General features: G+C 59.5%; 51 protein-coding genes, 1 tRNA gene and 4 pseudogenes (2 of these 56 cut by a window edge). 27 read left to right on the forward strand and 29 right to left on the reverse strand.

Going from position 1 to position 56,313, the window contains the following annotated elements; translation table 11 throughout:
- Nucleotides 1-522, forward strand: partial view of an LTA synthase family protein gene (locus PseuLF5_RS01790; RefSeq protein ID WP_340133260.1) — the 3' end only. 1,506 nt of this gene lie to the left of the window's left edge; the window shows 522 of its 2,028 coding nt (coding positions 1,507-2,028); the start codon falls outside the window, past its left edge; it ends in the stop codon at nt 520-522.
- Nucleotides 523-608: 86 nt separating this feature from the next.
- Nucleotides 609-713, forward strand: a pseudogene (locus PseuLF5_RS01795) (DUF1801 domain-containing protein); the annotation flags it as partial.
- Nucleotides 714-869: 156 nt separating this feature from the next.
- On the opposite strand, the gene PseuLF5_RS01800 reads toward PseuLF5_RS01795, so the two are convergent.
- The 5 genes from PseuLF5_RS01800 to PseuLF5_RS01820 form a co-directional block, all read right to left on the reverse strand.
- Nucleotides 870-2,333 carry a GDL motif peptide-associated radical SAM/SPASM maturase gene (locus tag PseuLF5_RS01800; protein WP_123464286.1) on the reverse strand — a complete coding sequence of 488 codons (1,464 nt, stop codon included), beginning with the start codon at nt 2,331-2,333 and terminating at the stop codon, nt 870-872.
- A gap of 102 nt (nt 2,334-2,435) precedes the next feature.
- Nucleotides 2,436-3,017: a DUF1842 domain-containing protein gene (locus PseuLF5_RS01805; protein ID WP_123464288.1), complete on the reverse strand. Its 582-nt coding sequence runs from the start codon at nt 3,015-3,017 to the stop codon at nt 2,436-2,438.
- 42 nt (nt 3,018-3,059) lie between these two features.
- Entirely contained in the window at nt 3,060-3,680 is a 621-nt protein-coding gene (locus PseuLF5_RS01810) for a DUF1842 domain-containing protein (RefSeq protein WP_123464290.1), read from the reverse strand.
- 34 nt (nt 3,681-3,714) lie between these two features.
- Nucleotides 3,715-3,900, reverse strand: a complete 186-nt coding sequence (locus tag PseuLF5_RS01815) for a DUF1843 domain-containing protein (protein WP_128615464.1) — start codon at nt 3,898-3,900, stop codon at nt 3,715-3,717.
- A gap of 724 nt (nt 3,901-4,624) precedes the next feature.
- The gene (locus PseuLF5_RS01820) at nt 4,625-4,843 is read right to left on the reverse strand and encodes a hypothetical protein (protein ID WP_123464294.1); all 219 of its coding nucleotides are present in this window, start codon (nt 4,841-4,843) and stop codon (nt 4,625-4,627) included.
- A 190-nt stretch (nt 4,844-5,033) separates the two neighbouring features.
- Here PseuLF5_RS01820 and PseuLF5_RS01825 point away from each other — a divergent pair, with 190 nt between their 5' ends.
- A complete protein-coding gene (locus PseuLF5_RS01825; RefSeq protein WP_128615463.1) occupies nt 5,034-5,354 on the forward strand; it encodes a lysozyme inhibitor LprI family protein in 321 nt (106 codons plus the stop codon).
- 31 nt (nt 5,355-5,385) lie between these two features.
- Here the strand turns inward: PseuLF5_RS01825 and PseuLF5_RS01830 are convergent, their stop codons facing one another.
- Nucleotides 5,386-6,321: a LysR substrate-binding domain-containing protein gene (locus PseuLF5_RS01830; protein ID WP_186748274.1), complete on the reverse strand. Its 936-nt coding sequence runs from the start codon at nt 6,319-6,321 to the stop codon at nt 5,386-5,388.
- A gap of 287 nt (nt 6,322-6,608) precedes the next feature.
- On the opposite strand from PseuLF5_RS01830, the gene PseuLF5_RS01835 reads away from it, so the two are divergent.
- The 5 genes from PseuLF5_RS01835 (at nt 6,609) to PseuLF5_RS01855 (ending at nt 11,898) form a co-directional block, all read left to right on the forward strand.
- Nucleotides 6,609-7,538, forward strand: coding sequence for a LysR family transcriptional regulator (locus tag PseuLF5_RS01835; protein WP_186748275.1), 930 nt, complete (start codon nt 6,609-6,611; stop codon nt 7,536-7,538).
- Nucleotides 7,539-7,654: 116 nt separating this feature from the next.
- Complete coding sequence (locus PseuLF5_RS01840) at nt 7,655-9,166, forward strand: GMC family oxidoreductase (protein WP_340132783.1); 1,512 nt, start codon at nt 7,655-7,657, stop codon at nt 9,164-9,166.
- A 19-nt stretch (nt 9,167-9,185) separates the two neighbouring features.
- On the forward strand, nt 9,186-10,643 hold the full coding sequence (locus tag PseuLF5_RS01845; RefSeq protein ID WP_340132784.1) for an aldehyde dehydrogenase family protein: 1,458 nt from the start codon (nt 9,186-9,188) through the stop codon (nt 10,641-10,643).
- Between the two features lie 5 nt (nt 10,644-10,648).
- Nucleotides 10,649-11,671, forward strand: coding sequence for a catalase family peroxidase (locus PseuLF5_RS01850; protein WP_340132785.1), 1,023 nt, complete (start codon nt 10,649-10,651; stop codon nt 11,669-11,671).
- The gene (locus PseuLF5_RS01855; RefSeq protein WP_186748278.1) at nt 11,668-11,898 is read left to right on the forward strand and encodes a hypothetical protein; all 231 of its coding nucleotides are present in this window, start codon (nt 11,668-11,670) and stop codon (nt 11,896-11,898) included. The genes PseuLF5_RS01850 and PseuLF5_RS01855 overlap by 4 nt, the downstream gene beginning before the upstream one ends.
- A gap of 237 nt (nt 11,899-12,135) precedes the next feature.
- Here PseuLF5_RS01855 and PseuLF5_RS01860 read toward each other — a convergent pair whose 3' ends face one another.
- The 5 genes and pseudogenes from PseuLF5_RS01860 to PseuLF5_RS01875 form a co-directional block, all read right to left on the reverse strand.
- A complete protein-coding gene (locus PseuLF5_RS01860; RefSeq protein WP_340132786.1) occupies nt 12,136-14,880 on the reverse strand; it encodes a hypothetical protein in 2,745 nt (914 codons plus the stop codon).
- A 284-nt stretch (nt 14,881-15,164) separates the two neighbouring features.
- Nucleotides 15,165-17,906, reverse strand: a complete 2,742-nt coding sequence (locus PseuLF5_RS01865) for a YncE family protein (protein ID WP_340132787.1) — start codon at nt 17,904-17,906, stop codon at nt 15,165-15,167.
- Nucleotides 17,907-18,306: 400 nt separating this feature from the next.
- Nucleotides 18,307-18,414: pseudogene (locus tag PseuLF5_RS28100) on the reverse strand (DUF6124 family protein); the annotation flags it as partial.
- 96 nt (nt 18,415-18,510) lie between these two features.
- Nucleotides 18,511-20,388 carry an Ig-like domain-containing protein gene (locus tag PseuLF5_RS01870; protein WP_340132788.1) on the reverse strand — a complete coding sequence of 626 codons (1,878 nt, stop codon included), beginning with the start codon at nt 20,386-20,388 and terminating at the stop codon, nt 18,511-18,513.
- A 200-nt stretch (nt 20,389-20,588) separates the two neighbouring features.
- A complete protein-coding gene (locus PseuLF5_RS01875) occupies nt 20,589-22,268 on the reverse strand; it encodes an MFS transporter (RefSeq protein ID WP_186747940.1) in 1,680 nt (559 codons plus the stop codon).
- 270 nt (nt 22,269-22,538) lie between these two features.
- Between PseuLF5_RS01875 and PseuLF5_RS01880 the strand changes: the two genes are divergently transcribed.
- The 4 genes from PseuLF5_RS01880 to PseuLF5_RS01895 are packed head-to-tail and all read left to right on the forward strand — an operon-like array spanning nt 22,539 to nt 28,828.
- The gene (locus tag PseuLF5_RS01880) at nt 22,539-23,660 is read left to right on the forward strand and encodes an AAA family ATPase (protein ID WP_340132789.1); all 1,122 of its coding nucleotides are present in this window, start codon (nt 22,539-22,541) and stop codon (nt 23,658-23,660) included.
- Nucleotides 23,657-24,091, forward strand: a complete 435-nt coding sequence (locus PseuLF5_RS01885; RefSeq protein WP_340132790.1) for a bpX5 domain-containing protein — start codon at nt 23,657-23,659, stop codon at nt 24,089-24,091. Before PseuLF5_RS01880 ends, PseuLF5_RS01885 begins: the two co-directional genes overlap by 4 nt.
- The gene (locus PseuLF5_RS01890; RefSeq protein WP_340132791.1) at nt 24,091-25,920 is read left to right on the forward strand and encodes a hypothetical protein; all 1,830 of its coding nucleotides are present in this window, start codon (nt 24,091-24,093) and stop codon (nt 25,918-25,920) included. Before PseuLF5_RS01885 ends, PseuLF5_RS01890 begins: the two co-directional genes overlap by 1 nt.
- A complete protein-coding gene (locus PseuLF5_RS01895; RefSeq protein WP_340132792.1) occupies nt 25,913-28,828 on the forward strand; it encodes a bpX6 domain-containing protein in 2,916 nt (971 codons plus the stop codon). The genes PseuLF5_RS01890 and PseuLF5_RS01895 overlap by 8 nt, the downstream gene beginning before the upstream one ends.
- 14 nt (nt 28,829-28,842) lie before the next feature.
- Here PseuLF5_RS01895 and phnE read toward each other — a convergent pair whose 3' ends face one another.
- From phnE to PseuLF5_RS01930, 7 genes are all read right to left on the reverse strand, one after another.
- Nucleotides 28,843-29,610 (reverse strand): phosphonate ABC transporter, permease protein PhnE, encoded by a 768-nt coding sequence (gene phnE / locus PseuLF5_RS01900; protein WP_340132793.1) that lies wholly within the window; start codon nt 29,608-29,610, stop codon nt 28,843-28,845.
- Nucleotides 29,607-30,431, reverse strand: a complete 825-nt coding sequence (locus PseuLF5_RS01905; protein WP_340132794.1) for a PhnE/PtxC family ABC transporter permease — start codon at nt 30,429-30,431, stop codon at nt 29,607-29,609. The genes phnE and PseuLF5_RS01905 overlap by 4 nt, the downstream gene beginning before the upstream one ends.
- Entirely contained in the window at nt 30,425-31,222 is a 798-nt protein-coding gene (locus tag PseuLF5_RS01910) for a phosphonate ABC transporter ATP-binding protein (RefSeq protein WP_222832771.1), read from the reverse strand. The genes PseuLF5_RS01905 and PseuLF5_RS01910 overlap by 7 nt, the downstream gene beginning before the upstream one ends.
- Complete coding sequence (locus PseuLF5_RS01915; protein ID WP_222832772.1) at nt 31,219-32,082, reverse strand: putative selenate ABC transporter substrate-binding protein; 864 nt, start codon at nt 32,080-32,082, stop codon at nt 31,219-31,221. The genes PseuLF5_RS01910 and PseuLF5_RS01915 overlap by 4 nt, the downstream gene beginning before the upstream one ends.
- Before the next feature lie 216 nt (nt 32,083-32,298).
- Nucleotides 32,299-32,871: an HD domain-containing protein gene (locus PseuLF5_RS01920; RefSeq protein ID WP_322374788.1), complete on the reverse strand. Its 573-nt coding sequence runs from the start codon at nt 32,869-32,871 to the stop codon at nt 32,299-32,301.
- 75 nt (nt 32,872-32,946) lie between these two features.
- Nucleotides 32,947-33,504 carry a helix-turn-helix domain-containing protein gene (locus tag PseuLF5_RS01925; RefSeq protein ID WP_409202016.1) on the reverse strand — a complete coding sequence of 186 codons (558 nt, stop codon included), beginning with the start codon at nt 33,502-33,504 and terminating at the stop codon, nt 32,947-32,949.
- A gap of 73 nt (nt 33,505-33,577) precedes the next feature.
- Entirely contained in the window at nt 33,578-33,979 is a 402-nt protein-coding gene (locus tag PseuLF5_RS01930) for a RidA family protein (RefSeq protein ID WP_340132795.1), read from the reverse strand.
- Nucleotides 33,980-34,094: 115 nt separating this feature from the next.
- Here PseuLF5_RS01930 and PseuLF5_RS01935 point away from each other — a divergent pair, with 115 nt between their 5' ends.
- Together PseuLF5_RS01935 and PseuLF5_RS01940 are read left to right on the forward strand one after the other, a co-directional pair.
- Entirely contained in the window at nt 34,095-34,988 is an 894-nt protein-coding gene (locus PseuLF5_RS01935; protein ID WP_123464320.1) for a LysR family transcriptional regulator, read from the forward strand.
- A 10-nt stretch (nt 34,989-34,998) separates the two neighbouring features.
- The gene (locus tag PseuLF5_RS01940) at nt 34,999-35,331 is read left to right on the forward strand and encodes a hypothetical protein (protein ID WP_340132796.1); all 333 of its coding nucleotides are present in this window, start codon (nt 34,999-35,001) and stop codon (nt 35,329-35,331) included.
- Here the strand turns inward: PseuLF5_RS01940 and PseuLF5_RS01945 are convergent.
- A complete protein-coding gene (locus PseuLF5_RS01945; protein WP_340132797.1) occupies nt 35,302-36,189 on the reverse strand; it encodes a LysR substrate-binding domain-containing protein in 888 nt (295 codons plus the stop codon). The two genes, PseuLF5_RS01940 and PseuLF5_RS01945, sit on opposite strands and share 30 nt — an antisense overlap.
- A 111-nt stretch (nt 36,190-36,300) precedes the next feature.
- On the opposite strand from PseuLF5_RS01945, the gene PseuLF5_RS01950 reads away from it, so the two are divergent.
- The 5 genes from PseuLF5_RS01950 to PseuLF5_RS01970 are packed head-to-tail and all read left to right on the forward strand — an operon-like array spanning nt 36,301 to nt 41,612.
- Nucleotides 36,301-37,353: an agmatine deiminase family protein gene (locus PseuLF5_RS01950; RefSeq protein ID WP_336346529.1), complete on the forward strand. Its 1,053-nt coding sequence runs from the start codon at nt 36,301-36,303 to the stop codon at nt 37,351-37,353.
- A 3-nt stretch (nt 37,354-37,356) separates the two neighbouring features.
- Entirely contained in the window at nt 37,357-38,265 is a 909-nt protein-coding gene (gene aguB / locus PseuLF5_RS01955) for an N-carbamoylputrescine amidase (protein WP_340132798.1), read from the forward strand.
- A gap of 1 nt (nt 38,266) precedes the next feature.
- Nucleotides 38,267-39,370: an extracellular solute-binding protein gene (locus PseuLF5_RS01960; protein ID WP_340132799.1), complete on the forward strand. Its 1,104-nt coding sequence runs from the start codon at nt 38,267-38,269 to the stop codon at nt 39,368-39,370.
- 47 nt (nt 39,371-39,417) lie between these two features.
- Nucleotides 39,418-40,539: an agmatine deiminase family protein gene (locus PseuLF5_RS01965; protein ID WP_340132800.1), complete on the forward strand. Its 1,122-nt coding sequence runs from the start codon at nt 39,418-39,420 to the stop codon at nt 40,537-40,539.
- A 50-nt stretch (nt 40,540-40,589) separates the two neighbouring features.
- Nucleotides 40,590-41,612 (forward strand): GlxA family transcriptional regulator, encoded by a 1,023-nt coding sequence (locus tag PseuLF5_RS01970; RefSeq protein WP_222832779.1) that lies wholly within the window; start codon nt 40,590-40,592, stop codon nt 41,610-41,612.
- 109 nt (nt 41,613-41,721) lie between these two features.
- On the opposite strand, the gene PseuLF5_RS01975 is transcribed toward PseuLF5_RS01970, so the two are convergent.
- Nucleotides 41,722-42,756, reverse strand: coding sequence for an alpha/beta fold hydrolase (locus PseuLF5_RS01975; RefSeq protein ID WP_340132801.1), 1,035 nt, complete (start codon nt 42,754-42,756; stop codon nt 41,722-41,724).
- A gap of 319 nt (nt 42,757-43,075) precedes the next feature.
- On the opposite strand from PseuLF5_RS01975, the gene PseuLF5_RS01980 reads away from it, so the two are divergent.
- Nucleotides 43,076-43,150: transfer RNA gene (locus PseuLF5_RS01980), tRNA-Gln, on the forward strand.
- 114 nt (nt 43,151-43,264) lie between these two features.
- On the opposite strand, the gene PseuLF5_RS01985 is transcribed toward PseuLF5_RS01980, so the two are convergent.
- The 3 genes from PseuLF5_RS01985 to gstA all read right to left on the reverse strand — a co-directional run bounded on the left by PseuLF5_RS01985 (nt 43,265) and on the right by gstA (nt 46,526).
- Nucleotides 43,265-45,253, reverse strand: coding sequence for a peptidase U32 family protein (locus PseuLF5_RS01985; RefSeq protein ID WP_123464336.1), 1,989 nt, complete (start codon nt 45,251-45,253; stop codon nt 43,265-43,267).
- Nucleotides 45,254-45,463: 210 nt separating this feature from the next.
- Nucleotides 45,464-45,844 carry a RidA family protein gene (locus tag PseuLF5_RS01990; protein ID WP_123464338.1) on the reverse strand — a complete coding sequence of 127 codons (381 nt, stop codon included), beginning with the start codon at nt 45,842-45,844 and terminating at the stop codon, nt 45,464-45,466.
- Between the two features lie 70 nt (nt 45,845-45,914).
- On the reverse strand, nt 45,915-46,526 hold the full coding sequence (gene gstA / locus PseuLF5_RS01995) for a glutathione transferase GstA (protein WP_340132802.1): 612 nt from the start codon (nt 46,524-46,526) through the stop codon (nt 45,915-45,917).
- A gap of 109 nt (nt 46,527-46,635) precedes the next feature.
- Here gstA and PseuLF5_RS02000 point away from each other — a divergent pair, with 109 nt between their 5' ends.
- Together PseuLF5_RS02000 and PseuLF5_RS02005 are read left to right on the forward strand one after the other, a co-directional pair.
- On the forward strand, nt 46,636-47,544 hold the full coding sequence (locus PseuLF5_RS02000) for a transcriptional regulator GcvA (RefSeq protein ID WP_340132803.1): 909 nt from the start codon (nt 46,636-46,638) through the stop codon (nt 47,542-47,544).
- A gap of 124 nt (nt 47,545-47,668) precedes the next feature.
- Nucleotides 47,669-48,082 carry a cupin domain-containing protein gene (locus PseuLF5_RS02005; protein WP_340132804.1) on the forward strand — a complete coding sequence of 138 codons (414 nt, stop codon included), beginning with the start codon at nt 47,669-47,671 and terminating at the stop codon, nt 48,080-48,082.
- A gap of 64 nt (nt 48,083-48,146) precedes the next feature.
- On the opposite strand, the gene PseuLF5_RS02010 is transcribed toward PseuLF5_RS02005, so the two are convergent.
- Nucleotides 48,147-48,356 carry a hypothetical protein gene (locus PseuLF5_RS02010; RefSeq protein WP_123464346.1) on the reverse strand — a complete coding sequence of 70 codons (210 nt, stop codon included), beginning with the start codon at nt 48,354-48,356 and terminating at the stop codon, nt 48,147-48,149.
- A gap of 221 nt (nt 48,357-48,577) precedes the next feature.
- On the reverse strand, nt 48,578-48,730 hold the full coding sequence (locus tag PseuLF5_RS02015; RefSeq protein WP_177490665.1) for a hypothetical protein: 153 nt from the start codon (nt 48,728-48,730) through the stop codon (nt 48,578-48,580).
- A 333-nt stretch (nt 48,731-49,063) separates the two neighbouring features.
- Here PseuLF5_RS02015 and PseuLF5_RS02020 point away from each other — a divergent pair, with 333 nt between their 5' ends.
- The 3 genes from PseuLF5_RS02020 (at nt 49,064) to PseuLF5_RS02030 (ending at nt 51,917) form a co-directional block, all read left to right on the forward strand.
- A complete protein-coding gene (locus tag PseuLF5_RS02020) occupies nt 49,064-49,303 on the forward strand; it encodes a YceK/YidQ family lipoprotein (protein ID WP_123464348.1) in 240 nt (79 codons plus the stop codon).
- Nucleotides 49,300-49,440, forward strand: coding sequence for a hypothetical protein (locus PseuLF5_RS02025; protein ID WP_409202015.1), 141 nt, complete (start codon nt 49,300-49,302; stop codon nt 49,438-49,440). Before PseuLF5_RS02020 ends, PseuLF5_RS02025 begins: the two co-directional genes overlap by 4 nt.
- 350 nt (nt 49,441-49,790) lie before the next feature.
- Nucleotides 49,791-51,917, forward strand: coding sequence for a TonB-dependent siderophore receptor (locus PseuLF5_RS02030; RefSeq protein ID WP_340132805.1), 2,127 nt, complete (start codon nt 49,791-49,793; stop codon nt 51,915-51,917).
- Between the two features lie 67 nt (nt 51,918-51,984).
- Here the strand turns inward: PseuLF5_RS02030 and PseuLF5_RS02035 are convergent, their stop codons facing one another.
- Both PseuLF5_RS02035 and PseuLF5_RS02040 read right to left on the reverse strand, forming a co-directional pair.
- Nucleotides 51,985-52,524, reverse strand: coding sequence for a GAF domain-containing protein (locus PseuLF5_RS02035; RefSeq protein ID WP_123464351.1), 540 nt, complete (start codon nt 52,522-52,524; stop codon nt 51,985-51,987).
- A gap of 180 nt (nt 52,525-52,704) precedes the next feature.
- Nucleotides 52,705-52,827 (reverse strand): annotated as a pseudogene (locus tag PseuLF5_RS02040) (aromatic alcohol reductase); the annotation flags it as partial.
- A gap of 78 nt (nt 52,828-52,905) precedes the next feature.
- Between PseuLF5_RS02040 and PseuLF5_RS02045 the strand changes: the two are divergent.
- Both PseuLF5_RS02045 and PseuLF5_RS02050 read left to right on the forward strand, forming a co-directional pair.
- The gene (locus tag PseuLF5_RS02045; protein ID WP_123464354.1) at nt 52,906-53,565 is read left to right on the forward strand and encodes a carbonic anhydrase; all 660 of its coding nucleotides are present in this window, start codon (nt 52,906-52,908) and stop codon (nt 53,563-53,565) included.
- Nucleotides 53,566-53,819: 254 nt separating this feature from the next.
- Complete coding sequence (locus PseuLF5_RS02050; protein WP_340132806.1) at nt 53,820-55,352, forward strand: sensor domain-containing diguanylate cyclase; 1,533 nt, start codon at nt 53,820-53,822, stop codon at nt 55,350-55,352.
- Nucleotides 55,353-55,419: 67 nt separating this feature from the next.
- Here the strand turns inward: PseuLF5_RS02050 and PseuLF5_RS02055 are convergent.
- Both PseuLF5_RS02055 and PseuLF5_RS02060 read right to left on the reverse strand, forming a co-directional pair.
- A pseudogene (locus PseuLF5_RS02055) lies at nt 55,420-55,533 on the reverse strand (DMT family transporter); the annotation flags it as partial.
- Between the two features lie 623 nt (nt 55,534-56,156).
- Nucleotides 56,157-56,313, reverse strand: the 3' end of a protein-coding gene (locus PseuLF5_RS02060) for a hypothetical protein (RefSeq protein WP_340133283.1). Its footprint extends 269 nt past the window's final position; 157 of the gene's 426 nt are visible here — the last part of the coding sequence; its start codon lies off the right edge, out of view; its stop codon occupies nt 56,157-56,159.

A 56,313-nucleotide genomic window follows, 5' to 3' on the forward strand; every position in this document is an offset into this window, starting at 1 on the left:
GCCAAGGCCGGCGGCTATTACGACAACACGATTTTTGTGTTCTTCGGCGACCACAACACCCGCATCAGCCAGATCCCGCACATGCCGCCGGCGTTCGAACTGCTGGGGCTGGAGAGCAACCATGTGCCGATGCTGATTCACGCGCCGGGGCTGCTCAAACCCAGGGTTGTCGATGAAGCCGTGGGGCTGACGGATCTGTTGCCGACGGTCGCGGGAATGGCCGGCATCCCGTTCAGCAACGGTGCGATGGGCCGCGATATTCAACAAGCGGTGCCAGAAGGCGAGCGCGTGGTGCCGCTGGTATTGCGCGAAGGCACGTTCCCGTTGATTGGCGGCGTGACCCGGCATCACCTGCTGCAAATGCAACACGATGGCAGCGCACCGACCCTGCATGACCTGCACTCGCCAACGCCGCTGGACAACGTCGCCGAGCAGCACCCGCAAGAGTTTCAGCGGCTGGTGGAATTGACGCGCGGGCTGCATGAAAGTGCGCGGTTGATGTTGTACCGCAATGTGCGCTGAGCCTTGCATTGGCGTGGGGGAAAGTCGCGGACTAGAGTCGCTTCTCTCCGGTCCGGTTGAGCATCCGTCAATGAACAAGACAGAGGGCAGCCAATATCAGTACCGGTGAGACCTACAAGAACGCGGTGAAGATGACCTTCGCCAAAGGTGCGTCACTGGACGATCCGGCGCGGTTGTTCAATGCCAGCCTGGCGAAGAAACCCGGCCCCTCTCCCAGAGGGAGAGGGGACTGACCGAGTGAACACAAAGTCTGAAAGACCCACACATCGGCTCCCTTTCCCCTCGGCCTCTGGGGGAGAGGGCCGGGGTGAGGGGGTAAATCCAACTGCACCCACAAATCCCAACCCTCAAACCAACGTACTCGGCGGCGCGCCCAACAACCCCGTCAACGTATTCATGATCGCCTGCTGCCTTGCGCGGTCCGCCAGATACACCGCCTGCGCCGCCGCCACATCCGCCTGGCAATGCGGGCACGTTACCTCCTGCGGATAAATGTATTGCAGGCAACTGCGGCACAGGCTGAGCTGCACCGGTATCCGTCCTTCCTCCGGCGATTGCCGGCCTTGATTGATCCACGCCAGTTTGATCACCTGACCGCTGTCGCTGACGCTGCTGACCTTTTCCCCGGTGTCGATGCGCTCGGTGATCAGGTCGAAACGGCCGACGGCAAACGACTGCTGAGCGGCGTCCTCGACCTTGACGATGCGTTCGCGCAATCCGCGTTTTTCCAGCTCCAGCGTGCGGTAGTGGCAGTAGGGATTGTTGCCGGGTTTGCCCAACAGCGAGTGCGACGTCCAGGTGCAGCCGCCGCGACAGACGTCGTTGTAATAACAACTGCGGCAATAACCCCACATGTCATCGACCGAACGCAGACGCCCGAAGTGCATGCCTTCGCTGTAATGCCAGATGTCATGCAGGCTCATATTGCGCACGTTGCCACCGGAGAAGCCGACCGTGGCCAGCGACGGACAGCCTTTCACTGTGCCGTCCGCCTCCAGCGCCAGCACCGTTTGCCCGGCTGCGCAACCACTCCAGTGCACGCGCTCGTCACCGAAACCGCGCCAGATATGTTCATACGGGCCGTAGTAGCCGATGTTGTTGCCGACGTTCATCAACAGGCCGCGATCCACGCCTTCGCGATACAGCCGCGCGAGCAATGGCATCACCTCCAGTAGCTGATACGGCTGTAACAGCAGTTCCGGATGGTCGACGGCATTGCCCATTGCGACGGTGATCTGGATCTGCCAATGGGTCGCGCCGAGTTCGATGATGGTGTCCATCAGTTCGGGCAAATCGGGCAGGGTGGCCGCGCCGATCTGGGTGTTGACGCTCACGGCCAGACCCAGGGCTTTGGCCCGGCGCAGGGTGTCCACGGCTTTGTCGAACGAGCCCGGCACATTGCGCACGGCATCGTGCAACGGCGCGAGGCCGTCGAGGGAAATGCCCACGCCATTGAGGCCGGCGTCGACCGCCGCCTGCATTTTCGCCGGGGTGAGATTGCGCCCGCCGGTCTGGATTGCGCAGTACATGCCGTGGTCGTGAATTGCCCGGATCAACTGCGTCCAGTCCTTGCGCAGATAGGCTTCGCCGCCGATCAGGGTGATCTCGCGGGTGCCCAGCTCGGCCAGTGCGTCGATCACCTCCAGGCATTCGCGGGTATTGAGTTCGTCAGGTCGGCGATGCCCCGCGCGGGAGCCGCAGTGCAGGCATTTGAGGTCGCAGGCCAGGGTAATTTCCCAGACCACGTGCACCGGCACGTAGCGCTTGAGATCGGTGTCGCTGAGGTAGCGGGCAGGGCGGGCGTCTGACATGGGAAATCCTTACGCACGTACTTGTGCGCGGCACGAATGGATTGACCTTGGTTGTCACAAATCCCGGGCGGAATCATCGCTGACCCCGCCCAGGCCTGACAGTTAGCGCGCTTCCAGGCGCGCGATTTCCGCGTTCAGTTGCTCAAGTGCACCACGCAAGACATCCTCGTGGGCCAGTTGCTGCTCGGCTTGCCGGACCACGGACTTGAGTTGCGCCAGATCACCACTGGCCTGTGCCTGCTGCACCGCCACGGCATACAACGGCAGGTACGGATGCGGTACCGGTTGCGGCTCGACCGTCGGCGCCTGGTGCACCGCGACATGTTTCATCTCGTGCCACTGGCCCTGTTCTTCATAGCGATAATCGACAAAACCGCTGGCCCAGTCGCCGGCCAGAATGCCTTTGAGGTGGAAGGTCTGGGCGATCTGGCTGAGCGGGCCGCTCGGGCTGCCGTCGAGGGTGAGGATGATGTGGTTTTCGACTTTCGACGTCAGCTTGGCCTCGGAATAACTGCCCCAGACCCGCGCACGAAAATTGACGGTGGGCCAGGTGGCCTGAAAGACACTGGCAATCCCGCTGACTTTTTTGTGCACGGTATCGACCAACAGATCGAGGGTCAGAACCGGGGCGCCAAGCATTGAATTGCTGACATTGAGGCGGGTGTGAAAAAGTCCGATCGACATGGTGCTACTCCCTTAAATGAATGGCGGATTCAATGAACGGTTTCAGCGACTTTGCAGACGGCTGACTTCGCTCTTCGCCTTTTCCAGCGCGCTTTGCAGTTGCGGTTGTTGATCGAGTTGCTGTTGGGCCAACTTCGCCAGGTTTTTCATCTGGGCCAGATCGCCGCTGGCGATGGCGCTCTGAATCGGTGCGGCGTACAGCGGCATGATCGGCGGGTGCGGGAGAATCACCGGGCCGGGTTCGAGTGGCGGGTAGAACGAGTCGACCAGATGCACAGGCGCGTTGCTCACCTCATGCCAGCGCTGGCCATCGAAGTATGCATAATTGGCCACGCCGTCCTTCCAGTCGGTGCCGACCACCAAATGCAGTTTGAACGTGACGATCGAGTTGGACCCAGGGCCGCCGTGATTGCCTTGCGCGGTAATCAGAATTTTGCTGACACCGGGCGCCATCACGGTCATGTAGGTGTATTCGCCCCAGACGTCCGCGTGGACGTCGAGCGGTGGGTTAATGGCTTGAGTGATCGCCGCCGTGCCGCTGACTTCTTGTTGTGGCGTGGAAACCAGCAGATTTAGCGAAAGCGTTTGCGCACCGGGCGCGTTTGTACCAATGCGATAGCACACCGGGAACAGGCCGACATGTTGCTGAGTGGAACCGGACATGGTGATTGCCTCCATTGCAATGTGGGAAATGGCCTTAACGTTTTTCCAGACGGGAAATTTCCCGGGCCAGTTTTTCGTACGCGTCCTTCAGGTCTTGCGCTTCGGGCTTTGTCGAGTCGCGCTGTTTCAACAAAGTCTTCATGTGGTGCACATCGCCGCCATCAATCGAACTCTGGATGGCGACGCCATACGGCGGGATGACGTGGGAGGATTGGGACATTTCGCGGGTTTCCTCGCAGGTGTGGCTCTACAGCCCCTTTGGGCAAAGGGGCGCCTTTCCTGACAGCCAGGCAGCAGCGTGCAACTCGGCAAACCCGGTAGGGTCTACCTGGCGTGGCACCGCCTGATCCGTCCGGATCTGTTTAACGCTTGAGGCAGTTCGCGCATGGGCGACGCGGCAGCGTCGATGCAGGCGCCAGCGGCGTCAGCCGAACCCGTCGGGTTTCGCGGGTGGCGCGATTGAATGGGTTTGCCATAACGACAAACAGAAGAAATTCGCCTGTACGTTGGTCATCATTCTTTCCTTGATAGAAAACAACGAAACACAGGGATCAGTTGGGCGCTCGAAAGCGTTTACAAGCGACTGCAATCCTTAAAAAACCATCCCTGTTTCTTTACCGGCAATGTCACGGACACCTGTCCGTTTTGTTGGCTGGCATATCGCCAGCCACGCAACCCTAGATCCGATTTCGACGGCCTGCCAGAAAAAGCGCCGAACGGTCATTGGCGCTCTCGGAAGGGACAATGCAGGGGGCGAAATCGTGCGCAGACTTATTGATCTATCACTTTGATTTAAAAGAAAGTGATGGCAGTGTTTAGCGATGTTTAAGAGGGCGTGGAACTGTTTGAAATAAAAACTTCGTGCTTAAAGCCAATTGCAGAACCTCGACGAAAACAATCGCAAACAGCCAACGCCGACTCTTTGCGATCGCCTTCGTAAAAGACTAATTACCGTCGGCCACTTTGCGTTCGATTTCATCAATTTTGTTTTGCAGCGTCTCGGCGTCCTGCTCTTTCACGCGGGTGGACGAGGGGGTGATGATTTCATCCACGGCCTCAGTGTCATCATCGTGATCTTCAAGATCACGCTCGACTACGTGCACCGGTTTGCCGGACGTATCGGTGGGCGTGGCGTTCGGGGTTTTGCTGTCATCGCTATTCATGGTGCAGACCTCCAGTGGTGTAAACATTGGAGGTGACGTTGCGCTGGGCGTTCGATATTTTTGCGTTGCACTGGAATGAGCGGTGTGCAGAAACTTTGCGCCACAACGATGGCTCGAATCGACTCGATCAACGACTGTCCGGATACCTGACGCCATGCCCCCGAAAAACCTCTTTGCAGCTTTGCTCGGTGTGTCTGTTCTGATAATCGGCGAGGCCAGCCACGCCGCCAGTTTCGACTGCGAGCGCGCCAGTGCAGCCGACGAAAAAGCGGTCTGCGCCAATCGCGCGCTTAACGATATGGACGTCAGCATGGCGCTGCTCTACAAGCTCGACCGACGCTTTCTGCCCATGGGCGGGCGTGACGCGTTGATCGGGCAGCAGCACGCCTGGCTGAAAAAACGCAGCCAATGCGCGGCTGATGTGAAGTGCCTGACGGATATCTACCAGCAGCGCATTCAGGTTCTACAGCAGATCATTGATACCCGTGTGGTCACTCAGGGGCCGTTTTGAATACCAGGCAGCGCGCCAGGGGGGGCCGTTGTCAAACCAATGGCGGCTTGCGCATACCGCGCAGCGGATCATCGAGCAATCTGAATTGCTCCAGCATGAAATCGACCAGCAAGCGTGAAGACGGCAGCATCCCGTGCCGGGTCGCAAACACCGCATGAATCATTTCAGTTCTCGGCGCCCAGTCAGGCAGCACCACGACCAGTTGCCCTCGTTCGATGAAGTCGTGCACCAACGACATTGGCATCTGCGCAACGCCAACGCTGTCGATCGCCGCGCAGCGCAGCATCGGCAGGCCTTTGGTAATCAGGTTCGGGCGGTGCTGGAGGGTGAATTCCGAACCGTCCTGATGAAACAGAGTCCAGCTGTAATCGCGTTGCGGGCTGCCATGATGAACACTGGGGAACCGTGCCAGATCTTCTGGTGCGCTCGGTGTGCCCAGACGACTCAGCAGTCCGGGGCTCGCAACCAGACACTGTGGGCGTTGGGACATGACGCGGCTGACCAACTCGGAGTCCTGTAGGGGCGGCGGGCGAACCCGTAACGCCAGATCGACACCCTCGGCGACCACATCGACCTGACGATCAGTCGCTTCCAGATGCACCTCCATGCGCGGGTGGATGGCCATGAAGCGCGTGATGATCGCGCCTACGCACTCGTCCAGCAGCACGGTTGGACAGGTGACGCGCAACACGCCGCCCGGTTCGGTGTGAGTCAGGGCAATCGCGGCCTCTGCGGCTTCGGCTTCCTTGAGCATCGCACGGCAACGCTCGTAATAGGTTTGCCCCAGCTCCGTGACCGTGAAGTGGCGGGTGTTGCGGATGATCAGGCGCACGCTGAGGCGCTCTTCGAGCTGGGCGATGCGTCGACTCAGATTGGACTTGGGAATGCCCAAGGCGCGGGCGGTCTGCGCGAAACCGCCGTGATCCACCACCATGACGAAGTACTGAAGGTCATTGAGATCCAGCACGGTCGAAATCCATTCAGTCAGAAGGCGCTAACTATACAAGGCTGATCGTCCCTTGTATGGGAAACACCAGTCCGTTTTTTGCGACTAGCGCGGCGGGTCAGCGGGGTTTTAGATTGCCGACGTTGAATGTCCAGGCTGACGTAGCCCCGCTGATCAATCTCAAGCCGACCGTCAGCATGATGGCCGAGAAGTTGGCTGACACTCTCAAACAACGTTTTGTTTCAGCCTGCCCCCCGAGACCTGCGCACCGGTTGCGCAGGCCTGTGCGATTTCTTTGGATTAACAACGTGAACAAACTCTGTGAGATGCATGCTTTCGTCATGGTGGTCGACACCGGAAGTATTTCCGAAGCCGCACGCCGTTTAGGGATGGCTAAATCTATGGTCAGCCAACGCCTGCAAAACCTGGAAAAGCGCTTGGGCAGTATTCTGTTGGAACGCGGACGGCAGGCGCGCCTGACTGAGTCGGGCGAGGTGTTTTATCACTACTGCGTGCGCATTCTGGCTGAAGTCGACAATGCCGAAGACGCTGTACAAGCCTTCCAGTCGAGCTTGCGTGGCAACCTGCGACTGGCCGCACCAATGGCTTTCAGCATTCGCTATCTGACGCCGATCCTGTCGTCATTCGCGGTGCGTTACCCGCAACTGCAACTGGATGTCGAGTTTGACGATCGGTATGTCAATCTGCACGAAGAGCGCTACGACGCCGCAATCCGTATTGGCGAGCTGCCTGATTCTTCATTGGTGGCGAAAAACATCACCGCCAACCGCCACGTCATTTGCGCCAGCCCCGACTATCTCGCTGCTCACGGTACACCGCAAACGCCGCAGGAACTGTCCCGCCATTTCGCCATGCTCTATGTCAATCGCGAGCCCCATGGCATGTGGACGCTGCCGGTGAACAACACGCTGGAGTCATTTCGCGTGCGCTGTCGCCTGCGCACCAACAATGCTCATCAACTGATGGAAGCGGCCAAGGCCGGCATGGGCCTGGCGATTCTGCCGACGTTTCTTGCAGCGCAGCCGATGGTCGCAGGCGAACTGCAAGAGGTGTTGCCAGCGTATGCACCGCGCGGCGGAAATATCTCGGCGGTGTACCGCCAATCCCTGCGCGCCTCACCGAAACTGCAGGCGCTGATCAGCTTTCTCAGTGAGCAGATCGGCAGCCCGCCAGCATGGGAAAAACAGCTTGCCGAGCATGCCCGCCAAAGGCAGTGAGTCGTTCGCAATTAACGAAACCCCGATTCGGTTTTTGCCTGCTTATGAGCGTGTGAGTCCTTCCATATGCTTGTTCCCAACAGACGCCATTCCTGCGTCTGACAGGGAAGAAATGCATGAAGAACACCCTTGATACCGTCGACGTACTGATCGTCGGTGGCGGCTCGGCTGGTGCAGTGTTGGCGCGCCGTCTGAGCGAGAACAGCCAGCGCCAGGTCGTGCTGCTGGAAGCAGGCAACAGTTTTGCCGTGAACGACTATCCAGACATTGTCGCCAACAGCGACATTGTCGGCGCCAATGGCAACCCTCAGTTCGAGTGGGGCTACAAAACCCGGGTCGGCTACATCAAGCATCCGATTGGCGCCGTGCGCGGCAAAGTGTTGGGCGGCAGCTCTGCGATCAATGGTGCTGTGGCGATTCGCGCACGTCCCAGTGATTTCGCCCGCTGGAACCTGCCGGGATGGGGCTATGAAGACCTGCTGCCGTTTTTCAAGAAACTGGAAAGCCACAGCCGTGGTGACAGTGCTTTGCACGGGCATACCGGGCCGCTGCCGGTGCAGCAACTGAGCCATCTGGATGTCACGCCGATGCAGCGGGCATTTATTCAGGCGACATTCTCCTACGGCTATAAAGTCATCGACGACTTTGATGGCGCCGATGCCTACGGGGTCGGTCCGTACCCGATGAACGTCGTCGACGGCGTGCGCATCAACACCGGTATGGCCTACCTCAACGATGAGGTGCGCACTCGCGGCAACTTACACATCCGCCCTGATAGCCTGGTGGATAAGGTCTTGTTCGACGGCCAACGCGCGATCGGGGTGCAATTGAGCGACGGCACGCAACTGCTCGCCGGTGAAGTCATTCTTAGCGCGGGCAGCTATGGCAGTGCGGCGATTCTGCTGCGTTCCGGCGTTGGTCCGGATGCCGATCTGCGGGCATTGCAGATTCCCGTGGTGGCAACGCTGCCAGTCGGCAAACAGCTGCAGGATCATCCGTTTTACTACAACGCCTACGCGGCCAATCCCCGTTTGATTGGCCGTCAATCCCCGGCCATCGGAGCCAAACTCTGGTCCCACAGCCACAGCGCAGAGCCCGGTGATCTGGACCTGCACATCACCGCGACGCACCTGTTTCCTCACGATCAGAGCCCGACCAACATCGGCTTCGTGCTGGCGGTTGCGCTCACGCGGCCACGGTCCCGGGGCACGCTCACTCTGGCCAGTCGCGATCCGCTTGCAGCGCCGATCATTGATCTGAATTTTCTCGCCGAACCCGAGGACCGTCAGCGCCTGCTCGACGGCATTCGCCTGGCGCGCAGGATCGGTGGCACAGCACCGTTGAACGCCCTGATTCACACCGAACTCAATCCGGGAGCGGGAGTTGCGTCGGACGAAGCGCTGTTGGCCAGCGTCCGGGCGAGCCTGGATACCTATCACCATCCAACTTCAACCGCTCCGATGGGCGGGCCCGGTGACCAGCATGCCGTAGTGGATTTGCAGGCACGGGTCATTGGCCTGCACGGGCTGCGCGTGGTCGATGCGTCGATCTTCCCCGATGTGCCGTCGGTGGCCACCAACATCACTGTGATTGCCTTTGCGGAAAAAATCGCCGCGCTCTACGCCTAATTGTCAGGACGATGCTGCTATGAACAACACTCCCGTTTTGAATTGGATCGACGGCCAATGGCTCGATTCCGGTATTTACAAAGACTCGATAGACCCCGCGACATATGAGCAGATTGGTTGTTATGCCGAGGGAGGCGCGGATACAGCGCAACGGGGCATTGAAGCTGCCTTGCGTTCGTTCGCGCAGTCCTCGTGGAAAGACGATCGCGGCCTGCGTGGCACGGTGCTGCTTGAACTGGCGGAGGCCTTCGAACGTAACGCCGAAGCGTTGATTGACATCCTGGCGCTGGAAAACGGCAAGATCCGTCCGCAAGCGGAATTTGAAGTGCGCATGGTGCCGTCCAAATTGCGTTATTACGCGGCGTTGGCACGTACCGAGTATGGACGCGCAGCAGAGCCGACACCGGGGCGGATTTCCCTTGTATTGCGCCAGGCTGTCGGTGTGGCAGGCATCATCGTGCCGTGGAATTCACCGGTGGTGTTGATGATTCGTTCGCTGGCACCGGCGTTGGCCGCCGGTTGTACAACGGTGATCAAAATGCCGGGGCAGACCGCCCAGACTAATGCATCAGTCGCACGGATCATGAGCGAGGTGCCGTCACTGCCGCGCGGCGTGATCAATCTTTTCAGCGAAGCGGGTGCGGCGGGGTCTATCCATCTGGTCGAGTCGCCAAAAGTACCGGTGATCAGTTTTACCGGCAGTACCGGCACTGGCCGGGCGATCTCGGCGGCAGGGGCGCGATACCTCAAGCGTTTTGGTCTGGAACTGGGCGGTAAAACGCCAATGCTGGTGTTCAACGATGCCGATCTCGATGCGGCAATTCCGGTGCTGCTCAAAGCCTTGACGGTATTCGCCGGCCAGTTCTGCATGACCGGTTCGCGACTGCTGGTGCAGCGCGATATTGCCAATGCACTGACTGATCGTCTGGCGGCAGTTCTTGAGACCGTGCGCGTGGGGCCCGCAGCAAATCCGGCCAGTGAAATGGGGCCGTTGATCGACAAAGCCAATGTGCAACGGGTCAATCAAGTGGTCGAGCAGGCAATTGTCGACGGAGCGCAAGTGATTGTGCGCGGTGGGCCGGTCGTGGAAGGGCCACTGGCTAAAGGCGCGTTTTATCGACCGACATTCTTGCGTGTCAGTGATCCAAACATGGCTATTGTCCAGCAAGAGACCTTCGGGCCGGTGCTGACCTTGCAGGTATTCGACAGCGAAGCCGAGGCAATCGAGTTGGCCAATAACAGCGAGTTCGGTCTGGCGGCCAGCGTCTGGACCCGTGATGTCGATCGCTCGTTACGCGTTGCCCGCGAGTTGGAGGTCGGTACCGTCTGGATCAACGATTGGGCCATGGTGTTCGATGAATTCGAAGAGGGTGGCTGCAAACAATCGGGGCAGGGCAGGCTCAACGGTGTGGCGGCCATGGATGATTTCATCGAGTACAAACACATCGCACTCAATCCCGGTCTGCGTCAGGAATGAATGCCATGTGCTTGCAACGCTTGCTGATCGGCGCCGTGCTGGCCGGGACGCTGGCATCATCCTCAACCTTGTTTGCCAACGACACAAGGAACGACGCGATGGCCCCAGAGCCGTTGTACGACGCTTTGCTCGATGCACTCAATGCCACCTTCGGCCGTCATCCGGGGTTTCGTGCCACCCATGCCAAAGGCCTGTTGGTGAACGGTACATTCAGGGCTTCGCCGAGCGCCAGCACCCTCAGCCGGGCTGCGCATTTTCAGGGCCAAACGGTGCCGGTGGTACTGCGGTTCTCCAACTTCAGTGGCGTACCCGCCACCGCTGACGGTGATCCGCTGGCCAGCCCGCGTGGTCTGGCAGTTCGTTTTACCCTGGCAGACGGCGAGGTCACCGATATCGTGACGCACTCGTTCGACGGCTTTCCGGTGGCCACGCCCGAAGATTTTCTGATCTTCCTGCAAGGCATTGCCGCTAATGTCGCCACACCTCCCGATCCGCTGCCTCTGCACCGCTATCTGGCGAGCCATCCACGGGCGCGGGCTTTCCTCGATGCACCGAAACCGGCGCCGCGCAGTTATGCGGGGCTCGAATACTTCGGGGTCAACGCACTGGTATTCAGTAATCATCAGGGCGTTCAAACAATCGGCCGTTACCGTATCGAGCCACTGCTCATGCAGCCGCTATTGAGTGACGCCGAGGCGGCGGCGAAGCCGGCGGACTACTTGCAGTCGGAAATGGCAGAGCAACTGGCCAAAGGATCGCTGACGCTGCGTCTGGTATTGCAATTGGCGTCAGCGCAGGACGCGATCGAAGACGGTTCTGTTTCGTGGTCGCGTCAGCATCAGGAGGTCGAGTTGGGAGTCTTCAGCCTTGACTCACTGGAGCCGGCCAATGCGCAACTCGTCGGCCAGCAGCGGTTGGCATTCAGTCCGGGACGGTTGCTTGACGGCATCAGTCTCAGTGCCGATCCAATGACGCTGGCGCGGGATCGCATCTATCAGCGCGCGGTACTCCGGCGACAGCAACGATGAGCAGCCATTCGGGGGCCCGCTGGAAGCACTGGGTATTGTCATGGCTGATCGTTTTGCCGCTGTCGGTGAGCATGCCCTGGGGATTGGCGGCGCTGCTGGAGATGTCGAACCTGCACTGGCCAGCATGGCTGTTCAAAGTGGTAGTGGCCGGGTTGATCTCTTTCAACATGGTCTACTGGATGCTGCCGTTGAGCGCTCGGCTGATGGCGCGCTGGTTGCTGCGTTGAAACCTGCGCGTCGCCCTCCGCTGACGGGGAGGGCGACGCATCGGGTGCAATTCTTGAGAGTGTCGCGATCCTTGGCTTTCGGCAGGAAGACTATGCCGAGTATCGTCGTCATCAGAATAAATGGGGACAGACCACGTTTAGCATTTTTGCTATGAGCGTTTAGAGAGTATTCCGAAAACGTGGTCTGTCCCCTTTTTACCTAAAACAATGCCAATAAGCGAAGAGTCTTAGGTTTAATCAACCATACAAACATAACGCTGGTCGTTCATATCCATCCGTATGAGTACCCCATGGTGCGTTACCCGAATTTCCGAAGGTTCCCGTAAGATTGAAATAGTAATGTGAGCCGCCGCCGCCATCTGCAAGCCACGCACCGAAAAGTGCGCTGGGATGATTGTGAATCAAGGGCCATCCCAGCAGGGCCGCTACGTCGGCTCGTTCTTTGGCGTAGAGATTATAAAATGCTCTCATTTCAGCGAGAGTGGCAAGGCGCCCACCTCTTGAAATGCAGTAACTGTGGGCGTTCGGCCATGACCGCCAAGTCGAGTCGTTTCTCAATATGGTTCTGATCCCCCCAACCGTCAGCAGGTAAGAAGCTTGTGTACCGTTGGCGTCAGTGATGCTGATTCTTGTGGTGCCATTGGTTCTGCAAGTTACCGTTCCTGTTAGCTCGGTCACACTGGCTACAACAGGGTTTGACGAGATGTATTTGTAGGGACCTATACCACCTGATGCCGCTTGCGTGAAGATCGCCTCTGCCGGCGCGTACAGCGGTGGGCGTCCCTCGGCTACGATGAAGGTAATCAGGTTCAGCGTTTTGTCAGCACCGGGATCAAGGACGGGGAATGGCGGCTCTACTGTAAGTGTTCTGGCCGACGACGATGCGCCAGAGCCGTACAGCGCTTTGGCAGTAAAACTGTGACTGCCCAGGTCCAGATCTGTAACAGTCAGCCTCCATTCTCCATCTGTCGGACTTGCGAAGGGTTCACCTTTAGATTCGTCACCATCCACTACATCAACTTGTTGGCCCCTTGCGGCTATACCGATGAGAATCACTGAAGTTTCTACTGTGTCGCCGTTGTCAGGGATTTCGATGTTGCTCGGTAAGCCTTTGATTGAGTCGATTGTCGGTTTCACATCCTCCACGGTGCTGACGGTGTAAATGCGCCGAGGAAACCCAACCGCCGTCGCCGCATTCGCCACCCCGTCAAAATTAACCTTGAACGTCACCTTCAACTCGCTGCCATCTTTCAAGTCTTTCAACCAGTCCAGCGGCACCGCCCGGCTCAAGCCTGATGCACCCACGCCCACTTCACCGCGAAGGTCGTCGAACGTCACTGTCTGGTCCTGATTGTCCTTGCCTTCGTACTGCAACCACAGCCGCTCACCCTGGACGTGCGGCCATGCCGCAACGGTGAGCTGGGCGGTAGGCTGTAACAGCGCCACGTCGAGTTCATTGCCGGTCTTGCCATCAATGGCCGGCGTCGGCAAACGTGTATCGCCCTCGGTAATTTTCGACACGCTCAGGTTCAAATCAGGCGACTTGCCTTTCTGTGCGTTATCGCGATTCAGGTTCCACCGCAACCGAATTTCCTTGCCATGCCTGGCTGCCAGGAACGCCAGACTTAATACCGTGTTTGTGCGTTTATTATTGTTGAACGGCACCAATGGAAACTGCGGTGCGCCTGCCGGTGGGTTGACCTCCACCAGCCGCGCTTTGTCGCCTGGCAGAGCGCCCAGATATTCGACGCGGATGGTCACGCCTTGCGGATAGGCCAGCGCGTCGATCGGGCTCACCGCCGGTTTCAGCAGTACTGGCGGCAACAACTCGATAGCCTCTGAGCCGGTAACTTCGGCCACGGCATTTTTCGAAGTGGCGAAGACGTTGCCATTTCTCAGCAATTCGTACTTCGCCCGCACCACACTGCCGGCGATTACTTTGGCGTTGGGCACCATCAGTTTGTAGGTGAACGGGATCCGTCCGACCTCTGCCTCCAACGTATGCGACACCACCGTTTCGTTGGGTCTGCTAGCGGTATAGGTCACGCGGATTTTATCGTTGGGTTGCCACAACGGAGCAAAGGTGTGGACCAATACGGTCAGATCCTTGCCGGCGAGTTTGTCCAGATCAATGGTGCTCGGATCGTCGCTCGGATCGTCCGGATCCTCGGCCAGATCGGGGGCGACCAGGCGGGTTTCCTTCAGGTTCACATCGACCTCCACCGCGCCGGAATAGGGCGAATCGGTGTCCGGCCCGTTGCCGAGCTGGTCGGTGACGGTGTAGGAAAAGATGAACTTCGGGTTGTCCCCGGCGCTCAGGAACACTGCTTCGTCGACCATGACGCAGACCCTGGTCGGTTCGGCCGAGGGAATGGGCGGGGCCTCGGCGGCGGTCACGGTGTGCGCGACATCCTGACCGTTGCAGTTCAATCGGATCTGGTCGTAGGCGCGGCAGTAAGGGTAGGTGAAACACACTTGCACGCCCTGTTTGGCGCGGTCGGCGTCGATGCCGTCGTCGAGCACGTCCTGGGGCAGGATCAGTTGCAGTTCCGAATGGGCGCTATCGCCGGGCGAGCGGTCCTCGATGCCGGGGCGGATGGTGTTGTACAGCAGAGTCAGCTCCGGCGTGGAGGTGCCTTTGTTCTCGCTGATGCGGGTGATGGTGTAAACGAGGGTATTGACGCGATCGGTCAGCAGCAGGCCCTTGGGCAGATACAGGGTGTGACGTGAATTTTCTTCGCCAGCCAGGACGGTCTTTGTGGCTTCGGTATCGGCGCCGTTGAGCCGCAGCCGAATGACATCGCCTTCTTGCAGCGTGCCAGATTGCGGAGGGTCGACGACGATGGTCAGGCCCATGGGCTTGAGGTCGTAGACATGCTTGGGCACACCATAGACAGCACCGACCACCGGGGTGGTGGCGTCTGGAGCGTGGGGAGGGAATAGCGCCAATATGGTGTTGTCGCTGGATTTGGCTGTGGCCATGTTTACGGCTCCTGGACGGTGGGCGGGCAGGAGTTATCAGAGCGCGTTGCGGGGGAAAGCGCACCTGTCAGATCTGACAGGTGCGTTGGAGTTTGCGACGAGTGGTCGGGGTGCAGCTAACTATTGCCGGACCGGTGCGAATCGGGTAAGTCCTCAACAGCAAAAGTTCGCAGCTTTCGGCAGTTCCTGATTTTTGCAGGAGTCGCCGAAGGCTGCGATATTTTGCACTAACTACCGAGCGATGATTGTTCCAGTGAAAAGTTTTTCTGTTCCCGGATTGCCTGTTATGGCTGTAAACCGGGTTCGCTCCATTCTAAATTATCTGCTGTATTTTCAATCTGAAAGACATCTATCGCACGGCTATCAGCAATACACACAAAAAGGCGCGAGTCGTCTGGGGTGAGTGCAAGTCCATGAAAACTACCCGGTGCCCGGATATTGCGAGTGCTGAAGTTTTTGGTGTCAATCACCAGTACCGATTGGCTTGCTTGGGACGGTACATATAGAAAGTCTCCATCTGAACTTAATGCGAGATGTGAAGATTGGGCTGTTGGTATGTTCTTGATGAGCTTGTCGTTGCTGGTGTCGATAACCGCTACCCCTGGGTTAGGCGTTAGGGTGTTCTGCACGACGTAGAGGCGATTGTTATCAGGACTGAGCTTGCAGTTAAATACATTTTTGACGACGGAAATATTACGCAGCACCTTGAGGGTAGAGGTATCAATGACCGCTACAACAGATCCCGGAGTACTGATGCAGGCGTAAAGAAGTTTTCCATCAGTAGTGAAAACTCCAGATTCTGGATTATGCACAGTGGGTAAAATTTTGGTATGTCCTGTTTTCTTATTAGTTAGTGAAATGCCATATGTCGAGTGGCACATGTAGAATTCTGTCCCGTCCGGGTTGAAAAATATGTGTGGCACTACCTGCGTGGTATCACGTGTTTCGACGAATTTCCCTGTCTCTGCCTCAATGATATAGAGCTTGCTAATAAAGACGTTATTGGCTTGTTTGACATCAACAGGAACATACAGATACTTGTCGTCATGGCTTAAAGCTACGCTATGTAGGCGTATTTCGGACAGGTATCTGTTGATCACTTTATTTGAAGCGGTATCAATCACCACAATGGAAAACGGTGCTTGGCAAGCAGCATAGGCCTTGGTGCCATCACGGCTAAACACTACCTTGATTGGCTTCCCTTCCATCTCAATCCTGCCAACCGGCCCATGAGCCTTGACAACAACCTTAGCGCTCTCTGTTCGACCTGCATGGGTCGCAATCAGGGCGACTTCGCCCGGACGGCTCGAACCTTTAATGTCATTAACGGTGATCAAACCCAAAGCATCGCTAATGAATTCCCGATCACCCGAGCCGCCATCGGCGTATCTGAAGCCATCAGGAAGGGTCAGCGTCACTTTTGCATCAGCAATCGGTTGAGCCTCGGAGCCAACGCGAATAACGACTTCTTTCAATCGACCCGCAGGGGCGATGAGGTAAGGGGCGTTGATAAAAAACAGGACCGCAGGAAGTTTCAATATCGTTAAGTTCAGCTCTGTTGAGCGGCCAGCCTGTTGATTGTTGCGATTCAGGTTCCAGCGCAGATCCAGCGCCTTACCTTGACGGGCCGCCAGAAACTCTTGGGTCAATTTGGTATTGGTGCGTTTGTTCGAGTTGAAGTCCACCAAGGGAAACTGTGGTGCGCCCGGCGGCGGGTTGAGTTCGACAAGACGGGCTCTGTCGCCAGGAAGAGCTTGCAGATACTCGACACGAATGGTCACGCCCTGCGGATAGGCCCGCACATCAATCGGGCTGACCGCCGGTGCCACCAGAAATGGCGGCAGCAGTTCTATCGGGTTGGTGCCGGTCACCGTTGCTTTCGCCGTGTTGGAGCTGCCCACCAGATCACCGTTGGGCCTGCGCAACTGGTAGGTCGCCGTCACGGTGCTGCCAGGCACGACCTTATCGTTGGGCACTTCAAGAACGCAGGTTACTTTCGTTCCGAAAGGATCCGCTTCGACTTTGCCGCTGACGGCGACCACGACATCGGCTTGTCCGGGCAGTGTCGCGGTGTAGGTCGCGTTGACGTCATAACCTACAACAAAGCGGCTGTCCGCCGTGACGATGACCAACAGCAGGGGGTTGCCCGCCAGTTTCTCCAGGTCGATGATGCTCGCGTCATCACCGGGATAGTCTTCTTTGCGTTCCAGCAGAATCGGCATTGGCAGGCGCGTACCATCCAGATCCTCATCCACGGTCTGCACCGGCGACCACGGCGCATCGGTGTCCGGACCGTTGCCGATCTGGTCGGTGACGGTGTAGGAAAAATGCAGTTTCTGGTCCAGCCGTTTGGCTCTGTCGAGAAATGCGCGATCCACAGTGAAGTGAATGCTGATCGGGACTTCCGAGCCTGGGTTAGGGGGTGGTGGAGCCTCGGTCGGCTTCACCTTGACGGTCATTTGCTCGCCGTTGCATTTGAGGGTAATGCTGTCGTAGGCCCTGCAGTACGGGTATGAAACGCTGACCTGCGCGTTGACGAAATCGGGATCGACGCCATTTCTGATGACATCCGGCAGCAGCAACTCGAGTTCGGAATGGCCGCCGGGGGCGTCGTACCGATCCTTCAGACCCGGACGGATGCGGTTATAGAGTATTTCCAGCGAGGGTGTGGATCTGTCTTGATTGTTACTGGCGCGCGTGACGGTGTAGTACAGCTCGTTGACCTTGTCCGGGTGCAGTCGGCCCTTGGGAATACGCAACGTGGTGCGCACATCCGGATACTCAATGGTTTTGCTGTCCAGTGCGGCCGCCTCTCCCTCAAGCCAAAGCTCCATGACATCCCCGGGGTCCATGGTGCCTTTCAACGGAGGGTCGATGAGGACAACCGCGCCTTTACCGTCGTTGATCAGGTCATAGGCCAACAGGGACATACCGATGTGCGCATCTACCACGGGCGTGGTCTGGCCGTTGACGATTGGCGGCTTCAGGACGAGGACGGTGTTGTCCGGTGGGGTTGAGGTGGTCATGAATGAGGCTCCTGCGGGGATGAGATTGGCAGGAGTTATCAGAGCGCGTTGTGGGGTAAAGCGCACCTGTCAGATCTGACAGGTGGCGACGAGTGGCAGGTGGGGTGGCGCTTGAAAAGCACAAGATCGCTGCCTTTGGCGGCTCCCTTATTTATGCAAAAGCCGGTGAGGGCTGCGATGTTTTGTATTAAGCAGCGGGAAGGTTTGCCGATTCCGCCGGATTTACGGCGCGATTACTGAGTGTGCTGCGATGAAATAAGAAAACCGCCGTCCCGGTTGAACGGGGCGGCGGTTTTTTATGCATTAAGACTTGTGCTGGCTGTGAGGCCGCCATCGCGGGCTTGCCCGCGATGGCGTCAGCGGCCACAGCGCCTTGCTCAGTCCTTGTCACAGATCCCTGCTATTGAGGCAACTGCAGATTATCCAGCGCCCGGTTCACCGCCAGCTCACTCAGCATGATCAGTTGCGCAATCCCCAACAGCGTCCGGCGCTGTGATGCGGTTATGAGTAAACACTGGAGGTCGCGTTCACCGCAGGCGTTGGAAATTTCTACGCCGGCGTCAATTCAATCATTGCAGCCAGTCCCCGATTCATCGTCAACCATTCAGGTCGGGATAATGGCCATTGCAATGAAGTTGGGATTTTGAAAATCCAAGTCTACGGGATAGGTGACATATTCATTAAAAACGTAGAGCAATTCCCATGCTTGAGTTTCGTTGGCCAATCCAATAACCGGACGGACAGGTATAGGCCCGTTGAAATTGGCAAGCAAATTGGCAAAGTACGTCGTTGTGTTGAACTGGACGGATCCGCCGACACTGGTAATCCACTGGATGCCGTCTCTCACTGCGCCTGTAAAGTTTGCATATTCCACGCGCGAAACGTTTGAAACGTGCACATCGTAAGTGACCGCCTGCAGGGTCCCGTCGGTTACACGTATTTGCGTCCGGCCATTTTTGAGCCCCGTCACTTTGCCGTTGCTATCGACCGTGGCGGTAGTGGTATCCAGCGATTGGTAATTGTACGGACGAGCGCCTCCCTGCACGGTTCGCGTTGCTGTATTGCCGGGAACGTCGCGTGTTGGCCAACCATAGTTCTGAACCCATTTGACACCATCAAGTTTCATCTCCGACGGTTCAACGACCAGCCGTTCAACCACGGTCAGCGCAAACGGATCGGATTTTATCCGATCGCCATACAGCGCCTGAGCGCTGAACACATGCCTGGTCATGTCTAGTCCGCTCAGCAGCCGAGACCATGAACCATTAGTTTCCACAGGAACTTCCGGGCCGATGGGACTTGCCCCATTGAACAGTTGAACGCGTTGGTTCTGACTGGCCCTACCCTCGAGCACTATGCTGGTTTCCGGAGTGAAGCCGTCTTTGACGATTTCATTACCGCTGGGTGAGCCTGTTGCTTTGGTAATGGTCGGTACAAGCAAAGCTATTACTGTCAACGTACGTACATTGGAATAAACCGGACTAACCGGATAAAGCGCTTTGGCATACAAGCGCCGTGCTCCTTCTGGCACGGTGATCGGAAGCACCCATTCCCCCGTTATTGCATTGGCGTTTGCCTTCCCTTTGGAAACGGCACTCGATCCACTGCCGTCAAAAATTTCCACCTGTTGGTCTTTACTGGCAGTGCCCTTCAAGGTCAACGCCGTGCTGAACGTCTGCCCTGCCTGGGGAATTTCTATGTCAGTGGCATCCATCACGCTGGTAAGCCTGGGAACAGGATGTGTCACAGCCCCGAGATGGATATCCAGCCGTTTCTCCGGGGATTTACTGCGGTTGCCCAGTTGATCGATCACGTAAAACTCGGCCACCGCGCTCGGGTTGTCGCCGGCTTTCTGAAAGTCGTCGGTGAACAAAGTGTGAGTGATCGGGGCGGAGCCTTCCGGGACGTCGAACCTGATCGTCGTATCGCCCAGCAGAAATTCGATTCGGTCGAAATTACGGCGGTTGTTATAGCTGAATCCAAACTCTACACCTTGTGCCGCTCGATCGGCGCTGACCCCGTCCCTGAGCACATCGGTCGGAATGACCAGATCCAACCCCTCGGCAATCCGCAGGTGATACAGCACAAACAGATCGCGCGAAGTGTCAGCATTGCCACCCACACGGGTGACCACGTAGTACAGGCGGTTCACACCCTGGTTCAAGTTTCCGTGCGGCAGGTACAGGCGGATGCGTTGTTGCTCTTCTCCGGGCAAAACGGTCTTGCCGGCCACCGGGGTCGGATTGTCGTTGACGTACAGGTCCACACGGTCGTCGGCGGCCATGGTCAAGTTGCGCAGTTGAGGCTCTATCCATGGGTCAACCAGACATTCCAGGCCTTGGGGCTGGCCGTCGTAAAGCGCTTTGGGAATCCCGCCGTGAGCGATGCCGTCGGGTTTCACCGGTGTCACCCAGCCCTGAACAATGACTGGGTACAACACAAACAGTTCGTTTAGCGTGGAAGACTGGATGTCGACGTTCATCACGTGCTCCTGGTGGGCAATGAGCCTTGGGACGCTCATCACACATCAGGAGCAAGGCATTGCCTACTGTCAGGTCTGACAGGTGGCGACGAATGGTCATCGCTCCCCTGAAGGAACTGCGGAAGGCTGCGATCTTTGCTTTTGCTTTTTAAAGCAAGCTCAAAGATCGCAGCCAGCGGCAACTTCTGCGCGCAGGCAGATCAATCCTTGAGAATGTCGCGATCCTTGGTTTCCGGCAGGAAGAATATGCCGAGTACCGCGGTCATCACGGCAATCACGATCGGGTACCACAAGCCGTAATAGATATCGCCGGTGGCGGCGACCATGGCGAACGCCACTGTCGGGAGGAAGCCACCAAACCAGCCGTTACCAATGTGATAGGGCAGCGACATCGAGGTGTAGCGGATGCGCGTCGGGAACAGTTCCACCAGCCACGCGGCGATCGGGCCATAGACCATGGTCACGTAGATCACCAGCACGGTCAGCAGGAGCAGCACCATTGGCTCGTTGGTTTTTGCCGGGTCGGCTTTCTCCGGGTAACCGGCGTCCTTGAGTGCGGTGCCGAGGGTCGCGGTGAAGGCATCGTTGCGCGTCTTGAAGTCGGCAGCGGGCAGCGCACTGCCTTCGAAACTCTCGACCACTTTGTCGCCAATGCGCACTTGCGCGATGGTGCCGGGTTCGGCAATCACGTTCTCATACGGGATCGCCCGTTTCGCCAGCAGGGTCTTGGCCAGGTCACAGGAACTGGTGAATCGGGCCTTGCCCACCGGGTCGAACTGGAACGAACACTGATCGGGATTGGCGATCACTTTGACCGGGTTCTTCTCCTGGGCGATGAACACGTCGGGATTTCCGTACTGGGTCAGCGCATGGAAGATCGGGAAGTAGGTCAGCGCCGCCAGAATGCAGCCGGCCATGATGATCGGCTTGCGCCCGATGCGGTCGGAGAGGCTACCGAAAATCACGAAGAATGGCGTGCCGATCAGCAGTGAACCGGCGATCAGCAGGTTGGCGGTCTGTGGGTCGATCTTCAGGGTCTGCAACAGGAAGAACAGCGCATAGAACTGCCCGGTGTACCAGACCACGGCCTGGCCGGCCGTGCCGCCGAGCAGCGACATGATCACCACTTTCAGGTTGTTCCAACGGGCGAAGGATTCGGTCAGCGGCGCTTTCGATGCCTTGCCTTCGGCCTTCATTTTCTGGAACACCGGCGACTCGCTCAGTTGCAGGCGGATGTACACCGAGATGATCAGCAGCAGAATCGACAGCAGGAACGGAATGCGCCAGCCCCAGGCTTCGAACGCTTCGGTGCCCAGCGCGGTGCGGCAGGCGAGAATCACCAGCAACGACAAAAACAGGCCCAGCGTTGCGGTTGTTTGAATCCACGAGGTGAAGAAGCCGCGCTTGTTGCGTGGCGCGTGTTCGGCCACGTAAGTCGCGGCGCCGCCATACTCGCCGCCCAGCGCCAGGCCTTGCAGCAAGCGCAGGGTGATCAGGATGATCGGCGCGGCGACGCCAATGGTCGCGTAACCGGGCAGCAAGCCGACGATAGCGGTCGAGATCCCCATGATCACGATGGTGATCAGGAACGTGTGTTTGCGCCCGATCATGTCGCCGAGCCGGCCAAACACAATTGCACCGAACGGCCGCACGGCAAACCCTGCCGCAAAGGCGAGCAGGGCAAAGATGAACGCAGTGGTTTCGTTGACGCCGGCAAAGAAGTGTTTGGCGATGATCGCCGCCAGCGAGCCGTAGAGGTAAAAGTCGTACCACTCGAAAACCGTACCGAGGGACGAGGCGAAGATGACCTTGCGCTCCTCCTTGGTGATGCCGCCGCTGCGCGGTGGACTGCCGGTGGACGTTGTGTAGGTTGTGGCCATGGGTGTTCTCCGTTGTGCTTATTGTTGTAGGCCGGAGTCCCCCGTTACTGCTTATCGCACTCTGGCCTTGTGACAAATGCCGCCATTGCTCCCGCGTGAAACTTGCACAGTCTGACCACCTCGCATCGCTGCAAGGTTTTCTGAAGCATAATCAGCTTTTGTCAGATATCCACCCGCGAACTTGACCGTAGTGGCAATTAAAGATCACTCGCCGACGGCCGATACCTGCCGACCAGCCCAATCAGAATTCATTTTTCAGGGAAGATGCCCATGAATGCTTCATTGCAGAGCGCTGCCGCGCAAATCCGTCAGGCCGTTCGCGTCGCCACCGAAGGTCTTGTGGGGCGTGAGCAGTTGGCCGAACTGATTGTTCTGGCCGCCGTGGCACAGGAGCATATTCTGGTCATCGGCCCGCCAGGCACCGCGAAAAGTGCAGTCGTGCGCCGGGTTGCGCAATCGATGGGCGGGCGCTATTTCGAGTATCTGCTGGGGCGGTTTACCGAACCTTCGGAACTGTTCGGCGCGGTCGACCTGAAAAAGCTTCGCGAAGGCACGGTGGAAACCGACGTTAGCGGCATGCTGCCTGAAGCCGATATCGTTTTCCTCGATGAGGTGTTTCTCGGTTCGACGGCCATTCTCAACACGCTCCTTGGCGTGCTTAACGAGCGGCGCTTCCGGCGTGGGCATACGCAGATTCAGTGCCCGCTGCGGGTCTGCGTCGGCGCCTCCAACGGCTTGCCCGACGATGAAGCGTTGGCGGCGTTTGGTGACCGCTTCCTGCTGCACCTGTTTGTCGAGTCTGTGCCGGACAATCAGCTGGAAGCGATGCTCGCCGGCGGCTGGCAGTCCGAGCAACGCCCGGTTCAACAGTTGCTCGGTCTGAGCCAGCTCGACACTCTGGGTCAGGCTCTGAAGAGCGTTGACCTGAGCTCCGTGCGCCCGGCGCTGGCCCAAGCCATTCGCCGCTTGCGTGACGCCGGCATTCAGTTGTCGGATCGACGCATCGTCAAGTCCCAGCGCCTGATCGCTGCCGCCGCGTTGCTCGGTGGTCGAGTGGAGGCCAGTGCCGCCGATCTGTGGCCGCTGCTGTACGTGTTGCCAACCAAGGAAACCCAGCAGCACGGCCGTGAGGTGCTCCGCGAGATGTTCACCCAGTCGAGCAACCGCCATCTGTTCAGCGCGGTGGAGGAGGCGACCCTGCAGCCGATGTCGCGGGTCAGCCGCCTGCTGGAAACCGCCGAGGATTATCTGGCGCGCACTGAACCGCCGGCCGGTGCCTTGCTGGAGGGGCTGCTGCGTGAGATCGACGCCAACTTCAACGACCTGACCATCCCGGCGACGTTGCACGACGTTCGCGGCCAGCTCGCCCGTTTGCTGACGACTGCCGCATGAATGGCAAAGCGCTGAGTTGGTGCTGGCGCTCGCGGCCGGTGGCAGCGGCGCCGCAGGCTGCCGTGGCGTGGGGCGAAGCCGCCCGGCGTCTGCATGCGCGATTGCTGGCGATACCGGATGAACAGGCCACGCGCCTGCATGCCACCGCCAATCGCGACGTGCTGCTGGTGAGCGGCGCGGCGGCGGATCTGCCGTGGGTCGATGGCGTTGCCTATGCGGCGATGGACGAGCGTGCGCCCGGGCTGTGGTTGCCCACCAGTTGGGAGCCGGATGTACCGACCGACCTGCTGGCGCACGCGTTGTCGCACCGCTTCTCGCGGGCGCCGCTGCTGCTGTGGCGTGATCCATCGGCGGTGGTACCGCTCGATCGGCAATTGCCGGTGAGCGCAGAACATTTGAAGCGAATTGACGATTTTTGGGCGGGGCGCTGATGCAGTTACCTGAATCTCTGCAACCGTGGCGCGAATGGCTGGAGTGGTTCGCCCCAGAACAACTGCCGCTGTTCGCCGATCTGCTTGGACGGCTCAACCCGGTACTGGGCCCGCTGCGCGGTGTGCAACAGGGCGGCGTGCCCGAGCCCGATGGCTTGGGCGATTTACAGAGGCGCGGGCCGTATGACCGGCTGCTGACCAGCGAATGGCTGCTGGCCGACGAAGTGCCCGACGAATTTCTGCGCCGCGCGGCCGTGGGCGAACATCTGTTCCTCGCGCCGCAATATCGCGCGCAGCAAGCCAGTCGCCTGATTGTCGTGCTGTTCGATGCCGGGCCGTTGCAACTGGGCGCCGCACGCTTGGTGCACATGGCGCTGGTGATCCTGCTGGCACGTCGCGCGAAAGAGGCGGGTGCCGAACTGCGTTGGGGCATTTTGCAGCAGGAGCCAGCCTTGCATGAGCTCGATTCGGCGGCGCAGCTCAAACGATTGCTCAGTGCACGGACCTTCTCCACGGTGAGCGATGCGCATTGGCAGGCGTGGCACAGTTGGCTGCATAGCGCGTTAATGCCGGTCGGCGAATGCTGGCTGGTGGGGCAACGTCTGCCGGTAACAGACCGGCAGACTTGCAGCCATCGCGTGCAAATCGCGCGAAGTATTGATGGTTGCAGCCTGTCTGTGCACTTGCAGGCAACGGACACCCGTCGCGTGCTATTACCGATGCCCGCTGAGCGTGCGGCCCTGCAACTGCTCAAAGGGCAGTTTGAGGGCGAAATCGTCAAGGCTGCGCCGACGGCCAAAGGTTGTGTGCCGCGGGTGTCGCTGACGCTACAGCCGGTGATTTCCAGCTCCGGCAGCCATGTCGCGCTGAAAATGCTCGATGAGCCCGGCATGGTGGTGATCAAACTACCGGCGCAATACCAGAAAAAACCATTGGAAGTTCGTCGTAACCTCTGGAGCGCAGGACGTACGCCGCTGACGGCGCTGTTTTTTGGAGGCGCCATCGGGGCGGTCATGAGCGACCCTTTGCAGCTGACATTCTGGAGTATTCCCGGTCTGAATCCGGTGGATAAACCGGGCCCGGAGGAGTTGAAGCTGCCGCCGGGCACGGGCAACTTCCTCCCGGCGGTCGGTTTGCACAGTCGCTCTGAAAGGCGATTGTATCTGCTCGATACTCAAGGGCATCTGGCCTACTGGACCGTGAAAAGGGACAAAAATATCGCCGCCCCGGAAACCCGCCAGACCCATCGCCTGGCGACCGATGTAATCGCCATGGCCAAGATGGCCGGTGATGCGATGGTCTATGTATGCCGTTCAGGCGGTCGGTTGTTCGCCCATCCTGTGCGTCTGGACACAGGGGCGAAGCGCCCGCATGGATTGGGTCTTGCCGAAGGCGTCAGCCAGGTGCTGTTTGCCGGCATTCAGCGCGGGCGCAGCGCGTTCCGCGGCTGTGCATTGCTCACGATGAAAAACGACTGTGAGAGCTGGCGTGTGTACTCGGCCAATGACTTGCCGTCAGCGGCGCAATGCATCGATCTGGAGCGCGGCTGGAAAGGTATCGGTCTGCTGCAAGACGACAACGAGCGTTACTTGCTGTTGATGATCAGCCCCGGTCAGCAGGCCATCGCCCTCTGGCACGGCGATGACATGGAGACGTTGTTCACCACTAGCGAGGTGATTGCCAAGGTCAGCTTCTGTCCGTTGAGTGGTCTGGTGGCCGTGCTGACCAGCGCCCGCGAACTGCTGGTGTACGCGGTGCCGCAGCGCCTCCTGCGTTTGCAGGTGTTTTGTAATGAACAGCCGAAAAACAAGGACGACAGCCATGCTTGAAAACGCCGCGGCGTTGATCCGCCGCCCGGTCTTGAGCGGTCACCAGCGCATTGAGGGCCTGTGGTTTGCCGCTGAACGTTTCGCCCAGCACGAACGCGAGCGGTTGATCATCGAGCATTGGCAGACCGCTGCCAGCGCTTACCGTTTCGCCGACGGTGATCTGCTGCGCTTTGCTCAGCCACTGACCGTGCAGTGCGAGACCTTGCTCGGCTGGCCGTTGATTCGTCAGGGCAAGACGCTGTGTTCAGCCGTACTCGACCCGCAGGAAATGCGCGATCTGCCGTCCGCCGATCTCTGGCTGGTGCGCGGCAGCCATGTCAGCGCTATGCATCTGTGCGATGCCGAAATGTTGGCGCCGGGTGAATGGATTGATATCAGTGGCGTGACGTTGCTCGACACCTATGACTGTCGCAACGTATTGCCGCCGCCAGTGCTCGAGCCGTTGGAAGTCACCAGCGATGTGCGCGAGATTCTCGGCAAAAACCTTAAACCGGTCAGTCCCGAGCAGCAAAAGACTCTGCAGGCGCTGATCGCGCGTCAGCAGAAGGCGCCGCAGGTATCGCCAGATGCCGCCGTATCAACGGCGAGCGCCGGCTGGACAGCGCCTGATGACGCGTCTCTGCCGTGGCTGAAACTCAGTGTGACGCTGGTGTTGCTGGTGGCGGTGTTCTGGATGGGCGCCCAGGGCCGGCACACCGAGGTGAACGCCGTGACGCCCGCGCCGGCGACGACGCTGTCGGTGCAGATCGGTGCTGTCGTGGTGGGCACGCTGATTGCCGGGGTCGCGTTGACCCTGTTGCTGTTCGGGTTGCGTCATCTGTTGCGGCGCGTGGCGTCGGTGCCGTTGCCATTGCCGGGTGCGCCGACCCACTCGGCCGCAGACATTGCGCCGCGGGCGCGGCCACACCAACATAAACCAGCGCTGTGGCGTCGCTGGGTGACGCGCCTGACCCGGCACTCGCGGCTGTCTGCGCTGTACGGCAGGCGTCAGGCAGCCTATATGCAGCGCATGTTCGAGATGTTCGAGAACGGCGATTATGAAGAGGCGCTGCGCCATGCGATTCCGCTGGGCGGTGGCGAGCACAGCGGTGAGCAGTCATTCGGCACCCCACAGCGGCGTCAGGATCTGTCGATCAGCCAGCACCAGGGGCTCGCCCGCTTGATGGTCTTCGAGCAAGACGTCGAGGGGCATCTGCGCCAGATCTACCGCCAGACCTTCCAGCGGCTCGACCGTGAAGGCCGGATAGAGGAGGCGGTGTTCGTCCTCGCCGAACTGCTCAAGGTGCAGCAGGAGGCGCTCGACTATCTGGAAAAACACGGCCGCCAACAACAGGCCGCCGACCTCGCGCTGGCCTGGGACATGCCCGCTGCGACCATTGTGCGTCTGCTGTGCTTGGCCGGTAACTGGCAACGCGCCTTGCTGGTGGCGCGGCGCGATGAAGCCTTCGCTGACGCCGTGGCGTTGCTCCAGGACAAATGGCCGTTATACGCCGAGCGCCTGCGTCTGGAGTGGGCCGAATCCTTGGCACGCAAAGGCCTTTGGTTGCAAGCCGTCGAGGTTGTCTGGCCACTGCCGGCGGAGCGCGAGCGCGCCACGCAATGGTTGTTGAATGCCGAAATGGCCGGTGGCAGCCTGGCACTTGGAGCGCTAGTGAAACGGGCGATTCTGCTCCCCGACACCTTGTTCGCGTACGCCGATCAGGTCGAGCAATTGCGTGATGATCCTGCCCGCTACGCCGAGCGCGCGGCACTGGCCGAAAGCCTGTTGCAGCACAAGGCGCACGCCACCGAGCTGGCCTGGTTGGCGAGCGCCACCGTCCACGCGATTATTGCCGATCAGGTGGGCGGGCAGGGGCGTTTGTCTCTGCTGCAGTTGCAGGCACTGGTCAGCATGAGCAAGGACAAACTCTTGCAGGCCGACCTGCCGCAGCAACTGCCCGCACGACCTGCACCCTACACGCAGGTCACCGGCAGCGAACCCCTGCAATGGACTGCGCCGGACATGGGCAGCCGAATGATCCGGGACGCCGTGCCGCTAACCGATCAGCGCTACTTGCTGGCATTGGGCGAGGCCGGCGCAGTGGTGGTCGATGCGCATGGCAACACGCTCTACCAATTCGCGATGCCTGCGCAATACATCGTTCTGGCCCATGGGCGGCAGGTCGCATTGCTTGTCGCTCGGCGCAATGAAGTATGGCGTATCAGCAAAGTGGATCTGGTCACGCGCGTCGCAACGGATCTCGGCGTGCAGATGTTCAGTGCGTTCAGCCGCACATTCAATGGTTCGAACTGGACCATCGGCCGTGGGCGACAACTGCGGGTGGTGGATGTTGATCGTGGATTCGAAACCCTTTGGCACGTGAGCGATTTGCCCGGCGAGGTCATCGGCATGAAGGATGACGCGTGCAACGAATCTGTATGGTTGAGTGATGCGCAAGCGGGCCTGGAGTTGTGGCACTACCGGTTACCTGAGCGACGACTGATGAAGCGAGTGCCGGCGCCTGGGTTGGGTATCGACCAGCAGTACTTGCTCAGCGCTGACGGGCGATTGGAGTTCATGCGTGTGGAGCGTGAAAACGACGAGGTTTCGGTTCTGGTGTTCGGTGGTGGGACTGATTGCAACAACTACAGCCTGCCGGATTGTGACTTTGAGCAAGACCATGATGAGTTGGTGGAAGTGCATTTGCATGAGCACTGCCGGCTGATCGGTTACCTGATCAACGACCACGACATGCGCTGGCACTTCATCGCCAGGACCAGCAACCGCCTCGTTGCGACACTGCAATGGCCTCGACAGGGTGTGCGGGTACGTTGTGTCGGTAACGATTTCCTGCTGTTTGATGATCAGGGACGCTTGAGCCATTTCAATATGGACTGTGTCACGCAACACAACCTTTCGCTGAACTGAGTGGGTGAGCCGGCCTACGCCTTGACCCAGCGTTGCCGGCTCCACGCACTCAACCAGTCGACCACAAACACCAGCACCAGCATTGCCAGAATCACCGTGCTGGCCTGCGCTTCCTGAAACAGGCTGAGGCTCACATAAAGCATCTGCCCCAATCCGCCAGCGCCGACAAAGCCGAGCACGCTGGCCATGCGGATGTTGTTTTCCCAGCGGTAGAGGATGTACGCCAACAGTTGCGGCGCAAGGTTGGGCAGGGTGCCGTAGCAAAAGGCGAGGAGCGGATTGCCGCCCTGTAAACGAATGGCTTCGGCCGGTTGTGGCGGGGTATTTTCCAGCGCTTCGGCGAACAAACGACCGAGCACCCCAGTGGTGTGCAAGGCGAGGGCGAGGGTGCCGGCGTTCGGGCCGAGTCCGGCGGCGAGCACCATCAGCGCGGCCCAGACCAGTTCCGGAATTGCTCGCAGACCGTTAAGCAGCAACCGTGAAGCACTTTGCAGCGGCCAGCCAAAACGCCCGGCGGCGGGCAGCGCGAGGACGATGCCGAACACCGCCGCGAGCAGGGTGCCGAGGGCTGACATGGCCAGGGTTTCCAGCGAACCATGGAAGATCGCTTTCAGGTACCCCGCGCTCAGGTCCGGGCTGAGGAAACGCTGCACATAGGCGCCCATCTGCTTGAGGCTGGTGGCACTGCCCAGTTCACCAAGGTCCAGGCCCAGGTAGGCGAACGAAGCGATAACGGCCACGCCGATGCCCGCGATCAGCAACAGGTTGATCAGGCGATTCATGTCAGCCTCCAGCGCAGCAAGCGACTGAGCTGATCGGCGCCCAGCACCAATAGCAGGAAGGTCAGCAGAATGCTGGCGACTTCACCGCCGGCGAACATGCGGATCGACAAGTCGATTTGCTGGCCCAGCCCGCCCGCGCCGACAAACCCCATCACCACCGAAGCGCGGATCGCGCATTCCCAGCGATAGACCGTGTACGAAAGCAGTTCCGCCGCCACATTCGGCAGCGTGCCGTAGGCAAACGCTGCCAGCCGACCGCTGCCGGCCTGCAACAAGGCATGCGCCGGGCGCTGGTCGGTGGACTCGAAAATCTCCGCATACACCTTGCCGAGCATGCCGCTGTAGGTGATCGCGATGGCCAGCACGCCCGCCGCCGGACCGAGGCCAACAGCGCGCACGAACAGCAGCGCCCAGACGATCTCCGGCACGCTGCGCAAAAAGATCAGCAGGCCGCGCACCGGCCAGCGCAGCAATCGTCCCAGGCGACTGGGCACGCCACCCTGCGAAGCCGCCGACAGCGACAGGGCGCGACTGGCCAGCAGGCCGGCAGGGATTGCCAGCAATAGCGCCAGGGCCATGCCGGCGGTGGCGATGGCCAGGGTTTGCAGGGTGGCTTTGAGCAGCAGCTGAAGAAACCCTTCGTCATGCGCCGGTGGCCAGAACTGCGCGACAAACCGGCCCATTTCATTCTGGCTGTCGGGCAGCAGCACGCCCAGGTTCAATTCGCTGAGCTGGATGCCCGGCCACAGCAAAGCAATCGCCAGCAACGTCAGCAGCAGACGCGGCCATGCGGCGGGATCGCGTGAATCGGCTTTCAGCATCGTGGAATCTGCACAGTCAGAGGCGCCACCGCAATGGTCGGTGATTGCAGTTTTTCATTGGCGTAAAGCGCGTCGAGCATTTCCGGGGTGACGCGATCAGAAGGGCTGTCGAACAGAATCTGCCCGTCGCGCAAACCGATGATTCGCGGGAAGTGCGACAACGCCAGATCCACCGCATGCAGGCTAGCCACCAGTGTGACGTTGTGCTCACGGGCGTGGCGCGACAGGATCGACAACGTGTGCCCGGCCATCACCGGGTCCATCGCCGATACCGGTTCATCGGCCAACAGGATTTCCGGTGCCTGATACAGCACTCGCGCAATTCCGACACGTTGCAACTGGCCGCCGGAGAGTTGCTGGCAATGGGCGAACAACTTGTCGCCCAGATCCAGCCGCGCCAACGCCGCGCGGGCGCCGGGTACGTCCAGTGGATGCAACAGATTCAGCAGACTTTTACCCAGACTCCACTGGCCGAGCTTGCCGGCCAGGACCGCCGTGACCACGCGCTGACGCGGCGGCAGCGGCGGTGCCTGATGCACCAGGCCGATGCGCGCGCGCAGGCGTTGGCGTTGGCGGGCAGACAAGTGCCAGGCGCGCTCGCCCAACACTTCGACGTCGCCGCTACTGGGGCGCAGGGCGGTGGCCAGCAGGTTGAGCAAACTCGATTTACCGGCCCCGGACGGGCCGATGATAGCGACCTGTTCGCCCGCGCCAATCTGCAAGTCGATGCCGCGCAGGGCATCGACTCCGTTGGCGTGGCGCAGGCTGCCGTGGTTGAGGCGTAGTGTCATTTCAGCAGTTCGGCAGCGCGGGCGGCTTCCTCGATACCCTTGTAGTTCTCCGGCCTGGTTTCAATGAAGCGGCTGGCGGCTTGCAGATCGAGGATCTTCTTCTGCTCCGGGTTGGCCGGGTCGAGGTCAAGGAAGGCTTTCTTGATCTTCGCCGCCAGGGCCGGATCGAGGGTGCCGCGCACGGTCCAGTTGTAATCGAAGTAGGTCGGGGTGGTGGCGAAGACTTTTACCTTGCTGGTGTCGACCTTGCCGGCATCGACCAGTTTCTGCCAGACACTGGCGTTGAGCACGCCGGCATCGACTTTGCCCGCCTGCACCCAGGCGACGGTGGCGTCGTGAGCGCCGGAATAGGCAACGCGGCTGAAATACGCTTCCGGCTTGATGCCATCGTTTTTCAGCATGAAATAACGCGGCATCAGGCTGCCGGAGGTGGACGACACCGAACCGAACGCGAAGGTCTTGCCCTTGAGGTCGGCCAGGCTTTTCACGTTCGGGTCGGCGGTGATGAATTTACTGGTGAACTGCGCATCCTGCTCGCGCTGGACCAATGGGATCACAGGTGTTGTTGCGTCGGTCTTCAAACGCGCCTGCACGAAGGTGAAACCGCCAAGCCAGGCCAGGTCGAGGCGATCGGTCGCCAGCGCTTCAACCACCGCCGGGTAATCGGCCACCGGCACGAACTGCACCTTCATGCCCAATTGCTGTTCCAGATAGGCACCCAGCGGTTCGAACTTGCGCAGCAACTCGGTCGGGGCTTCATCGGGAATCGCGCTGACGCGCAACACGTCGGCCGCTTGGGCCATGAATGCAGAAAAGGACAGGGCCAGGCCGGCGGTCAGTGCCAGGGTTCGTTTGAGCATGGAATTCTCCGTTTCGTAAGCGTCAAAAGGGCTGAAGTGGCGAGGTGAGGCGCAAACTCAGGGTAGACGAAACGGCGAGGTTATACGCACTCAAGGCATCAAAGACCAGCATGGGCGATTGGCGGGTTGGATGTAACCACTAGAAATCCATAAAACCACGCGAAAGGTCAGCGCGGATAACTGCTTAATCCGTGGCCCCAAACGTCGAGTGGCAGTTCACTTCGCTTGCTGGATTCGTGCATGGGTGTCCTGATCGATGAGCGCGCGCAGTGCGGCGAAAATCGGTGCGGCACTGGTGTGTTTCTTGCCGTATGTCAGATTGAAGCGGTAGTCGAAATCGGCCGGGTTGTGGCCCTGAGTGTGTTGCAGCAGGGTCTCGAGCTTGTCCAGCGCCTTGACCGCTTTGGCTTCGGCTGACCGGGCATTTTCGTAGTCGTCCCACAGAGCGAGAATTTCGTTTCTAAGGGTGTTATCGAGTGAACGGGTCAGCAGCAGGAGGTCATTTCGCTCCTGCTCACCCTTGTCGGGGAACGCGGCCTGATCGACTGCCGGAATGTCGCCGTTGATGGCTTCGCCCAAGTCGTGAATTACGCACATCCTGAGCACTTTAAGCAGGTCGAGTCCGGCCAGTTCATCGGCGAAAACTATCGCCATCAGGCACAGGCGCCAGCTGTGTTCGGCGGTACTTTCGGTGCGCCCACTGGAAGTGTGTGCGCTTCTGAGGACGTCCTTGAGTTTTTCCGCTTCACGCAGGAATTCGAGGCGTCCGCTGATTTTTTCGAGGTCCATGAACTTGCCCGGTGGTGGAGCCGAGCAGCAAGCCTAGGGCCGATGCGGTTGAGCGTCCACGCATAAAATATGCGTTCAGAGCGTCTCGACCAGCCGCGCGGCAGTGCCGTCGGACAGTGGTATACGCGTCCAGCGGCACAGGCTCTGGCGGATCGGCACAAGGTCGGAGTCATTGTTGCCGGTGACAAATTCCAGCGCCGGTGGCGCCGGCAGTTCGCGCCAACCGAGGGTGTCGAGCGCCCGTTCGTTGTTGGCAATTTCCGGCGTCACGAAACGCCACAGCGATTGTCCGAGCAATTCGCTCAGCGGGCTGGAGAACTGCGCGGCGCGGGCCGGGGAACAGGCCAGCAAACGGTGGGTGAGGTCGCAGACCAGATGAACCGGTCGTGCGCTTTCGCACACCAACCGGGCGAGAGCCTGATCGGCCGCCGTGTCGAGGCGCGCGGCCAACAGTTGCTCAAGCTGTAGATGCGCAGCCGGATCCAGCGCCAGCACGCCGCTTTCCCAGCGGGAAATGGTCGATTGGGTGACGCTGAACATCTGCGCGGCGTGGCTTTGCTTGACGCGATGCAACAGGCGCCAACGACGCAGGGCGATACCGGGCAAGGCAGGTTTGAGCATTGAAACTGACATGACGGCTGTCGGAAAAGACTAAAGGGTCGCCAGTCTGAAGACTGCCGACCCCTGCTGCAAATCGATCTGACGATCAGGCTGCTTCGGGTAGCCGGGCAATCACCTTTATCTCGAAATCAAACCCATACAGCCACGTCACACCAACCGCCGTCACCGTCGGATGCGGCGCCTCGCCCCAGAACTCGGTCAGCACCACATCCCAGATCGTCTCGAATTTCGACTGGGGATCAACGATGAATACGGTGACATCAACCACCTCATCGAAGCTGGCACCGGCCTCTTCAAGGATTGCATTGAGGTTAGTGAAAGCCTGACGCACCTGGTTTTTCAGGTCCGGCTCTGGCTTGCCGTCCTCGGTGCTGCCGACCTGTCCCGAGACAAACAGAAAACCGTTGGAGCGAATGGCTGGCGAGTAACGGTGGCGTTCGTAAAGCGTGCGGCGTACGGATGGAAAAACAACATCGCGCTGAGTCATGGGAGTGTCTCCTTCATTTGAGTTGATGGAGCCACTGTAGGTATTTGCAGGCCAGCGATAAACGCGCAAGCTTGGCGTTCACTGTTTGTGAAATCCAAACAATCGAGGGCACACCTTGGACCGTTTTGACGCAATGCAGGCCTTCGCCCGAGTGGTCGAGGCGGGAAGTTTCACCAAAGCGGCGGAAACCTTGCACATGAGCAAGACCACCGTGACCCAACTGGTTCAGCAACTGGAGGCGCGCCTGCGGGTCAAGTTGCTCAATCGCACCACGCGCAAGGTCAATGTCACCGCCGATGGCGCGGCGTATTACCAACGCGTGATCCGCTTGCTCGCCGACCTCGATGATGCCGAAACCAGCCTGCCCGGCGCGGCGGCATCACCATCGGGCCGGCTGCGAGTGGACGTCCCGAGTCCGCTCGCACGTTTGATTCTGGTGCCGGCCCTGCCTGAGTTTCACGCGCGTTATCCGGATATTCAAATCGACATGGGCGTCAGTGACCGTATCGTCGACATCATTGATGAGAACGTCGATTGCGTGGTGCGCGGCGGCGAACTCATGGACCTGTCGCTGATGGCGCGCAAGGTCGCCGATCTGCAGTTGGGGGTGTTTGCCGCACCGCAATACCTGGCGCGCGCGGGCATTCCCGCGCACCCGAGAGACCTGGAAGACAGCCACCATCGCGTGGTCGGTTTTCTCTGGGCACGCACCGGCAAACCGGTGCCATATGCCTTGCACAACGCCAGCGAAAACCTGCAAATCAAGGGGCGGCACGTATTGGCAGTCGATGACGGCAACGCCTACCTCGCGGCAGGCCTCGCGGGCATGGGCGTGCTGTGGCTGCCCAAGTACATGTCTGCCGCCCATCAAGCGCGTGGCGAGCTGGTGCCGCTGTTCGAAGACTGGAAACTCGCGCCGATGCCGCTCTACATTGCTTATCCGCCGAACCGGCATGTCAGCCTGAAATTGCGCGTGTTTATCGATTGGGTCGTTGAGTTAATGGCGTAGAAGCATTGTGGTGCAGTTATTGCTGGCCTGCGACCGCTGCGCCAATATAGGCCTGCATATCTACTCGATGCATCCCAATCAGGGTGTGCTGGAGCGGCACGCAGTGAATCGCATCATCGATTTCGAGCACTTCGCCAGGCAGGGTCTCACGGTGGACAGCGAGCGGCTCGGGCGTGCCGGTGAAGTCAGCGCAGAAAATTTTGATGAAGCCCAGTACCTTCGATTGAATGACGATGTCAGGATCGCGATTTCCCAGGGATCGTTCTCCAGCGGCTATCAGCACTACGTGCTGTGCGGGCGTCTCGAGGGACGTTTAGGCGCCGGGGTTTTCTCGGCTGTTTGAGCCAAGGCTCAGGTTGGCGGATAACCAATCGATAAAAGACCTGGCCATGGGGTCATTTTCACTGTCGCGGTGGGTCAGCAGTGCCCAGTTTGGCCCGCGAATAGTCGCCTCGACCAGCGGTTGCAACAAGCCGTCAGCGCGCGCCTGACGGCTTAGCAATTGACTCACCAGCGCAATCCCAAGCCCCGCGCAAGCCGCGTCCAGTAGTAGTCCCGGGTCGGAAAAATTCAACCCCTGAGCCTGCTGGCCGACATCGATACCGGCCTCGACCGCCCAATGGCTCCAGTCCATTTCCCGCTCGCCATGCAAGGTGCTGCGTTGCGCTGCCGGCGTGTTCAGCAGGCGCGGATGGCACGCCGGATAAAGTCGATCGCTTTGCAGCACTTTGAAACTGCACTCAGCCTGCGCGCTGATATCGTCGCGAATCGCGATGTCGATGGTCTGCGTGGCCATATCCGGCACCTCGTCGGTACTGTAGATCCACAGATCCACGTCGGGATGCTGATCGCGAAAGTCCGCCAATCTTGGCAACAACCAATGCCGGGCAAACGCCGGCGTCGTGTTGAGCACCAGTTGATTGGGTTTCTGATACTGCCCCAGGCGCCGAATCCCCACTGCCAATTGCTGCAACATCGCTTGCGTGGTGCTGAGCAAATCGTGCCCGGCATCGGTTAACGCGACGCTGCGACCGCTGCGAAAAAACAACGGCTGCTCAAGGTAAGCCTCAAGGTTGCGGATCTGCTGACTGATCGCCGACTGCGTGAGGTTTAACTCATCGGCGGCCTTGTGAAAACTGCCCAGTCGGGCGGCGGCTTCGAAGCCGCGCAGGGAGCTGAGCGGCGGCCAGTGCTTGAGCATGTCGATAAGTTCCTCTAATCAGTTGTGCGCTAAATCCATCGTTTGTTTGCCTGTTTTTGCGTCCGTAGCATGTTCGGCGTGAACACAATGGCTTAACTAGCGAGGTTTATCATGCAGCACAACGACAATAAAAACAGCGCCTGGATGATGCCGGCAGAATGGGTAACCCATGCTGCGACGTGGATGGTCTGGCCGCACAACCAGGCGTTGTGGGAATCCGGCTGGCGCGTGACCCTGGCGCAGGTGCAGGAGGATTTCGCTGGCGTGGCCAACGCCATCGCCCGTTTCGAGCCGGTGAAACTGGTGGTCGATCCTTCGGCGCTCGCCAGTGCCAAAGCCCTGTGCGGACCGAACATCGAACTGATCCCGTTGGCGGTCAACGACAGCTGGTGCCGCGACTCCGGCCCGAGTTTCGTCTGTCATCCGCAACATGGGCTGGCCGGTGTGAGCTGGCGCTTCAACGCGTGGGGCGGCAAGTCGGCGCACGATCTGGATGAGAGCCTGGCGCGCCGTGCGCTCAATCACCTTGGCCTGGAATGCTTCGGCACACCGCTGAGCAACGAGGGCGGGGCGATTCATGTCGATGGCGAAGGCACGCTGATCACCACCGAATCGGTGCTGCTCAACCCCAATCGCAACCCTGGCATGAGCAAGGCCGAGATGGAGGAAATCTTCAGTCGCCTGCTCGGCGTGAAGAAAACCATCTGGCTGCCGGGCGATCCGGACTACGTTACCGGCGACATGACTGACGGCCACGTCGATGGCGTTTGTGCCTTCGCCCGGCCCGGCGTTTTGCTGGTGGATGCGACGCGTGATCAGTCTTCGGTTTACGCCGAAGTGGCACGGGAAAACCGTCGTGCACTGGAACTGGCCACCGACGCCCACGGACGCAAGTTCGAGCTGATCGAGCTGTTCGAAGCCACCGACGCGGTCGATACCGAAGCTGAAGTGTTCTGCGCCTCGTACACCAATTTCTACATCGCCAATGGCGCGATCATCATGCCGGCCTACGGCATCGAGGCCGATCACCTGGCGGCGAAAACGCTGGCGCAAGCCTTCCCCGGGCGCGAAGTGGTGCCGGTGCGCATCAATCACCTGGCGCATGGCGGCGGCGGTGTGCATTGCATCACCCAGCAACAGCCGGCCTGGCCGGTGGAGGGTTGAACGATGACCTTGTTGACCATCGCCACCACCCAGATGCCGTGCACTTGGGATTTGCCGGGCAACCTCGACCGGGCCGAGCAACTTGTACGCGACGCGGCGCAGCAGGGCGCGCAAGTGGTCCTGTTGCAGGAGCTATTCGCCACGCCGTATTTCTGCATCGAACAAAATCATCAACATATGGCGCTTGCCGAGGAGTATCGCGACGGCCGCGTCCTCGCGCGCTTCGCCGCACTGGCCCGGGAGCTGGGCGTGGTGTTGCCATTGAGCTGGTTCGAAAAGGCCGGCAATGCCTATTTCAATTCGCTGGCCGTCGCCGATGCTGACGGACGTCTGTCGGGCGTGTACCGCAAGACCCACATTCCCAACGCCGTCGGCTATCAGGAGAAGGAATATTTCAGCCCCGGCGACAGCGGTTTCAAAGTCTGGGATACCGCGTTCGGCCGCCTCGGCGTGGGCATCTGCTGGGATCAGTGGTTCCCGGAAACCGCGCGCTGCCTGGCGTTGATGGGCGCTGAAGTGTTGCTCTATCCCACGGCCATCGGCTCGGAACCGGGCAACGCGGCACTGGATTCCCGCGACCATTGGCAGATGACCATGCGCGGCCACGCCGCCGCCAATCTGCTGCCGGTGGTGGCGTCGAACCGCGTTGGTCGCGAAGTGGCGAGCACCGATCCTCATCTGCAAATGAGCTTCTACGGCTCGTCGTTCATCAGCGATCACAAGGGCCAGTTGCTCGCGGTGGCCGACCGCGACAGCAGCGGCGTGCTTGTCCACTCACTCGACCTTGCCGCCATGCGCGAGGAGCGCCTGAGCTGGGGCATCTATCGCGATCGCCGTCCGGACATGTACGGCGCGTTGCTCAGCCAGGATGGCTGCCACCTCCACGCACGCTGGAACACTCAAGGGGTCTGACATGACGACTCAACACAAGCGGTTGCTCGGCGCGATTGGCCTGGCATTGACCTGCGCAATGCCGTCGCTGCACGCCGAAGACAAAACCCTGCGGCTATACAACTGGGCCGATTATTTTGCCGAAGACACGCTGAGCCGGTTCACCGCCGAAACCGGGATCAAAGTGATCTACGACGTCATGGACGGCAGCGAAACCCTCGAAGCCAAGATGCTCTCCGGCGGCAGCGGATACGACCTGATTTTCCCCGGCGACACCGTGGCCGAGCGTCTGATGCGTGCCGGCAGCCTGATGCCGCTGGATCAATCGAAGCTGACCGCACTGGGCGACATCGAGCCTGGTTTGCAGAAGCTGCGCAGCCATTACGAACACTCCAGCAAAGCCACGGTGCCTTACACTTGGGGCACCATCGGCCTGACCTACAACGCCGAGCAGATCAAGCAGCGCATGGCCGATGCGCCAGCGAACAGTCTGGACATGTTGTTCAAACCGGAGCTGGCGGCGAAGTTCGCCGATTGCGGGATCTCGATGATCGATTCGCCCGATGAAGCGCTGGCAGTGGTGCTCAATTACCTGGGGCGCGATCCGCGCAGTGCGAAACCGGCGGATCTGGCGGCGGCCAGTGAGCTGTTGATGAAGCTGCGGCCGTACATTCGCAAGTTCCAGTCGCAACCGGTGACCGATCTGGTCAACGGCAATCTGTGTCTGTCGCTCGGTTACAGCGGCGACATGACTCAGGCCCAGCGCACCTCGGACAGCGCCGGCAAGCACACACGCTTCCAGTACCGTGTGCCCCGTGAAGGCACCACGGTGTGGATGGACACCATGGCCATTCCGGTCGACGCCCGACATCCGGAATACGCCTACGCGTTTATCAACTTCGTCATGCGCCCGGAGAACATGGCCGCGATCAGTAACTTCACCGGTTACCCGACTTCCAGCGCCAAGGCGCGCTCGGGCGTCGATGCAAGCATGCGCGACAACCCGGACATCTACCTCGACGAGGCAACCTATGCTCGGTTGATTCCGGGCAAGGACATCCCCCAGGCCGACATGCGCGCCCGCATGCGCACCTGGACCAAATTCAAGACGGCCACCGGCCAATGATCCAAGGCCGGCGGGTTGGCCGGCCTTTTTTCTACAGGAACTGCAACATGTCGACTCGTCGCGAGTTCATCAAGCAAGTCACGGTCGCCGCAGGTGTCGGCGCAACGTTCATGGGCCTCGGCCTGTCGCCGGGCAAAGTATTCGCCGCTGCACAAGGGCGCTGGTTCATGCCTGATGAGGGCGACAAGCAGGCGCGCGCCTACATTGCCTTCGGCGCGCAGGATGCAATCTGGGAAGACTTCACTGCGGATGTGCAGGCAGCCCTGGGCCGCGTCGCCCGAGCCATTGCCCGCTTCGAACCGGTTACGGTGTTCTGCCGCAAGCACGAGCGCAGCCTCGCCGAAACGCATTGCGGCACTCACAACATCACGTACGTGGCGGCCGCGCTGGATGACATCTGGATGCGCGACATCGGCGCCAACTTCGTGATCGACGACAAGGGCGGTCTGGGCGCGGTGGATTTCAATTTCAACGGTTGGGGCGGCAAGCAGCGGCACAGCAAGGACGCACAGATCGCCGCGCGAGTGGCCGACGACGCGCAAGCCATTTACCAACGCAGCGAGCTGGTGGGCGAGGGCGGGGGGATCGAAGTCGATGGCCACGGTACCGGGATCATGACCGAGAGCAGCTGGATCAACGCCAACCGCAATCCTGACTGGAGCAAAGCTGACGTCGAAGCAGAACTGAAGGAGCGTCTGGGCTTGCGTAAGATCATCTGGCTGCCGGGCATCAAGGGCAAGGACATCACCGACGCCCACGTCGATTTCTACGCACGGTTCATCAAGCCTGGCGTTGTCATCGCCAACCTCGACACCGACCCTGAATCCTACGATCACAAGGTCACCCTGGCGCACCTGGAAATCCTCAAGCGCGCCACTGATGCCGACGGGCGCACATTGCAGATCCACACGGTTTCGCCGCCGCTCAAACCGCGCAAAAGCAAGTTCAGCCAGAACAACCCGGACTTCGCCGCTGGCTACATCAATTACTTCGTGATCAACGGCGCGATCATCGCCCCGGAATTCGGTGATAAGGCAGCCGATAAACAGGCCTTCGACCTGCTCGCCGAGCTGTACCCGGAGCGTGAAATCGTGCAGCTCGACATCGACGCCATTGCCGCCGGCGGTGGCGGGATTCACTGCGTGACCAGCCATCAACCACAGGCGTGATTGACTCGGAGGCGGATCGGGCCAACTATCGGCGGATAACAACATCACCAATGGGCCCGACCTTGATCGAACGACGCCAATTCAGCGGAGGCATGAAGGGGAAAAACCTCCGCTACCTGAATGAGCAATCCGCTGACACCCGCATGACCCGCACCGGTTTCCTGCTGCTCGAACACTTTTCATTGCCGGCCTTCACCCAGGCGCTGGACACGATTGTCACCAGTAACCTGTTGCGCCCGGGACTGTTTTCGTCCCGTACGTTCGGGCTGGGCGAGGGTGAAGTTGTCAGCGATCTGGGGCTGGTGATTCGCCCGGACGCGAAGATGGATCTGGCGGCGTTGCAAGACCTGGATCTGCTGGTGATTTGTGGCGGTTATCGTACCGAACTGCGGGCGAGCGAGGCATTCATCGGTTTGCTGAAAGTGGCGGCGGAACGCGGCATCACCCTCGCCGGGTTGTGGAACGGTTCGTGGTTTCTCGGCCGGGCCGGATTGCTTGACGGTTATCGTTGTGCGATCCACCCGGAACATCGTCCGGCGCTGACCGAAATCGCCAAGTCCACCCACGTCAGCAGCGAACCCTACGTGATCGATCGCGACCGGCTCACCGCGTCGAGCCCGTCCGGAGCCTTCCACATGGCGCTGGACTGGATCAAAGGCCTGCACGGCAAGGCGTTGGTCGAGGGTGTCGAGGACATTCTGGCGTTCGAAGAGTCGCGCTATCGGCGGATCAAACCGGATGAAAACATCTGCGTCAGTGCGCCGTTGCGGGAAGTAGTCAAGCTGATGGACGCCAACCTCGAAGAGCCGCTGGAGCTGGAGCAACTGGCGGTGTACGCCGGCCGCTCCCGCCGCCAGTTGGAGCGCTTGTTCAAGGAACAACTGGGCACCACGCCGCAGCGTTATTACCTGGAACTGCGCATCACCGAAGCGCGGCGGTTGCTGCAGCACACTGAACTGTCGCAGGTGGAAGTGCTGGTGGCGTGCGGGTTTGTTTCACCGAGCCATTTCAGCAAGTGTTACAGCTCGTATTTCGGTTATCGGCCGTCGAAGGAAAAACGCCTCGTCAAATAACCGAAGCCGTTACTGACCTGAGTTCACCCCGATATCCCAAGGCGACGTGCTCTCCCAATCACCTGCGTCAGTTCCTTCTCCCACCGGGAGAGGGCTAGGGTGAGGGGCTTTACAGGTGATCCGCATCAATCACAGCCTTGGCAAACGCCTGCGGAGCTTCCTGCGGCAAGTTGTGGCCAATCCCGCCATTGATCAAGCGGAACTGATACTTGCCGGTGAAGCGCTTGGCGTAATCCTCTGGCGCCGGATGCGGCGCGCCGTTGGCGTCGCCTTCAAGGGTGATGGTCGGCACCTTGATGGACGGCGCGGTGGCGAGTTTCTGTTCCAGTGTGGCGTATTTCGCTTCGCCCTGCACCAGGCCCAGCCGCCAGCGGTAGTTGAATACGGTGATGTCGACGTGATCGGGGTTCTCCAGGGCCGTGGCGCTGCGGTCAAACGTGGCGTCGTCGAATTTCCACTGCGGCGAGGCCAGTTGCCAGATCAGTTTAGCGAAGTCGTGGGTGTTCTTTTCGTAGCCAGCGCGGCCACGGTCAGTGGCGAAGTAGAACTGATACCACCACTGCAATTCAGCCTTGGGCGGCAGCGGGTTTTGCCCGGCGGCCTGATTGCCGATCAGGTAGCCACTGACCGATACCAGCGCTTTCACGCGTTCCGGCCAAAGCGCCGCAACGATGTCCGCCGAACGTGCGCCCCAGTCATAACCACCGAGCACCGCTTGCTTGATCTGAAGCGCATCCATGAAGTCGATGACGTCACTGGCCAGCGCCGCCGGTTGGCCGTTGCGCAGGGTGTCTTTGGAGAGGAACTGCGTGTCGCCATAACCCCGCGCATACGGCATCAGCACCCGGTAGCCCTTGGCGGCCAGCAACGGCGCGACTTCATCGTAGCTGTGAATGTCGTAGGGCCAGCCGTGCAGCAGGATCACCACCGGGCCGTCGGCCGGGCCGGTTTCGGCGTAGGCCACGTCGAGCAGGCCGGCCTTCACGTGCTTGAGCGGGCCGAAGGGCGAGGGCGCTGAATAGCTGACGGCGGCTGGTTCGGTAGTGTGTGCTTGGGCGGTGCCAAAGGCGCCGAGCAACGACACAGCGAGCATCGACAAGCCAAGTGCCGTGGCGGTTTTGCGGGTGTGCGGTGCCATCTTCATGGTGACGTCTCCTTTGCGAGCCTTTGGCCAAGGGTTGCGATTCACCCCTTCAAACCTTGAGTGCATTTGAGCGCGGGGGCGTATCTGGCCTGTGTCGAAGAACGGCGTTGTTGAAAGGCGATGTGTCGCAGCGGGGGGCGTACACAGTGTGATACACGGCGCGAAACGGCCTGATCATTGGCCGGTATCCGGTCGAAAATAATAAGTCGCTGTTTTAAAACAAAAAATATTTCACATCAGGCTTCACAAACGAAATGAATGTTGGTAAATTGCGCCCCGTTCTCACAGCGAACCTCAACGAGGCGCTGGACAGAGCAGTAGGGGCGTCGCCAAGCGGTAAGGCAGCAGGTTTTGATCCTGCCATGCGTTGGTTCGAATCCAGCCGCCCCTGCCATATTCGAAAAAACGCCAACTTCGCAAGAAGTTGGCGTTTTTTTATGCCTGCGATTTGGTGTATTCGCAGAAGGGCGGGCGAGTACGGCGCCGCAGCACCGTACTCGCCAACCACTCAGTGCGGGGCGCGGGGGATGGTTTTCATCAGGTCTTCAGGGCTGATGTGGCCGACCACGCTGCCCGGTTGCGGCAGGTTGAGAATGTGGCCTTTCATCTTGCCGATGATGTGCATCTCGCACGGCTTGCAGTCGAATTTCAGCGTCAGCACTTCATCGCCGTGAATCAGCTGCATCGGTGCCACCTTGGTGCGCACGCCGGTCACGCCTTTGGCCTGTTTCGGGCACAGGTTGAAGGAGAAGCGCAGGCAGTGCTTGGTGATCATCACCGGCACTTCGCCTGGCTCCTCATGCGCCTCGTACGCCGCGTCGATCAGCTTCACGCCGTGACGGTGGTAGAAGTCGCGGGCCTTCTGGTTGTAGACGTTGGCGAGGAAAGTCAGGTGCGAATCCGGGTACACCGGCGGCGGAGTGGTTTCGGCCTTGCGGCGACCACGCGGGTGCGCAGCGACACGAGCGGCGGTCAGGGCTTCGATCACTTCACGGCGCAGGGATTTGAGCTGCGAGTTCGGGATGAAGAATGCCTGAGGCGCATCCAGTTTGATGTCGGTGGCGTGGTATTGCGTGGTGCCGAGCTGGCCGAGCAGATCGCGCAGTTGCTCCAGCGCCTGCTCCGGTTTGTTGGCGACGCCGAACGGGCCGTTCAGGGTAACGCTGGCGCTGATGCCTTCCTCACTGGTGGCGGTCACTTCCAGTTGCTCTTCACGCAGACGCGCCATCCAGCTCAGGGCCACGCGACGCTCGGAGGAGGTTTTCTGCAGCGCCTGTTGCCAGTTGTGGTCGAGGTTGCGGTTCAACGGATGGTTCGGGCGCAGTTTGTACAGGCCTTCAGGCATCTCGTTCGGCTCGACGCGGTAGCGGTAGCGCTTCTCGCCGTCTTCCTCGAACTCGCCCTTGGCTTCGGCGATGTTGGCACGGAAACCCACCACTTCACGCTTGACCAGTACGTTGAGGCCGTCACCGTTGGACAGCGGCTCGTGGGTCACGACCTGCATGTCGCGTTTGCCGACTTTCTCGACGGTGCCCACCGGCAGGCCGGTGAAGGTCGGCGAGTCGAAGGCGCCGATGTCGATCTTGCGATCGGTGACGAAATAATCGGTGCTGCCACGGTGGAAGGTTTTTTCCGGGTCGGGCAGGAAGAAGTGCGCGGTGCGGCCGCTGGAGGCGCGGGCCAGGTCCGGGCGGTCTTCGAGCACGTCGTCGAGGCGCTGGCGGTAGTAGGCTGTGATGTTCTTCACATAGCCCATGTCCTTGTAGCGACCTTCGATCTTGAACGAGCGCACACCCGCTTCGACCAGCGCGCGGATGTTGGCGCTCTGGTTGTTGTCCTTCATCGACAACAGGTGTTTTTCGTAAGCGATCACGCCACCCTTTTCGTCTTTGAGGGTATACGGCAGACGGCAGGCCTGGGAGCAGTCGCCACGGTTGGCACTGCGCCCGGTCTGCGCGTGGGAAATGTTGCACTGGCCGGAGAACGCTACGCACAACGCGCCGTGGATAAAGAACTCGATGGCGGCGTCGGTTTCGTCGGCGATGGCGCGGATTTCTTTCAGGTTCAGTTCGCGAGCCAGCACCAGTTGCGAGAAACCGGCCTGATCGAGGAACTTCGCCCGCTCCAGAGTGCGGATGTCGGTCTGGGTCGAGGCGTGCAGTTCGATCGGCGGGATGTCCAGCTCCATCACGCCCAGATCCTGAACGATCAGCGCGTCGACCCCGGCGTCGTACAACTGATGGATCAGCTTGCGTGCCGGCTCCAGTTCGTTGTCGTGCAGGATGGTGTTGATGGTGGTGAAGATGCGCGCGTGGTACTTGCGGGCGAATTCCACCAGTTCGGCGATTTCGCTGACTTCGTTGCAGGCGTTGTGGCGCGCGCCGAAACTCGGGCCGCCGATGTATACGGCGTCGGCGCCGTGCAGGATCGCCTCGCGGGCGATGGCCACATCGCGGGCAGGGCTGAGCAATTCCAGGTGATGCTTGGGCAAGGACATAGTTTTTTAGTCAGGCTGTCACGGTTAGCCGCGCATTCTACCCGCGAAACGTGCGCCCGGCACGTCTGTGGTGCCCGATGGCAGCAGACACGGTGCCCGCCCCAGCGGGAGCGAGCCTGCTTGCGAAGGCGCCGGCACATTCAACCTCAACGGAGACTGAACTGAAGCGTGTGCGAGCAGGCTCGCTGCCACAGGGTTGGCGGGTGTGAATCAGGCCTTGGCGGCCATTGCGGTCACTTCCACGCGCATGCCTTCAACGGCCAGCGAGGCAACGCCGACTGCGGCACGCACCGGCCACGGTTTGGCGAAGAAACGCTTGTACACCTCGTTGAACGCGGCGCGGTCGGCCATGTCGGTGAGGTAGATGGTCAGGTGCATGACCCGGTCCATCGAGCTGCCGGCACGCTCCAGGGCGACTTTCAGCGCTTGCAGCGTGCATTCGCTCTGCTCGGTGATGCCGCCCAGTTCCAGGCTGCCATCGGCACGGGTCGGAATCTGCGTGGAAACCATGATCCCGCCGAAGGTGGCGACGTCCGAGGAAATCGAGTCCGCATCCGGATCGGGCGTGAAGGTGATGTCTTGATTGGCCATGCTGATCTCTTGTTTGAGCGAATGAAGATCGCGCCAGTTTACAGCTTCAGCGTTGACATGGCCCGTTCGCTTACACCGGCTGCGTCGCCGCTTCCGCCGCCATGGCCGCCAGGACACTGGGACGAGCGGACACCCGGTGCGCGTAGGCGGCAAGCGCTGGCCAGTCCGCCAGTTCGATATTGAAGTTCGGCAGCCACGTGAGCACGGTGAACAGGTAGGCATCGGCGATACCGAACATGCCCATCAGGTAGTCCTGATCCATGAGTTTGCGGTTCAGGTAGTCCAGGCGCTTGAACAGTTTCTCCTTGAAAATCGCCTTGATCGTCGGCGGAATCCGCGCATCGAACAGCGGTGCACTGCCGCCATGGATTTCCGCGTTGATGAAACTCAGGTATTCCTGCAAACGCGTCCGCTCCCAGGTGCCCGGAGCGGGTGCCAGTTGGGTGGCGGGGACGCGATCAATAAGGAACTGCAAGATGGCCGGGCCTTCGGTCAACACCTCGCCGTTATCCAGCATCAGTGCAGCGACGTAGCCCTTGGGATTGATCTCGCGAAAGTCACGGCCGTCAGCCGTGCGCTTGCTCTGATTGTTGACGCGAATCAGCTCGAAGGGCAGGCCCAGCTCTCGCAACACGATATGCGGGGACAACGAACAGGTCATGGGCGCGAAATACAGTTTCATGGCACTTCCAGTGGATGGGGAGGTGTCAGGATCCGTTGCGCGAGCAGGCTTTCGCAAAGGTCATTTGCAGTGCTAGCGTATGACAAAATCTCATGGATATAGAATTGTCATGGTCGCCAGACTGCCTTCCCTCAATGGCTTGCGAGCCTTTGAGTGCGCCGCTCGGTATATGAGCTTTACCAAGGCCGCCGCAGAACTGCACGTTACGCAAACTGCCATCAGTCATCAGATTCGGCGACTTGAAGACGAGCTGGGCGTGACGTTGTTTTTGCGGCTCAAGGAGGGGCTGGCGCTCACTGAAGAGGGGCAGGCCTATTTGCCCGGCATCCGTGCGGCGTTTCATGAATTGCGCCAGGCGACGCAGGCATTGTTGGCGTCGCGTCAAAACACGGTGCTGACCATCAATACCCTGGTCTCCGTGGCCTCCAAATGGCTGCTGCCGCGCCTGCCGTCGTTCCAGCAGGCCAACCCCGATATAGATGTGCGAATCAGCGCCTCCACCGAACTGGTGGATTTTCGCCAGGGCGGCATTGATGCGGCCATTCGTTACGGGCGCGGCGACTGGAAAGGTTTGCGTGCGGACTTTCTTATGTCCGATGAGATTTTCCCGGTGTGCAGCCCGGCGTTGCTCAGCACCTCGAAAGGGCTGAACACGCCCGCAGATTTGCTTGATCACACCTTGCTGCAAGTCAGTGGCATGACCGCCGGAGACTGGAACCGCTGGCTGAGCGCAGCCGGTGAGTCAGCGACATTGGCTGAAGGGCCGCGGCTGACGTTCGACCTGGCGATGATGGCCGTGCAGGCCGCCGTTGACGGGCAGGGGGTGTGCATCGGGCGCTCGACCTATGTTGCCGATGATCTGCGGGCCGGGCGTCTGGTGGCGCCTTTTGCACTGCGCTTGAAGGATGAGTTGGGGTTCTATCTGGTGACGCCCCATGAAACTGCGGACTCGAAGAAAATCGTCGCCTTGAGGACATGGTTGATGGCGCAGCAGTACCCCGGCGAAATCTTTGTATAAGCCTGTATCAAACCCGATTCGGTATACACGGCGATAACAAACCCCAGGTTTGCGACACATCCGCCCTACAGGCCTGGCTCACAGTAGCGGTCAACCCCACCACTACGTTCGAGAGGGCAACATCATGCGCCGTCCACTGTTTCTGGCTACCGCTGCATTACTCGCGTCTTTGATCGGCACCGCACACGCCGCTGACACCCAACCCAAGGCCTGGCAACAAGGCCTGAGTCGCACCGATCTGGTTCGTCAGGACCTCGGTGCAGCCGACCGTGAAGTGATACAGGCGCGGGTCGATTTCGAACCCGGCGTGACCTCACCGCGCCATGCGCATCCGGGCGTGGAAGTGGCGTATGTGATCAGCGGCACTTTTGAATACCAACTGGAGGGCAGGGCGCCCGTGACGCTGAAGGCCGGGGATTCGCTGTACATTCCAGAAGGCGTCGCGCACATCGCGCGCAATGCCGGTCAGGACAAGGGGTCGGAACTGGCGACGTATATCGCAAAGAAGGGCGAGCCGTTGTTGATACTCAAGCCCTGAACGAGGGCCAAGACGCAATACCTGCAGGCGCTGCGGCACACTGCGCCTACAGGACGTGGATCGGTCAATGAAGCGTAGCCACCCGGCGACTCTCGCCAATGCGGATTCTGTCGAGTGCCCGATTCAATGCGTCCAGTGCGTCGAGCAGGGCTTGGGCTTCGGCTTCCCGCCCCTGGCCCCAGAGGCGTTCGGCCATTGTGTTCAGGGCTTGAATGGAACGTTCGATGTCTGCGGCGGTGGTGGCCTCTTTGCTGGCCGGCGGTGTCTTCGGCATTCAGGCCTCCTCGTGTGACGTTTGACGGGTCAGGCCGTTGAGCTCTTCATCCGTTTCCGCCGCCTATTGCAGCATATCCTCAGGTGCTTTGCTGCAGTCATTGGCGAGGTCGTCGAGTCGGCGTCGCCTCAACTCTTTGCGGGCAACCCCATGAAATAAACAGGGACGAATCTCTTTTCCAGCAAAGTCATCCGTCCCTGGTTGCTCAGTGAATGAAAAAATTAATCCCGCTCAACCAGTTCGGTCGCCGAGCGTTCCTTGCGCCGCCGAAGCCAGCTGAACAACGCGTGTACCGGGTGGAGGAAGGCTGCAAGCACGCCCAGCAGCATGATGATGAAAATGACAATCAACGGGACGCTTTCGTGCGAGAACATGGTGGGGTACTCCTGTAGTCACTATGTCGGAACCCGCAGGTTAGACGCCTGGAATGCGGCTTGCGATGAACGTATGTTCATTTTCGGCGGCTTGAAGTGTGTTATCGCAGGCAGTGGCAAAACGGCCAATCCGCGCAGATGTAACGATCGGTTCGGCGGTCTTTGGTAGCGGGCTTGGCGGTTTTTCGATTCAGGATTGGTTGTGGTCGGCCGATATCAGCCACTCACGGGGATACGAGGCCTGCACGCGAGGAGATCGGTCGATCCCCTGAGTCGCGGTGATTCAGGCGTGCGTTTACCCATCGCGGTGCAGTGCAGTAATAAGGATGTTACGTGTTTCGCAAGTTGATAATGCTGGTGCTGATCGCCACGTTGAGTGGCTGCATGGCAACCGCCATGCGCATGGATTACGACAAACACCGATGCCCCTACATCGGCCTGCGGTTTGACTGGTGGCTGGTGGGCACCTCCAAAGGCAAGCTGATTCCGTTTTTACTGATCGATGCGCCGTTTTCGCTGGTGGTCGATACGGTGTTTTTCCCCTTCGAATATCAGTACAGCTGCAACCTTTGATTGTCCCGGATCTGCCGGCCTCGGTTCACGACATCCTGCAAGTGACGGCCCAGGCCAACGCCGATTGGCTCAAGGGTAACGCCACCCGCCTGCAGAATATGGATGGCCGACCGGTTCGCGAAACCGCCTGCTGCTGAATCTTCCCTCGGGCGCCCAGGCTCAACAGTGTGAAGCACGCGATAGCAAGGCGTTTGATGAACATGTGCATGATGCGTCTCCTTGATTTTTCGACCCTTCGTATGAGGGTGTTGAATGTGCGGAGCAGGGGCTGGAATGGATGCAACGCAGAGTAAAAAAATTAGACGAATGTTCACTTCAGCTGAAAGCAGTCAGTCGGATGTCACCAAAGACCCTGCGACATTCATGACTCTCCAGAAAGGTGTGAATGGGAATAAGTGTTAATTGCGAATGGTTTTGTATAGCATGCGCGGGTGTTTTTGGCGGTTTCACTCCCTGCATTGGCCTATTCGTAAAGGTTTTCTTCTCCATGCGTCGAACCCTGCTTTCCATTTGTGTGCTGCAAGCCTTGTCGTCTGCCTCGTGGGCTGAACAAACGGGGGCGTCACCCTCAACGCTCGAGCTGGACGCAACCGATGTGATCGGTACGGCGAATTACGAAAGGGCGGACGGCCCGGTGCAGGGTTATCGGGCGACGCGCTCGGCCAGCGCCACGCGTACCGACACGTCGATTCACGAAACCCCGCAATCGATCAGTGTGGTTTCCAGGGATGCGGTCGAGGATCTGGGCGCCACCCGGTTGCAGGACGCGCTGGATTACGCCGGGGGCGTGGGGCGGGCGAACAATTTTGGTGGCCAGGGCCTGACCACGTTTACCGTGCGGGGCTTCACCAGCGGTGAGTTCTATCGAAACGGTTTCCCGATCAACCGCGGCTACCCGAACATGCCGGATGCCAACACGATTGAACGCCTCGAAGTGCTCCGCGGCCCGGCCACCATGCTCTACGGTCGGGGTGATCCTGGCGGCACCTTCAACGTGGTTTCCAAACAGCCGTTGCCCGAACGCACCGTCACCCTGGGCAGCCAACTCAACGATCAAGGCATGAAGCGCGGCACGCTGGACGCTTCCGGTCCGCTCGACGAAGAAGGGCGCCTGGCCTATCGACTCAACGTCGTGGGCGAGGGCGGCGACACCTTCCGCGATCACGTCGAAACCGAGCGCTACGGCATCACGCCGGTGCTCACCTGGCAGGCAACCGACGCAACCAGGCTGATTTTCGAAGGCGATTTCATGCGAAACAACGCGCCGCTGGATCGCGGCGTGACCCGCTATGCGAAGCAGATCGGTACGGCCTCTCGCGACAGTTTTTTCGGCGAAAAAGACGTCGGCAAACTGCATAACGACAACAATATGGCGCAACTGCGTTTCGAGCACATGCTCAACGATGACTGGACCCTGGGTGGCGGTTTCCAGTGGCTCGATGGTTCGCTCAAGGGCAACGCAATCGAGGCCAACGGTATCGCCGATGACGGCCGCACCCTGGGGCGCAACTTCAACTATCGCAAGCTGGAGTGGACCGACAAGGATACCCAGCTCAACCTGACCGGCCACTTCGATACCGCTGGCTTGCAGCACACGTTGCTCACCGGTATCGAGTATGAGGATTACGACTACAAGTCGATCATTCAACGCTCCAGCGGCGCTGTCGGTGCGTACCCGATCGACATCTTCGATCCAGTGTACGGCCAGCCGCGTCCGGCGCTTACCCGCACGCCGACTCACGACAAGGAAAACCTCAAGACGTATGCCGCGTTCGTGCAGGATCAGGTGGCATTGACCGACAAATTGAAAGTGCTGGCCGGCGCGCGTTTCGAGCGCTTTGAACATGACTACGAAACCTATGTGCCCGGCGGCAAGAGTTGGCAGGCGAGTGACAATGCGGTGACCCCGCGCATCGGCGTGACCTACGACTTGACCGAGACGTTGGCGGTCTATGCCGACACCGCGCGCTCCTTCAAACCGAACACCGGCGCGAGTCGCCAGGGCGGCGGGTTCGCGCCGGAGAAGGGCAAGTCCTACGAAATGGGGATCAAGTGGGAAGCACTGGATCAGCAGTTGAGTGTCGACGCGGCGGTCTATCAGATCGACAAACGTAACGTGTTGACCACCGACCCGGTGGACTCGACCTTCAGCGTTGCAGCCGGTGAGGTGCGCAGCCGTGGTTTCGACCTCAACGTCGCTGGCAACCTGACCCCCGAATGGCGGGTGATTGGCGGCTACGCCTATGTCGATGCGCAAGTGACCAAGGACAACGTGTTGCGCTCTGGCACGCGCCTGCTGAACATCCCGAAAAACAGCTTCAGCCTGCTGAATATGTATGAGTTCCAGGACGGCGCGCTCAAGGGCTTGGGCCTGGGCACCGGCCTCAAGTACGTCGACGAGCGCGCCGGCCAAACCGCTAACACCGCGTTTTCGATGGGCAGTTACACCGTTGTCGACCTGCTCGGCTTCTACAAGGTCAATGACAACGTGCGACTCAATCTTGACCTGAAAAACCTGTTTGATCGCGATTATGAAGAAGGCGCATTCGGCAACGTCTACGCTTATCCAGGCGCGCCGCGAACCGTGCAGGTCGGTATTTCCTACACCTTGTAGAAGGGGCGGGCACGAATCTCACATGCCAGAAAAGACACAGCCCTGAATCCTCAGGGCTGTGTCGTTGTTATTCCGTGGCAACTGAACCGTTCTTGCTGTAGCCGCTGCCGGCCTCGGTCAAGTTCGAGTAAAAGATGCAGCCGATCAGCCTCGCGAACAGGCCTAGCGTGTCCGCCAGGTCCGGGTCGTCGAATATCACTGCCCTGGAATCCAATGCACACAGCGCGCCCCAAAGTTGTCCATCGGGCAGGAAAACAGGCGCACCTGCGTAGCTTTCAATCAGGTATTGCTTTACCACAGGACGTGTCGAAAACCTGCCGTCTCGACTTATCTCCGGCACGAAAAGCACTTGGGGATCTCTTCGAAACTCACTGCAAAGGGTGGTCTCGAGTTCCAGTGTGTCGCCGGTGTTGATCCCAAGCTCGATCGGATCGTACGCGGAACAGACAATCCATTCCGTCTCCGTGAATTTTGCGATCGCTGCGAAGCGCGTTCCGGTCATCCGTGTGACGAGCTGCAGAATATTGGTGGTGGCTTCAATTTCAGCGATAGAGGCGCGTTCCTCCGCGCTTAGCAACGCTCTGTGAATAGTGTCACTGAGAGGCATGCATTTTTCTCCGGTAATGAATGATCGAACTGGCAGCTGCTAAACGCCTTTGAAACTGCCCGTTTGATTCCAGACAAAACGGATTCGTTCACTTGAATGGTTTCTGATTGCCAGCATCGTCGTTAACGAGAACTAAAGTCCTCGTTAAGGACGGGGCTTGGTCCATCCTGCTCTTCGCATTCAGATGTCTGCGAGGTTTTCTCGCGCCCACTGCTCGGCAGTGGTGACTTGAATGGATTGCTGCTCGTTGAACGTGCCTGCCTTGGGCCAGGCCATGCCTCTGCCTTGTGCGAGCAACGTCTGCAATAATGACGACCACAGCGGTGCGATGGCATATCAAGTGCTCGTGCCGGTATTCGGCATTTGGTTCTGGAGGACTCCATGCGTGACATTATTGACGGCTTTCTGCGCTTTCAGCGCGAGGTTTATCCGCAACGCGTCGAGCTTTTCAAGCAGCTCGCGACGGCACAAAATCCGAAGGTGTTGTTCGTCACCTGCTCGGACAGTCGTGTTGTGCCCGAACTCCTTACGCAGCGCGAACCGGGCGAATTGTTCGTCATTCGCAACGCCGGCAACATCGTGCCTTCGTATGGTCCCGAACCTGGCGGTGTCTCGGCCACCGTTGAATATGCGGTTGCAGTGCTCGGGGTACAAGACATCGTAATCTGTGGCCACTCCGACTGTGGAGCGATGGGCGCGATTTCTCGCTGCACGTGTCTGGATCATCTTCCGGCGGTCGCTAACTGGTTACGCCACTCGGACGCCGCGAAAGCGATTAACGCGGCGCATGAGTTCGACACACCCCGCGCGAAGCTTGATGGGCTCGTTCGCGAAAACGTGATCGCGCAACTGGCGAACCTGCGTACGCATCCATCGGTGGCTCTCGCGCTGGAGCAGGGGCGCATGAATCTGCACGGTTGGGTCTACGACATTGAGGCGGGGTGCATCGACGCGCTCGATGGCGCAACGCGACGCTTCGTGTCACTTGCTGATTCGCCAACCACCGTTGCGATCACTGCGCGTAACGGCGGACCGATGTAATAGCGTGCAAGAAGGGCTGAAATCGGACGATGACAGCCTGTCGAGCGAGATCCAGAACAGCGTGTTGCACGGCTTCGCCATGCGCCAGTCTGGTCTCGCCTGAGCGCTGCCACCCTGGCTGGCCCATACCTGCCGGTCATAAATCCCTTGCTCTAACGCCTGATTCATAAAGATAACGACAAGCGTGCCGATACTCCAAAAGTACTCCAGGTCACTGCACACTGTTTTTGGCGATGAGCAAGGAACACCCGATCATGTCTACTCGTCAGAACGCACTCAAAGCATCCGACGTGGCCCTTTGCGCTTTGGTGTGCCTGGCTGGGGTGGCCGTCACGTTCCTGGTACTCGTTCTGTTCGTAGGGGCAGAGCAGCGTACCGTCAGCGTGGCTTTTCAACTGGAGGTCGACGAAAGATTCAGTCGCCTGCAAAGACGCTTTAATACTCAGGTCTTGAAACTGGACGTTGTGAGGCGTTTCTTTATCAACGCCGACGATGTCACTGAAAAGGAGTTTATGGGCTTCGTTACGCCTCTGGTGGAACAGGATGAAGCCTGTAGCTGGGTACCCAGGGTTCTCGAGAAAGATCTCCCGGCATTTCGCGCCAAGGCACTTCTCAACGGCACCAGTGATTTTTCATATCACGAAATCAACCCCGTGACCGGCGAACGAGTCCCCCTCACCAGCCGGCCGGAACACTGGATATTGCTCTACCTATTGAAGCGCGATGACGTAAAGATCATCCCCGGCATGGATGTTCTCTCGCGCCCGGGTCGCCAGGCCTTGATGAACAAGGCACGCGAAACACGTCAAATAGTGGTGTCGGAACCGTTGAAAATGACCAACGGCCAGTCGGGGATTTTCTTTGTCGCACCTGTCTTCCGGGAGTCCCCTGAGGCGCCATCGAACGATGATGATTTGCAGGGGTTCGTTGTCTCCACCGTACGCCTGGCTTCTTTGATGGAACAAGGCATTCCATTACCAAGTCTGCAACGACTGAACGTGACGCTTTCATTGATCGACACGCAGCATCAAGGGGAAACCATTTATCAGAGCTCGGCTCCTGCTGCTCCTTCAGCGCTGTACGAGCAACGGCTGCTGAAAGTAGCCGACCAGAATTACTTGATCCAGTTCAGGCCGAGCTCAACCTTTCTGGTCGCCAATAGTTACGCACTGTCCATCAGCCTGATTATCGTGTTCGGAGCAGGGTTGACGCTGCTGCTGACCTTGATGGTGTACTTGCTGATTACGCAGCGCGCCCGCGCCCTCTCGCTGGTAGATGAACGCACGCAAGACTTGCGTCTGTTGAACATTACCGATCACCTGACCGGAGTCTATAACCGCCGATACTTCGAAGAGTTGATGGAGCGCCTGCTCATCGAGGCTAGCGCGCAATACCGCCCTCTGTCGCTGATCATGTTTGACGTCGATCACTTCAAACACATCAACGATCGCTGGGGCCATCAGTGTGGGGATGACGTTCTGAAGACGTTGTGCACACGAATACGTTCGGCAACACGCAAAACCGATCTGCTGTGCAGAACCGGCGGAGAAGAGTTCGCATTGATCTGCCCGGATACCGAACTGAACGATACAAGGCTGCTGGCAGAAAAGCTTCGAGCGCTGATCAGCACCCAACCCTTTGATGAAATTGGACAGGCAACGTGTAGCTTCGGCGTTGCGACGTGGATTCCATCAGAATCGTTTGACACCTTCATTCGGCGTGCCGATACCGCGATGTATCGTGCAAAATCAAATGGTAGAGACCAAGTCCAGGTTGCCGATACGTAGCACTAGTCGGTCGTTCAAAACCTTTGAACACCACTGATTGCTGAAGTCATCAGGATCCGAAAACAACTCACCCGGTAGAAGGGGCGGACGCGTTGCTGCCCAAGCGGATCAGTTCATTGGCGAAGCACAGGCCGACGATGATCTGTGCTGCTCCCGCGTACGGGCTTTCGCCCGGCAGCTCGAAGCTTTTCTGCCAGCAGCCTTGTATCGTTCAGTTCGGTATTCGGACAGATCAATATCAGGCCTTGCTGCCGTAAATCTTCGATTCATTCGGGTTACAAGCTCAGGAAAGCCCTGAAAGCTGTGCCGAAGGGTCAACGTGAGCCCTGGCATGGCAAATGTGCAGAAAGCGAGTGCTTGAGCCGATCCTATGACGCGGAAATGGATCCCGCGGGCAGTACGAGTGAAGCCGTCAATATTGGTGACTGGGGCAGTTGGCGGAGTGCACCGGTGGACAGTGGAGGCCAACCCCAAGGTTGATCGCCAAGCGCGGCTATACCTTGTCCGGTCAACCAGAAGGAGCGTTGATCGGGCGTATCGGCAACAGCGGCGTGCCGCTCCTGATTGGCAACCAGGCGCAATTGCCGCATGGCCAGCCGGGGGGATTGCACCTGTGCATCAATGACAACCTGGACGAGTGTTTCAGGGCTGGCCTGAGCGATAATCTCGGCAGTGGAGCTGCGTTTCGGCACGGTGTATGCGCTGTCATACCAACCCAGATGAACCAGGGAGGCGCAGCAATGCACCGTCTACTGCGAACACTTGCAATCCGTTGCAGTCATCTCCCTCATTTCGCTCGCAATGTTATTGGTGACCTGTCTGGCGGAAGATCGCCTTTTGTTGGGCGGTAGTGGGAGTGGTCATCACCTGCTTAAAGTCATCCGCGCGGACAGGCAGTGGTAGCACCCGCAACGGCGGCAGGGAGCGTTTTTTTGCCCATTCAAGTATTTCCCGGCGCTGT

The organism is Pseudomonas sp. LF-5, from assembly GCF_037626295.1.
In the GTDB taxonomy this organism is placed as follows: domain Bacteria; phylum Pseudomonadota; class Gammaproteobacteria; order Pseudomonadales; family Pseudomonadaceae; genus Aquipseudomonas; species Aquipseudomonas monsensis.

Coding starts and splice junctions, on each gene's coding strand:
- PseuLF5_RS01800 (WP_123464286.1), bottom strand. CDS start 2,333: ATGTCAGACGCCCGCCCTGCCCGCTACCTCAGCGACACCGATCTCAAG.
- PseuLF5_RS01805 (WP_123464288.1), bottom strand. CDS start 3,017: ATGTCGATCGGACTTTTTCACACCCGCCTCAATGTCAGCAATTCAATG.
- PseuLF5_RS01810 (WP_123464290.1), bottom strand. CDS start 3,680: ATGTCCGGTTCCACTCAGCAACATGTCGGCCTGTTCCCGGTGTGCTAT.
- PseuLF5_RS01815 (WP_128615464.1), bottom strand. CDS start 3,900: ATGTCCCAATCCTCCCACGTCATCCCGCCGTATGGCGTCGCCATCCAG.
- PseuLF5_RS01820 (WP_123464294.1), bottom strand. CDS start 4,843: ATGAATAGCGATGACAGCAAAACCCCGAACGCCACGCCCACCGATACG.
- PseuLF5_RS01840 (WP_340132783.1), top strand. CDS start 7,655: ATGAAGAACACCCTTGATACCGTCGACGTACTGATCGTCGGTGGCGGC.
- PseuLF5_RS01845 (WP_340132784.1), top strand. CDS start 9,186: ATGAACAACACTCCCGTTTTGAATTGGATCGACGGCCAATGGCTCGAT.
- PseuLF5_RS01850 (WP_340132785.1), top strand. CDS start 10,649: ATGTGCTTGCAACGCTTGCTGATCGGCGCCGTGCTGGCCGGGACGCTG.
- PseuLF5_RS01855 (WP_186748278.1), top strand. CDS start 11,668: ATGAGCAGCCATTCGGGGGCCCGCTGGAAGCACTGGGTATTGTCATGG.
- PseuLF5_RS01860 (WP_340132786.1), bottom strand. CDS start 14,880: ATGGCCACAGCCAAATCCAGCGACAACACCATATTGGCGCTATTCCCT.
- PseuLF5_RS01865 (WP_340132787.1), bottom strand. CDS start 17,906: ATGACCACCTCAACCCCACCGGACAACACCGTCCTCGTCCTGAAGCCG.
- PseuLF5_RS01870 (WP_340132788.1), bottom strand. CDS start 20,388: ATGAACGTCGACATCCAGTCTTCCACGCTAAACGAACTGTTTGTGTTG.
- PseuLF5_RS01875 (WP_186747940.1), bottom strand. CDS start 22,268: ATGGCCACAACCTACACAACGTCCACCGGCAGTCCACCGCGCAGCGGC.
- PseuLF5_RS01880 (WP_340132789.1), top strand. CDS start 22,539: ATGAATGCTTCATTGCAGAGCGCTGCCGCGCAAATCCGTCAGGCCGTT.
- PseuLF5_RS01885 (WP_340132790.1), top strand. CDS start 23,657: ATGAATGGCAAAGCGCTGAGTTGGTGCTGGCGCTCGCGGCCGGTGGCA.
- PseuLF5_RS01890 (WP_340132791.1), top strand. CDS start 24,091: ATGCAGTTACCTGAATCTCTGCAACCGTGGCGCGAATGGCTGGAGTGG.
- PseuLF5_RS01895 (WP_340132792.1), top strand. CDS start 25,913: ATGCTTGAAAACGCCGCGGCGTTGATCCGCCGCCCGGTCTTGAGCGGT.
- phnE (WP_340132793.1), bottom strand. CDS start 29,610: ATGAATCGCCTGATCAACCTGTTGCTGATCGCGGGCATCGGCGTGGCC.
- PseuLF5_RS01905 (WP_340132794.1), bottom strand. CDS start 30,431: ATGCTGAAAGCCGATTCACGCGATCCCGCCGCATGGCCGCGTCTGCTG.
- PseuLF5_RS01910 (WP_222832771.1), bottom strand. CDS start 31,222: ATGACACTACGCCTCAACCACGGCAGCCTGCGCCACGCCAACGGAGTC.
- PseuLF5_RS01915 (WP_222832772.1), bottom strand. CDS start 32,082: ATGCTCAAACGAACCCTGGCACTGACCGCCGGCCTGGCCCTGTCCTTT.
- PseuLF5_RS01920 (WP_322374788.1), bottom strand. CDS start 32,871: ATGGACCTCGAAAAAATCAGCGGACGCCTCGAATTCCTGCGTGAAGCG.
- PseuLF5_RS01925 (WP_409202016.1), bottom strand. CDS start 33,504: ATGTCAGTTTCAATGCTCAAACCTGCCTTGCCCGGTATCGCCCTGCGT.
- PseuLF5_RS01930 (WP_340132795.1), bottom strand. CDS start 33,979: ATGACTCAGCGCGATGTTGTTTTTCCATCCGTACGCCGCACGCTTTAC.
- PseuLF5_RS01945 (WP_340132797.1), bottom strand. CDS start 36,189: ATGCTCAAGCACTGGCCGCCGCTCAGCTCCCTGCGCGGCTTCGAAGCC.
- PseuLF5_RS01950 (WP_336346529.1), top strand. CDS start 36,301: ATGCAGCACAACGACAATAAAAACAGCGCCTGGATGATGCCGGCAGAA.
- aguB (WP_340132798.1), top strand. CDS start 37,357: ATGACCTTGTTGACCATCGCCACCACCCAGATGCCGTGCACTTGGGAT.
- PseuLF5_RS01960 (WP_340132799.1), top strand. CDS start 38,267: ATGACGACTCAACACAAGCGGTTGCTCGGCGCGATTGGCCTGGCATTG.
- PseuLF5_RS01965 (WP_340132800.1), top strand. CDS start 39,418: ATGTCGACTCGTCGCGAGTTCATCAAGCAAGTCACGGTCGCCGCAGGT.
- PseuLF5_RS01970 (WP_222832779.1), top strand. CDS start 40,590: ATGGGCCCGACCTTGATCGAACGACGCCAATTCAGCGGAGGCATGAAG.
- PseuLF5_RS01975 (WP_340132801.1), bottom strand. CDS start 42,756: ATGAAGATGGCACCGCACACCCGCAAAACCGCCACGGCACTTGGCTTG.
- PseuLF5_RS01985 (WP_123464336.1), bottom strand. CDS start 45,253: ATGTCCTTGCCCAAGCATCACCTGGAATTGCTCAGCCCTGCCCGCGAT.
- PseuLF5_RS01990 (WP_123464338.1), bottom strand. CDS start 45,844: ATGGCCAATCAAGACATCACCTTCACGCCCGATCCGGATGCGGACTCG.
- gstA (WP_340132802.1), bottom strand. CDS start 46,526: ATGAAACTGTATTTCGCGCCCATGACCTGTTCGTTGTCCCCGCATATC.
- PseuLF5_RS02000 (WP_340132803.1), top strand. CDS start 46,636: ATGGTCGCCAGACTGCCTTCCCTCAATGGCTTGCGAGCCTTTGAGTGC.
- PseuLF5_RS02005 (WP_340132804.1), top strand. CDS start 47,669: ATGCGCCGTCCACTGTTTCTGGCTACCGCTGCATTACTCGCGTCTTTG.
- PseuLF5_RS02010 (WP_123464346.1), bottom strand. CDS start 48,356: ATGCCGAAGACACCGCCGGCCAGCAAAGAGGCCACCACCGCCGCAGAC.
- PseuLF5_RS02015 (WP_177490665.1), bottom strand. CDS start 48,730: ATGTTCTCGCACGAAAGCGTCCCGTTGATTGTCATTTTCATCATCATG.
- PseuLF5_RS02030 (WP_340132805.1), top strand. CDS start 49,791: ATGCGTCGAACCCTGCTTTCCATTTGTGTGCTGCAAGCCTTGTCGTCT.
- PseuLF5_RS02035 (WP_123464351.1), bottom strand. CDS start 52,524: ATGCCTCTCAGTGACACTATTCACAGAGCGTTGCTAAGCGCGGAGGAA.
- PseuLF5_RS02045 (WP_123464354.1), top strand. CDS start 52,906: ATGCGTGACATTATTGACGGCTTTCTGCGCTTTCAGCGCGAGGTTTAT.
- PseuLF5_RS02050 (WP_340132806.1), top strand. CDS start 53,820: ATGTCTACTCGTCAGAACGCACTCAAAGCATCCGACGTGGCCCTTTGC.